This window comes from Muricauda brasiliensis (assembly GCF_003057865.1).
GTDB lineage: Bacteria > Bacteroidota > Bacteroidia > Flavobacteriales > Flavobacteriaceae > Flagellimonas > Flagellimonas chongwuensis.
Genome location: NZ_QBTW01000018.1, coordinates 115,343 through 173,013, shown reverse-complemented (window position 1 = coordinate 173,013; position 57,671 = coordinate 115,343). Strand labels below are relative to the sequence as shown.

General features: G+C 41.4%; 47 protein-coding genes (2 of these 47 running past the window's edge). 22 read left to right on the top strand and 25 right to left on the bottom strand.

What is annotated here, in order from left to right; translation table 11 throughout:
* The 7 genes from DCK90_RS14735 to DCK90_RS14705 all read left to right on the top strand — a co-directional run.
* Nucleotides 1–516, top strand: the 3' portion of a protein-coding gene (locus tag DCK90_RS14735) for a type III pantothenate kinase (protein ID WP_108246964.1). Its footprint begins 213 nt before the window's first position; 516 of the gene's 729 nt are visible here — the last part of the coding sequence; its start codon lies off the left edge, out of view; its stop codon occupies nt 514–516.
* Complete coding sequence (locus tag DCK90_RS14730; protein WP_108246963.1) at nt 517–1,779, top strand: hypothetical protein; 1,263 nt, start codon at nt 517–519, stop codon at nt 1,777–1,779.
* Between the two features lie 102 nt (nt 1,780–1,881).
* Nucleotides 1,882–3,252, top strand: coding sequence for a hypothetical protein (locus DCK90_RS14725; protein WP_108246962.1), 1,371 nt, complete (start codon nt 1,882–1,884; stop codon nt 3,250–3,252).
* A 1-nt stretch (nt 3,253) separates the two neighbouring features.
* Nucleotides 3,254–3,856 (top strand): LPS export ABC transporter periplasmic protein LptC, encoded by a 603-nt coding sequence (gene lptC, locus DCK90_RS14720; protein ID WP_108246961.1) that lies wholly within the window; start codon nt 3,254–3,256, stop codon nt 3,854–3,856.
* A gap of 1 nt (nt 3,857) precedes the next feature.
* Nucleotides 3,858–4,061 carry a hypothetical protein gene (locus tag DCK90_RS14715; RefSeq protein ID WP_108246960.1) on the top strand — a complete coding sequence of 68 codons (204 nt, stop codon included), beginning with the start codon at nt 3,858–3,860 and terminating at the stop codon, nt 4,059–4,061.
* A 2-nt stretch (nt 4,062–4,063) separates the two neighbouring features.
* Entirely contained in the window at nt 4,064–5,353 is a 1,290-nt protein-coding gene (locus DCK90_RS14710) for a hemolysin family protein (protein ID WP_108246959.1), read from the top strand.
* A gap of 84 nt (nt 5,354–5,437) precedes the next feature.
* Nucleotides 5,438–7,558: a peptidylprolyl isomerase gene (locus DCK90_RS14705; protein ID WP_108246958.1), complete on the top strand. Its 2,121-nt coding sequence runs from the start codon at nt 5,438–5,440 to the stop codon at nt 7,556–7,558.
* Between the two features lie 48 nt (nt 7,559–7,606).
* Here DCK90_RS14705 and DCK90_RS14700 read toward each other — a convergent pair whose 3' ends face one another.
* From DCK90_RS14700 to DCK90_RS14675, 6 genes are all read right to left on the bottom strand, one after another.
* Nucleotides 7,607–8,188, bottom strand: coding sequence for a hypothetical protein (locus DCK90_RS14700; RefSeq protein ID WP_108246957.1), 582 nt, complete (start codon nt 8,186–8,188; stop codon nt 7,607–7,609).
* Between the two features lie 177 nt (nt 8,189–8,365).
* A complete protein-coding gene (locus DCK90_RS14695) occupies nt 8,366–9,868 on the bottom strand; it encodes a SusD/RagB family nutrient-binding outer membrane lipoprotein (RefSeq protein ID WP_108246956.1) in 1,503 nt (500 codons plus the stop codon).
* Between the two features lie 10 nt (nt 9,869–9,878).
* Nucleotides 9,879–13,094 carry a SusC/RagA family TonB-linked outer membrane protein gene (locus tag DCK90_RS14690; RefSeq protein ID WP_108246955.1) on the bottom strand — a complete coding sequence of 1,072 codons (3,216 nt, stop codon included), beginning with the start codon at nt 13,092–13,094 and terminating at the stop codon, nt 9,879–9,881.
* A gap of 252 nt (nt 13,095–13,346) precedes the next feature.
* A complete protein-coding gene (locus DCK90_RS14685; RefSeq protein ID WP_108246954.1) occupies nt 13,347–13,994 on the bottom strand; it encodes a helix-turn-helix domain-containing protein in 648 nt (215 codons plus the stop codon).
* A 133-nt stretch (nt 13,995–14,127) separates the two neighbouring features.
* Nucleotides 14,128–15,036, bottom strand: coding sequence for a GYDIA family GHMP kinase (locus DCK90_RS14680; RefSeq protein WP_108246953.1), 909 nt, complete (start codon nt 15,034–15,036; stop codon nt 14,128–14,130).
* Complete coding sequence (locus DCK90_RS14675; RefSeq protein WP_108246952.1) at nt 15,036–16,352, bottom strand: hydroxymethylglutaryl-CoA reductase, degradative; 1,317 nt, start codon at nt 16,350–16,352, stop codon at nt 15,036–15,038. The genes DCK90_RS14680 and DCK90_RS14675 overlap by 1 nt, the downstream gene beginning before the upstream one ends.
* A 177-nt stretch (nt 16,353–16,529) precedes the next feature.
* Here DCK90_RS14675 and DCK90_RS14670 point away from each other — a divergent pair, with 177 nt between their 5' ends.
* Complete coding sequence (locus tag DCK90_RS14670) at nt 16,530–18,689, top strand: S9 family peptidase (RefSeq protein WP_108246951.1); 2,160 nt, start codon at nt 16,530–16,532, stop codon at nt 18,687–18,689.
* Nucleotides 18,690–18,713: 24 nt separating this feature from the next.
* On the top strand, nt 18,714–20,249 hold the full coding sequence (locus tag DCK90_RS14665) for a peptide MFS transporter (protein ID WP_108246950.1): 1,536 nt from the start codon (nt 18,714–18,716) through the stop codon (nt 20,247–20,249).
* Nucleotides 20,250–20,257: 8 nt separating this feature from the next.
* Here DCK90_RS14665 and DCK90_RS14660 read toward each other — a convergent pair whose 3' ends face one another.
* Genes DCK90_RS14660 through surE form a run of 5 tightly spaced genes read right to left on the bottom strand, consistent with a single transcriptional unit; the run spans nt 20,258 to nt 25,043 of the window.
* Nucleotides 20,258–22,252 (bottom strand): ComEC/Rec2 family competence protein, encoded by a 1,995-nt coding sequence (locus DCK90_RS14660; RefSeq protein WP_108246977.1) that lies wholly within the window; start codon nt 22,250–22,252, stop codon nt 20,258–20,260.
* 19 nt (nt 22,253–22,271) lie between these two features.
* Nucleotides 22,272–22,829, bottom strand: a complete 558-nt coding sequence (locus DCK90_RS14655) for a C40 family peptidase (protein WP_108246949.1) — start codon at nt 22,827–22,829, stop codon at nt 22,272–22,274.
* A gap of 33 nt (nt 22,830–22,862) precedes the next feature.
* Complete coding sequence (gene lpxB / locus DCK90_RS14650; RefSeq protein ID WP_108246948.1) at nt 22,863–23,975, bottom strand: lipid-A-disaccharide synthase; 1,113 nt, start codon at nt 23,973–23,975, stop codon at nt 22,863–22,865.
* Nucleotides 23,976–23,986: 11 nt separating this feature from the next.
* Nucleotides 23,987–24,274 carry a hypothetical protein gene (locus DCK90_RS14645; protein WP_108246947.1) on the bottom strand — a complete coding sequence of 96 codons (288 nt, stop codon included), beginning with the start codon at nt 24,272–24,274 and terminating at the stop codon, nt 23,987–23,989.
* Entirely contained in the window at nt 24,264–25,043 is a 780-nt protein-coding gene (surE, locus tag DCK90_RS14640) for a 5'/3'-nucleotidase SurE (RefSeq protein ID WP_108246976.1), read from the bottom strand. Before surE ends, DCK90_RS14645 begins: the two co-directional genes overlap by 11 nt.
* Nucleotides 25,044–25,244: 201 nt before the next feature.
* On the opposite strand from surE, the gene DCK90_RS14635 reads away from it, so the two are divergent.
* Entirely contained in the window at nt 25,245–27,413 is a 2,169-nt protein-coding gene (locus DCK90_RS14635) for a carboxy terminal-processing peptidase (RefSeq protein ID WP_108246946.1), read from the top strand.
* 160 nt (nt 27,414–27,573) lie between these two features.
* Nucleotides 27,574–28,371, top strand: a complete 798-nt coding sequence (locus DCK90_RS14630) for a DNA/RNA non-specific endonuclease (RefSeq protein WP_108246945.1) — start codon at nt 27,574–27,576, stop codon at nt 28,369–28,371.
* Here DCK90_RS14630 and rodA read toward each other — a convergent pair.
* The 7 genes from rodA to DCK90_RS14595 form a co-directional block, all read right to left on the bottom strand.
* A complete protein-coding gene (gene rodA / locus DCK90_RS14625; protein WP_108246944.1) occupies nt 28,368–29,651 on the bottom strand; it encodes a rod shape-determining protein RodA in 1,284 nt (427 codons plus the stop codon). The genes DCK90_RS14630 and rodA overlap by 4 nt on opposite strands.
* Nucleotides 29,641–31,509: a peptidoglycan D,D-transpeptidase FtsI family protein gene (locus DCK90_RS14620; RefSeq protein ID WP_108246943.1), complete on the bottom strand. Its 1,869-nt coding sequence runs from the start codon at nt 31,507–31,509 to the stop codon at nt 29,641–29,643. The genes rodA and DCK90_RS14620 overlap by 11 nt, the downstream gene beginning before the upstream one ends.
* A 54-nt stretch (nt 31,510–31,563) precedes the next feature.
* The gene (locus tag DCK90_RS14615; RefSeq protein ID WP_108246942.1) at nt 31,564–32,070 is read right to left on the bottom strand and encodes a rod shape-determining protein MreD; all 507 of its coding nucleotides are present in this window, start codon (nt 32,068–32,070) and stop codon (nt 31,564–31,566) included.
* Complete coding sequence (gene mreC / locus DCK90_RS14610; protein ID WP_108246941.1) at nt 32,067–32,879, bottom strand: rod shape-determining protein MreC; 813 nt, start codon at nt 32,877–32,879, stop codon at nt 32,067–32,069. Before mreC ends, DCK90_RS14615 begins: the two co-directional genes overlap by 4 nt.
* A gap of 60 nt (nt 32,880–32,939) precedes the next feature.
* Nucleotides 32,940–33,968 (bottom strand): rod shape-determining protein, encoded by a 1,029-nt coding sequence (locus tag DCK90_RS14605; protein WP_100816354.1) that lies wholly within the window; start codon nt 33,966–33,968, stop codon nt 32,940–32,942.
* Between the two features lie 55 nt (nt 33,969–34,023).
* Nucleotides 34,024–35,553 (bottom strand): bifunctional phosphoribosylaminoimidazolecarboxamide formyltransferase/IMP cyclohydrolase, encoded by a 1,530-nt coding sequence (purH, locus tag DCK90_RS14600; protein ID WP_108246940.1) that lies wholly within the window; start codon nt 35,551–35,553, stop codon nt 34,024–34,026.
* A 93-nt stretch (nt 35,554–35,646) separates the two neighbouring features.
* Nucleotides 35,647–36,099, bottom strand: coding sequence for a GAF domain-containing protein (locus DCK90_RS14595; RefSeq protein ID WP_108246939.1), 453 nt, complete (start codon nt 36,097–36,099; stop codon nt 35,647–35,649).
* 132 nt (nt 36,100–36,231) lie between these two features.
* Here DCK90_RS14595 and DCK90_RS14590 point away from each other — a divergent pair, with 132 nt between their 5' ends.
* The 8 genes from DCK90_RS14590 to DCK90_RS14555 all read left to right on the top strand — a co-directional run bounded on the left by DCK90_RS14590 (nt 36,232) and on the right by DCK90_RS14555 (nt 47,586).
* Nucleotides 36,232–36,618 (top strand): HYC_CC_PP family protein, encoded by a 387-nt coding sequence (locus tag DCK90_RS14590; RefSeq protein ID WP_234414769.1) that lies wholly within the window; start codon nt 36,232–36,234, stop codon nt 36,616–36,618.
* Between the two features lie 92 nt (nt 36,619–36,710).
* Nucleotides 36,711–40,451: an efflux RND transporter permease subunit gene (locus tag DCK90_RS14585; RefSeq protein ID WP_108246938.1), complete on the top strand. Its 3,741-nt coding sequence runs from the start codon at nt 36,711–36,713 to the stop codon at nt 40,449–40,451.
* Complete coding sequence (locus DCK90_RS14580; RefSeq protein ID WP_108246937.1) at nt 40,448–41,668, top strand: TolC family protein; 1,221 nt, start codon at nt 40,448–40,450, stop codon at nt 41,666–41,668. The genes DCK90_RS14585 and DCK90_RS14580 overlap by 4 nt, the downstream gene beginning before the upstream one ends.
* Nucleotides 41,669–41,683: 15 nt before the next feature.
* Entirely contained in the window at nt 41,684–41,989 is a 306-nt protein-coding gene (locus DCK90_RS14575) for a heavy metal-binding domain-containing protein (RefSeq protein ID WP_108246936.1), read from the top strand.
* 23 nt (nt 41,990–42,012) lie between these two features.
* Complete coding sequence (locus tag DCK90_RS14570; RefSeq protein WP_108246935.1) at nt 42,013–42,564, top strand: helix-turn-helix domain-containing protein; 552 nt, start codon at nt 42,013–42,015, stop codon at nt 42,562–42,564.
* 66 nt (nt 42,565–42,630) lie between these two features.
* Entirely contained in the window at nt 42,631–45,129 is a 2,499-nt protein-coding gene (locus DCK90_RS14565) for a heavy metal translocating P-type ATPase (RefSeq protein WP_108246934.1), read from the top strand.
* Between the two features lie 8 nt (nt 45,130–45,137).
* The gene (locus DCK90_RS14560; RefSeq protein ID WP_108246933.1) at nt 45,138–45,845 is read left to right on the top strand and encodes a hypothetical protein; all 708 of its coding nucleotides are present in this window, start codon (nt 45,138–45,140) and stop codon (nt 45,843–45,845) included.
* Between the two features lie 4 nt (nt 45,846–45,849).
* A complete protein-coding gene (locus DCK90_RS14555; protein ID WP_108246932.1) occupies nt 45,850–47,586 on the top strand; it encodes an efflux RND transporter periplasmic adaptor subunit in 1,737 nt (578 codons plus the stop codon).
* Between the two features lie 284 nt (nt 47,587–47,870).
* On the opposite strand, the gene groL is transcribed toward DCK90_RS14555, so the two are convergent.
* The 7 genes from groL to miaB form a co-directional block, all read right to left on the bottom strand.
* Nucleotides 47,871–49,502, bottom strand: coding sequence for a chaperonin GroEL (groL, locus tag DCK90_RS14550; protein WP_108246931.1), 1,632 nt, complete (start codon nt 49,500–49,502; stop codon nt 47,871–47,873).
* Between the two features lie 22 nt (nt 49,503–49,524).
* Nucleotides 49,525–49,803 (bottom strand): co-chaperone GroES, encoded by a 279-nt coding sequence (locus tag DCK90_RS14545; RefSeq protein ID WP_108246930.1) that lies wholly within the window; start codon nt 49,801–49,803, stop codon nt 49,525–49,527.
* Nucleotides 49,804–49,949: 146 nt separating this feature from the next.
* Nucleotides 49,950–50,312 carry a preprotein translocase subunit SecG gene (gene secG, locus DCK90_RS14540; protein ID WP_108246929.1) on the bottom strand — a complete coding sequence of 121 codons (363 nt, stop codon included), beginning with the start codon at nt 50,310–50,312 and terminating at the stop codon, nt 49,950–49,952.
* A gap of 3 nt (nt 50,313–50,315) precedes the next feature.
* Complete coding sequence (locus tag DCK90_RS14535) at nt 50,316–51,227, bottom strand: hypothetical protein (RefSeq protein ID WP_108246928.1); 912 nt, start codon at nt 51,225–51,227, stop codon at nt 50,316–50,318.
* 6 nt (nt 51,228–51,233) lie between these two features.
* Nucleotides 51,234–51,752, bottom strand: a complete 519-nt coding sequence (locus tag DCK90_RS14530) for an LptE family protein (RefSeq protein ID WP_108246927.1) — start codon at nt 51,750–51,752, stop codon at nt 51,234–51,236.
* A gap of 27 nt (nt 51,753–51,779) precedes the next feature.
* Complete coding sequence (locus tag DCK90_RS14525; protein WP_108246926.1) at nt 51,780–53,060, bottom strand: sigma-54 interaction domain-containing protein; 1,281 nt, start codon at nt 53,058–53,060, stop codon at nt 51,780–51,782.
* A gap of 96 nt (nt 53,061–53,156) precedes the next feature.
* Nucleotides 53,157–54,602: a tRNA (N6-isopentenyl adenosine(37)-C2)-methylthiotransferase MiaB gene (gene miaB, locus DCK90_RS14520; protein ID WP_108246974.1), complete on the bottom strand. Its 1,446-nt coding sequence runs from the start codon at nt 54,600–54,602 to the stop codon at nt 53,157–53,159.
* A gap of 149 nt (nt 54,603–54,751) precedes the next feature.
* Here miaB and DCK90_RS14515 point away from each other — a divergent pair, with 149 nt between their 5' ends.
* The 3 genes from DCK90_RS14515 to topA all read left to right on the top strand — a co-directional run.
* Complete coding sequence (locus DCK90_RS14515; protein ID WP_108246925.1) at nt 54,752–55,480, top strand: hypothetical protein; 729 nt, start codon at nt 54,752–54,754, stop codon at nt 55,478–55,480.
* A gap of 67 nt (nt 55,481–55,547) precedes the next feature.
* The gene (locus tag DCK90_RS14510; protein WP_108246924.1) at nt 55,548–56,801 is read left to right on the top strand and encodes an LVIVD repeat-containing protein; all 1,254 of its coding nucleotides are present in this window, start codon (nt 55,548–55,550) and stop codon (nt 56,799–56,801) included.
* Nucleotides 56,802–56,914: 113 nt separating this feature from the next.
* Nucleotides 56,915–57,671: the start of a type I DNA topoisomerase gene (gene topA / locus DCK90_RS14505; RefSeq protein ID WP_108246923.1), read on the top strand. The gene runs 1,724 nt beyond the window's last position; only the first 757 of its 2,481 coding nucleotides appear in the window; the start codon lies at nt 56,915–56,917; its stop codon lies beyond the right edge, outside the window.

The window sequence follows — 57,671 nt, the reverse complement described above, 5'->3', positions numbered from 1 at the left end:
GTGCACGTGCTTACCAGCGATTCCAAAATGCCCTTTAAGAACAGCTATGCCACTCCCGCCACCTTGGGCGTGGACCGTTTGGCTCTTGCCGCAGCCGCCTACCGCCAAAACCCGCGCGGCAACACTTTGGTTATAGATGCGGGAACCTGTATTACCTACGATATGGTGAACAATGCAGGCGAATATGTGGGTGGGGCCATTTCTCCCGGTGTTCGGATGAGGTACCGTGCCATGCACGACCAAACTGCCGGTCTGCCCTTACTGGCACCGGACGAATTTTTGGATTTTATCGGCAACAGTACAGAAACGTGCATGCACAGTGGAGTAATAAACGGCGTGTCGCAAGAAGTTGATGGGGTAATCGACCAATATCGCTCTCGTTTTCAAGATTTAACAGTTATTTTAACAGGGGGAGACTCCCATTTTTTTGCCAAAAGGCTAAAAAACACCATATTTGCGAACTCCAAATTTCTCTTGGAAGGACTTAATTGCCTACTGGAATACAATACAAATTGAATGATTAAAAAGATTCTGATTGCTTTTCTCTGCGTGGTTGCACATGGAGCGTTTGCACAAAATGGAACCATTTCGCCATATTCTTACTTTGGAATAGGCGACGATAGGGACAAAGGAGCAGTGGATACCCAGATGATGGGTGGTGTGAGTATGTATGGGGACAGTATCCATATCAACCTTTCAAATCCGGCGGCATATTCCAAACTTAGGTTAACGGCCTACACTGCGGGAATCTCCCACAAAGAGTATCAGCTTAAGAGTTGGAACGAGCAACAAAGAACCGCGGTGACCAATCTGGATTATCTGGCTATTGGCTTTCCATTGGCGAAAAACGTAGGATTTGGTTTCGGGATAATGCCCTATTCATCGGTGGGCTACAGTTTGAATTCAACTTCGAACTCGGCCGATGGGGAGGTCTCCAACTTTTTTGAAGGTGAAGGAGGGCTCAATCGGTTATATGCTTCCATTGGGTTTGAGCCTATTAAAAATTTGAGTTTTGGGGTTACGGCCAACTTTAATTTTGGAACTTTGGAATATCAAAGGATTCAAAGTGTGGAGGGCGTACAATTCGGTACTTTGGACGATCGCGAATCCAATATAAATGGATACGATTTTAAATATGCCCTTAATTATAATCCGACCATTAAGGACAAATATACCCTTTACACATCGGTACTTGTAAATACGCAAGGAAACCTTACTTCGGAAAATACCCAGACATTGGGGTCGTTTTCACTGGTAACAGGAAACAATGTTGAGGTGGTGGATGTGGACTTGGATGCATCCAATCTTAGAAATACAGAGCTGAAAATACCCACTAGAACCACTTTTGGACTCGGTTTTGGAGAAAACAAGAAATGGTTTTTGGGAGCAGAATACAGTTTTCAACAGATGGGCGATTTTGAAAACACCTTCCTAGGACTGGATAATATCGACTATGGCGATGCCAACACCTATGCTTTGGGAGGGTATTGGATTCCCGACTATCGTTCGTTGACCGGGTATTTTAACCGTATCACATATAGGGCCGGTCTTAGGTACGATGTAACCGGAATGACCATCAACAATAAAGAGATAAACAACTTTGGCATAACTTTTGGGTTAGGTTTACCGTTGGGCGCAGATTTCTCTAACCTAAATGTAGGTTTTGAACTAGGAAGACGCGGAACAACAGATGCAAACCTTATAGAGGAAAGTTATTTTAAAGTCAATATAGGCTTATCGTTAAATGATAGATGGTTTCAACAAAGAAAAATTAATTAATAAGCCTTTTTTTAAAAAATTCATAAATAACCACCCATATAAGGCCCTGAAAAGGGATTTTTTAATGAAAATTTGTACTTTAACAGCTTTAAAATTAGAAAGATGAAAAAGAGACACTACTTAACAATGATAATGGTCACCATGTTGACGGGATTAAGTATGGCCCAAGCACAGAACCCCGAGTGTATGACCAATCTGTCTATTTACGCAGAACACGTAAAGGTGAAAAACTATGATGCAGCTTATGAGCCATGGAAAATGGTTTACGAAAGTTGCCCGGACATCAACAAGGCGAATTTCTCCTATGGAGAAAGAATCTTGAAAGCAAAGGTTGAGAATTCTACCGGAGCTGAAAAAGATGCTTACGTTCAGGATTTGTTGTCCTTGTACGATAACAGTCTTAAGTATTTCCCGACCAATTACACCAAAGCAGGTGTGGCCATCGACAAAGCATTGTTGATGTACGAGAACAAAATGGCTTCCGATGAAGAATTGTTCACTATGTTGGACAAAGCCTTCCAAGAAGATCAGGAAAACTTTACAAACCCAAGGGCCCTGTACCTTTATTTCTCCAGCTTGGTAGATTTGCACGATGCAGGTAAAAGAGACCTTCAAGATGTTTTCAATACATACGATGATGTAACTGGTAAACTTGAAGAAGAAAACAAGAAATTGACCGATATAGTTACAAAACTGTTGCCTAAGGATTCTTTGGGTACACTTACTTCCAAAGAGAAAAGAACTCTTAAGGTGGCCACGGTGAATTCAGAATCTTTCGGTAAAGTAGCTAGTAGTGTAGATTCCAAATTGGGTGCACTTGCCGATTGTGATAACCTTATCCCATTATACGAAAAAAGCTTTGATGAAAAGAAAGATGATGTAAAATGGGTGAAGAGAGCCGTAGGCAGAATGTTCTCCAAAGAATGTACCGACGACCCCATGTTTAGAAAACTGTTCGAGGCCCAGTTGGCTTTGGACCCATCTGCCGATGCATACATGTACGGTGGTGTACTTAAGCAAAAGTCAGGAGATATGAACGGTGCACTTGCTGATTTCAACAAAGCAGTGGAATTGGAAACAGATTCTTACAAGAAATCCGATATCCTATATAAAATTGCGACCACGGTTAGGAACAGTAGCAAGTCTCAAGCAAGAAGCTATGCGCTAAAAGCTATAGATGCCAATCCAGCAAACGGTAAGGCTTACCTGTTGATTGCCAATCTGTATGCCTCTAGTGCCAATGCATGTGGCGATACTCCTTTTGAAAAAAGAGCCATATATTGGAAGGCGGCCAGCATGGCAAGAAAAGCAGGTACTGTAGATCCAGCTTTGAGTAGCCGAGCCAGTCAAACAGCAGCAAGTTATGACGCCAAGGCACCATCTAAAGAAATGATCTTTAGTTCAGGAAAAGCAGGTCAGACCATTACTTTCAGCTGTTGGGTAGGAGGTAGTGTTGCCGTACCTAATCTATAAGGTGAAACAGAAATCAAAACATACTTTAAAGAGCTTTGCCACGGTATTCACCGTGGCAATCCTTTTTATGTCCTGTGGTGATGGTTATGAAAGGGTGGGCGAGGAAGCTGTTAAACCCCTCTTCCCGCAAGGTGTGGCCCAAAACTTTACTTTGACATACACCGAGACCGTCGAGGCAATGAGTACCCAAGACTCCGCCAATTCCAGAGTAGTGGCTGTGTTGTCAAGTCCATTGTCCGAGGATTTTGATAACCAAGCTTTCAAGTTTCGTACCTTTCCAGAAGGATTACAGGTTGATTTTTACGATGAAAAAAGTCAAAAAAGTGTAATCGTTGCCGATTATGGTATTGTATATTCACAGACTAATTTGATAGATTTGAGGGGGAATGTCATAATCAAAAGTCATGACGGTAAAAAATTGGAAACCGACCAGTTGTATTACGATAGAAAAAACAATTGGATATTTACCGAAGCCGCCTTTACATATACAAACCCCGAGGACGGAACGGTAATGGATGGTGAGGGCATGGACTTTAATAAAGATTTCACCTTTTTTAAAGCTCATAAAACTTATGGCTTAATGACAATAAAAGAAGAAGAATAGGATGATCAAAGTTTTAAGATATACAGAATACCTTTATTTGGCGGTAGCTGCCATTTCCATTTACAAGATTGCAACACTTTGGAGCGTTGACCCAAAGGAAACCTACATATTTATCTTCTTTGCCGTGGTGTCCATAGGTATGTTCATCTTTAGGAGAAGATATCGGAAACGTTTTGAACAGCGAAACAAGGATAATCAACAATAGCATTGGATTCTTCCGTAATCATCATCGTTCTTTCTTTGCTGTTTTCGGCATTTTTCTCGGGAATGGAGATAGCCTTCGTTTCCGCCAATAAAATCCATATTGAAATTGAAAAAAAGCAAGAAGGGTTCTTGGCCAAAGTACTCACCTTGCTTACCGATAAACCTTCAAAATTCATTGCCACCATGCTTATTGGAAACAATATTGCATTGGTAATTTATGGGCTTTTTATGGGGGATATGCTCATGGAGTGGTTTCAGAGCCTGCTTCCCTCCAATATTCAACTTGTTGATCTACTGCTGACGGACTTTAGCTTATTGTCACAAACCATTATTTCCACACTCGTTATTTTATTGACGGCCGAGTTTTTGCCAAAAGTATTTTTCCAGATATACGCCAACGTGCTGATCAAGGTGTTTGCCGTCCCGGCCTATGTTTTTTATCTACTGTTCTCGGTAATTTCTTGGTTCGTAATCAAAGTGTCCGACTTTATATTAAGGATATTTTTCAAAACAGAAGGGGATGAAGTTCAGCTGTCCTTTACCAAATTGGAATTGGGGGACTACATTACCGAACAAATGGAGACCGTAGAGGAGGAGGATGACGTAGATTCCGAAATACAGATTTTTCAGAACGCACTTCAATTTTCCACGGTAAAGGCAAGGGAAGTAATGGTTCCCCGAACCGAAATTACAGCGGTAGAACTTAACGAAACACCTAAAAACCTGACCAAACTTTTCACCGAAACCGGCTATTCTAAAATTTTGATATTCAAGGATAGTATTGATGAGATTATTGGTTATGTACACTCCTACGAACTGTTCAAAAAACCAAAGACCATTAAAAGTATATTGCTCCCGGTCGAGTTTGTTCCTGAAACCATGCTTATCCAGGATATATTGAACGTACTGACCAAAAAGCGCAAGAGTATGGCGGTTGTTCTGGACGAATATGGGGGTACCTCGGGTATTTTGACCGTGGAGGATATTATCGAGGAGCTTTTTGGGGAAATCGAGGACGAGCACGATTCCACCGACCTGCATGAAGAGCAGATAGGCGAGAACGAATACAAGTTCTCAGCCCGTTTGGAAGTGGACTACATCAATGAAAATTATAAATTGGAGCTTCCGGAAGGAGAAGAATATGAAACATTGGGAGGATTGATCGTAAATCAGACCGGGGAGATTCCAGAACAGGATTCAGAAGTTACTGTGGACAACTTCACCTTCAAAATTTTGGAGGTGTCCAACACCAAAATAGACTTGGTAAGTGTACGCGTTCATACTGAAGATTAATAATTTCCACCCCTTTTTTAGCTTTCCTATTTGAAAAGAAAGTGGTATTTTCGCCCACTGAATTTAAAGAAAACAAGCAGTAAAATGGCAATATTAGAGAATATTAGAAAACGGACAACAGTTCTTATTCTAATTATTGGTTTGGCTTTGTTCGCATTCGTAATATCAGGAGTATTCAGCAGTAATAATTTTGCTGGTGGAAAAGTGGGCTCCTCGGTTGCAGAAGTAAATGGGGAAAATATTCCAATTGATGAGTTTAGAACCCAGGTTGAAACAGCATCCAGAAGGTACGGACCATCCGTTACATCTACCCAGTTGGTGAACATGGTATATGATCAAGAAATCAGAAAGGCTATCTTGAACCAACAATTCGAAGATTTGGGCATTGATGTGGAAAGCGACCAAATCGTGGATTTTGTGAGAACATCGGGCTATGCACAGATTCCGGATTTTCAGGATGAAAATGGAGTGTTCAACGAACAGGTCTTTAAAAGTGCAATTGCTGATTGGAAAGCTAATGATCCTTTGCGTTACGATGCTTGGTTGCAGGATGAAGAGTCTATCATTCAAGCAGCTAAGGAACGTATGTATTTCAATTTGGTAAAAGGCGGTGTTACTGCTACCCTAACCGAAGGCCAATTGAACTACGATATGGCAAACAACAAGGTGGACATGCAATACGTTCGTATTCCATACACTTCGATTCCAGATAGCACTATCGAAGTTTCCAAAAGTGATATCCAATCCTATATCGACGACCACAAAGCTTTGTTCAAACAAGATAAGGCACGTGATATTCGTTTTATTTATTTTGAAGAAAAGCCATCAGCTGAAGATGAAAACAGCGTTAAGACGGCAATAACTGCTCTCTTGGATAACTCTGTGGAGTATTCGGAAGCAAAAGATGCCAACGATACCATCCTTGGATTTAGAAACACTACGGACATGGCCGCTTTCTTGGACAGGCATTCCGATGCCAAGTTCGATACCATTTATAAGGCCAAAAAAGACCTTCCTTCTGTTGTTGCCGATACATTGATGACAATGGGTGTTGGGGAAATCTACGGTCCATATAAAGATGGAAATGCTTATAAAGTATCCAAAGTAATGGACAGAAAAGAAAATGGAACTGCAAAAGCAAGCCACATTTTGATTACTTGGGAAGGAGCAGAGCGTGCCAACCCATCCGTTACCAGAACCAAGGAAGAAGCCGAAGCCGAAGCAAAGAGATTGTTGGCAGAGGCTAAAAAAGAAGATGTGCTCTTCACCGCTTTGGCCAGGGAAAATTCAGACGGACCATCCGCTCCACGTGGCGGAGACCTTGGGTATTTCCAAGAAGGAGTAATGGCCGACGAGTTTAATGATTTTTGTTTTGGTAATCCGCTAGGAACCATTGGTTTGGTGGAAACCCAATTTGGTTACCATGTAATCAAAGTTGACGATAAGCAAGATGTGATTCAGGTAGCTACATTGTCGAGAGAAATAGAGCCATCAGAAGAAACCATCAATACCTTGTTCACCGATGCCACTAAGTATGAAATGGCGGTTATGGATGCAGAACCAGAGAACTTTGGGGATATTGCAAGGGAAAGTAGCTACACCGTTCGTCCAGTAAACAAAATCAAGGAAATGGAAGAGAACCTTCCGGGTCTTGGTTCACAGCGCAGCATTGTGCAATGGGCGTTTAACGACGATACCAGTGTTGGTGATATCAAACGCTTTAATGTAAACAATGGTTATGCCGTGGTGCAATTGACAAAAAAATATAAGAAAGGACTTATGGCACCAGAGGATGCTTCAGCTACTGCGTTGCCAGCCATCAGAAAGGAGCGTAAAGCAGAACAGATAATTGCTGCCAACAAAGGTAAAGCAATGGACGCGATAGCTTCGGACAATGGTGTAAGCCTTAGCAATGCATCCGCAGTTACGTTGTCCTCGCCAACGTTGCCAGGGGCAGGGAGAGAGCCATTTGTTGTTGGAAAGGCCTTTGCGATGGAGAAAGACCAGACTTCTGATTTGCTTGAGGGAAGTACTGGTGTTTACATGATTAAAGTGACCAATAAAACGGAAGCAGCCGATGTGGAGAATTACAGCACCTATGCGCAAAATCTACAAACAAGTGCTGCTGCCCGAGTAAATGGGGCCGTGTACAACGCTCTAAAAGATAAGGCAGAGATAGAAGATAAAAGAGCGACATTCTACTAGGATTTAGCTAAAGATGATATAAAAAAGCCTCCCGATCGGGAGGCTTTTTTATTTAGTTTCATGTTCATCCCATCGCATTTTATAACAGATATGCGTGATTTTGCCGTTTGGACTCACCGTGATTTCAAAACCTTGTTTGGTACGGAAATACGCATCTCGAAGGAAATACCATTTGCCATTTTTAAAAAAGAATTCACGTTTATCCGGTTTCCAATCGGCAATGGGATATATATAATCTAAAAGTGCTTGAAAATCGGGTGCAGATTCCTGGTTGAGGACAAAGTTTTCACGTATATAACTCTTAAGTTCGGGTAGTGGGGTATCGGTTTTGATTCTCTCAAACCGTTTCACCTCCAAACCAGTATCCACTACTATAAACTCATTCACTTCTTTTTCTTTTTCACCGTAAATGTTTGTAGTCTCCTGTGTGATATAGAATACATCGTGCTTTAGAATACTTTGGATATATTCTGACCTGATTTGGTTGTAATTGGTAGTACAGCTGGAATTGATAAAGTTATCGAGCCTTAATAGTGTTTCAGTGTCATTTTGACCAAACACAATCGTAGTCGACTGGAAAAGAAGCCCAGCCACTAGATTTCCAATTGTTTTTTTGCTGATTTGGGCCATTACAGTCAATAGTTTGATGAATAGATATCAAACATAAGAGCAATTGATTGAATTTTAGGGTGCCAATTGACGGATGGCCTGTTTGGGTTGATGGATGAGGTAATTGATAAAGAGAAAAATGCCACATTCAAATTTGAATGTGGCATTTTTTAAAAGAAATCATATTTCTTAATTATTCTAATCTACATCCCAGAATATCTTGGAGAACATAGTATCCCCATTATTTAGTTTACTTCTGGCAGAATCCCAATTGGAACGGTTTAATAACTGTTCGTTCTGGGGATATATCACCCTTGTTGGAATAATATCTAGCCCAGGAACATTAGTCACAAAAGTAGTTCCATCGTATGTATCTCCCGGGACACTCAATGTGTTGGGATAACCGGTTCTTCGGTACTCTGTCCAAGCTTCGAGTCCATCCATGTAGAGTGCAATGTATTTTTGGGTAAGAACTGTTTCTTCTGAAGCCACAGCAATGCTTTCTACGTAATTATCAATAACATCTGAAGGTGCTCCCCAGTATTCCATGGATGCTTTTATGCCATTTTCGTAATGCATTTGATTCCAATCCGTGAATTCAGACCTTATGAATTCCACTTCACTATAGGTCAACAATGGCTGAGAAAAATCAGGAGCTAGTATGTGTTCTGCAGGAATACCTTCATCAACCACTGCTCGGGCAATATCTTGGCCAAAACCATAAGGTATTCCAACCACTTCCTCAGACTCCAATCTTTTGTCAAAATAAAGTTCTACCCGTGGGTCAGCATCAGAGTTCATGAATGGGCCTGTACGATTATATAATAAGTCTACAAAGGATAAAGTCGGGGCAAAATCCCTTCTTGCATTAACTGTAAAAGCGTTGTGCCATGGCCCTCCTGTAATATCGTCAGTGCCAAAGGTAAACAAGGCATTGTCGGTATTGCTGCCAAAAGCAGGCTCGTTGGACTCCATAAATACATTATTGGCTAAAGTTGGATTGACGTCCAGAAGGTGAACGGCTAGTCTCAGCCTTAAGGAATGAGCAAATTTAATCCAATCACTATTGGCAGAATATACAGTGCCAAAAGTAGAACCTGATGGACTAATTTTTTTTGAAGCGTCTAACAATTCTACCAATAAATCTTGATAGATGACGGATGCATCATTGTAAGCTGGGTTTGGAATAGGGTTCTCATCTAACAAACTCAATGCTTGAAAGTCTGGGTTATCTCTTTGACCATAGCTCCAATAAGGAACGTCCCCAAAAGTGTCCACCAATTTATAAAAGGTATATGCCATCATCATACGGCATACTTGAATCTGGTCATTGTTACTGCCATAAGGTTCCATGAGCGCTTTGGTTTCAGGATTTTCGTTCAGTTCAATGACTTTTTGATAATCCGTCAGGATGCGATAGGGCCATTCCCACATATCATCTATCATAGAAGGTCGTAACGCATACAAATTTTCTTCTACATAAAAAGCACCTGCCCAATACTGAGCTATCCCCAAAGTACCTCTGCCGGCTACCCATTCATCATTTAATTCCCACGCTAAATCGTAAGTTGCATTATTGAACAATTGAATAGAGGGTACTGACACAGGATTATCAGGATCTTCTATATAGTCTGTATCACAACTAGCCACTATGGCCATAAGACCAAGAGTCATTAAAAATTTCTTTATATTATTTCTCATTGCTTTTTGTTTAAAAGGATAATTGAACGTTCATTCCGTATGTTCTAATGGATGGTTGTAGTCCACCTTCCAAACCTTGTATGTTACCAGAACCTGTTGAAACAGTTTCAGGGTCTATTCCATCATAATCCAACCCCCAGGTAAACATGTTTCTACCAAAGAAGCTTATTCTTGCAGATTCAAAAATATCGGCAAGGTTTTTAAAGGTGTAGCCTAAGGTTATCTCTCTTAGTTTAATAAAATCAGCATTAAACACATTTTGTGCATCGGGAGTGCCAAAACCGCCATAATGGTTTGTCCCATATTCTTGTGCTGAAATTGTAGTGGTGTTTTCAGCCGTATCGGTGACGGTATAATCTCCATTTTCATCATAGGTAATTGTTCCTGTGACACCATCTAGCACTATACCTTCTTCACGGATATTGTTGTCAACAGTTTCTTGTAGCATTCCTGAATACATACCCCATTGATGTGTGGTTGAAAAGTATTTGCCTCCCTTGCTCATTTCCAGTAAAAAACTAAGGTCAACATTTTTATAACGGAATGTGTTTCGCAATCCGCCTGTATAATCAGGTAGAACAGAGCCTAATGGCACTAGATCTGGAGTTGCGGCGTAGGCTCCGCCTGGGGTGATCACTTTGTTGCCGGCATCATCGTAAATAAAATCCGTACCCATGATGACACCATACGATTGTCCTTCGGTTGCGACCAATTGCGCTCTAAACGGCGCGCTGGTAAGATTGATGGTTTCCAAACCTTCTGTTAATTTTACCAGTTCATTTTCATTTTTTGCATAGTTGACATTGAATTCCCATGAAAAATCTTCTGACATAATAGGTTTTACTCCCACCTGGACTTCAATCCCTTTGTTGGTCATTTCCCCAGCATTGATCCATTGGGCAGCGTATCCTGTACTCAACGAGAGATTTACAGGAATAATCTGGTCAGTGGTAGAGTTATTGTAATAGGTTACATCAAGATTGAACCTGTTCCTCAGAAAGCTAAGTTCGGCACCAACTTCCCAAGTTTCTGTTATCTCATTTTTAAGATTCACATTTTGTAAAGTATTTGGTGCAGTGGCTCTACCTTCGCCATTGAATGGGTTTAGTACCGATAAAGTACTTGAGGCGTCATAAGGATTTGCATCGTTACCAACCTGAGCCCACCCAGCTCTTAATTTACCATAGCTGAACCAGTTAGAATCTTTTGCAAATGTTTCTGAAAAAACCCAAGCCAAAGCAGCTGATGGATAGAAGTATGAATTCTTGTCATTCGGCAATGTTGAAGACCAGTCATTTCTAGCAGTCATATCTATAAAAATTTGATCTGCCACGGATAAGTTCAAGCTGCCAAATAAACTGTTTACTTTTTTTAATTCTGTGTCGGTAGCTTTATTTAGTGGCCCATTACCATTGTTGATGTTAAAGATTCCTGGAAGTGCCAAACCACCTGTTGTGGAAATTGCCCTATAATCTAGTTGGTAGTCTCTCTGATTGGCACCTGCCAAGGCATTAATACCAAAATTATCGGTGATGTCCTTATTATAGTTAAGAGTAAACTCGTAATTGTATTCTTGGAAATCATATGTTCTTTCCAAATATGAAGATTGCGCCTGAGAACCAATTGCTTTTTGTTCGGTATTCCTAAAATTGTATGTATCTCCGTAGACAGACAGTTTAGCTCCTAAATCATCACTTATCATATAATTGAGACTTGCCGCACCATAAATCCTAGAACGTGTGTCTGTCGGATAATTTTCAAAGGCAGTCCAGTATGGATTATCTGAATAATTGGGGGTTGGGTCGTTCCAAGCTATTCGGTTCCATGTTCTTTGAGAGCCATCATTGTTTTTGTAATTTCTTAACCTATCATAATCCAGTTGTCTTTGCCCCCATTGAAAAAACTTCTGGGTAACACTATTGTCATCATAACCTATTGTCGGTCTTATTCCTTGAGACTTAACATAGTTTAAGTTACTGGTGAACAGCCATTTTTCAGAAAGTTGTTGTTTGAGGTTCATTCTTATGAAGTGCTTTTTTATTTCTGAGCCAGGCAGAATCCCTGTGGTATTTTGGTTTCCAATAGACATTAATGTACTGCCTTTATCACCTCCTGTTGTAACTGTTACATTATTATTGATGGATACTCCAGTATTGAAAAAACTATCAACATCATTAGCTGGTGCAACCCAAGGTCTGGGTTTAAGGTAATCTTCAGGAAAACTACTTTGATCAAATGCATCCCAGTGTAGAACCATCACATTAGGGTCGTATTTAGGGCCCCAACTTTCATCGACAGCATATTGGGGAATCAAATATTGGGTGTTATTAATGTTCACAGTTTCAAATCCATTGATACCACCATCTTCATCAGATATAATTGAGCCTCCACCGTACTCCCGTTGTAAATTGGGAAGAATGGCAACTTGCGACATAGCTACGGAGGTATTAATGGTAACTCCTAATTTTTTTGAAGACTTTCCGCTTTTTGTTGTTATCAGTACTACACCGTTAGATGCACGAGACCCATAAAGTGCGGCTGCTGCACCCTTTAATACAGTAACGCTCTCAATACTGTTGGGGTCGATATCGTTTATAGTACTACCAAAGTCAACACCACCAGCACCCCTCTGTGCATTGGTTGTGTTAAAGTTGGAATTGTCCATTGGAATTCCATCAATTACAAAAAGCGGTTGGTTTTCACCAGTAATGGAATTTGTTCCCCTTATTAAAATACGCTGAGAACCGTCCAAGTTTCCTGATGGTGAATTGATTTTTAAACCAGCAACTTTACCCGAAAGTGCTGAGATTGCATTGTTGTTTTGTGCCGAATTCAATTCTTCAGAATTGACCTTTGGAGCTGAATATGCCAAGGATTTTGGGTCTCTTTGAACACCCAATGCTGTCACAACGACTTCCTCCAAGGCTTGGGCATCATCTTCCATTTGTACATTGATAATGGGTGAAGAACCAACAGTCCGCTCTACAGTCGCCTGACCAATGTAGCTAAACCGAAGGGTTTGTCCTGTACTGGCCATGATAGAGTAGTTTCCATCAAAATTGGTTTGTGCTCCGTTTGTAGTTCCTACTACCATAATAGAAACTCCAGGGAGCGGCAGTCCATTTTGGTCGGTAACTGTACCAGTTACATTTTTTTCCTGTGCTAGTGTTGTGGCGCATAAGCACATTAAAAATACCAGCAACATGCCATAGTTTTTTGCTTTCATAAATTAAAGAGTTATTAGTTAGTTAGTGCAATCAAACAAAGCAGGGGGTAAAACTTATTTGTAGGCTAATTCAAATAATCATCCTCCTTGACAATGAAAAACAATGATTCGGGGAAGAGTAATTTTAGAGCCCCTACCTTGTGGATTGCGCCATAAAAAAAGGGAAAGAAATGACGGGTGCTGTAAGCGCTTATTAACCTTTACATATTTGCCGAATGAAGTTTACATTTACAAATTTGTAGTTTGTATTCCTTATGCAGCGGCATGTACAAATTCCTTGGGAGTTACCTGTGTGACTTTCTTGAAAGCTTTATAAAAGGAGACTCTATTGTTGAACCCACATTGATAAGCAATATCTGAAATGGATTCCGAAGTGCTTTCAAAGTCCGAACATAGCCTGTTTTTGGCCTCTTCGATTCGGTATGAGTTTACAAAATCGTAAAAGCTGAGGTTAAAATTCTCGTTGATAACCTGTGATGCATGATGGCGGGATATATCCAATAATTCGGCAATATCATCAAGTCTAAGCTCATGATTTAGATAAAGCTTTTCCTCATTCATCAATAGCTCCAGTTTATTTTTGAGTTCGAGCGAAAAGGATTCGGATAATCCGGTTTTTTCATATTTGTCCTTTTTATCGCAAGTGGATAGATTACTATCCTTTAGAGCTATATTCTTTTGATTTTTAAATAAAAGGTAGATGACCACCAAATACACAATCAATTGTAGGATTTGAGCATATAGCGTGATTGAACTAAAACCATGACCTACATTGGACCAACCATAAATGGTTATGAGTAGGGAGAAAAAAAATAGAAATGAAAAGAGTAAAAACAGTCTTTTGGTAAAAAGGCCAATTTTGCTTTTTGTGAACAATGGTGTGTTTTCCCAGAACGACATAGCTATCAATTTTATCTTCTGGTCTCAAAATGCAAAAAAGAATAGTTTTAGTAGGGTGTCAATTGACGGATGCCCTGTTTGGATTGATGGATGAGCAAAAATTGGGAAAAACGGGACTCCTAGGTGAAAGAAATTATAGCAACATTTTAGAATATGGAATCACCGTTTCAAAACCTTTGGATTTGAAATAGGAGCGGGTTTTATCGTCTCCTGTGGCCAAAACAAAATCCCCGCCCCAAGCGCCAAGACTTTTTATGGCCCCAAAATAATCGGGAAAAAGGCGCTGTTTTACGGGCTGTATTTTCAGAACTTTGGAAAGTAATGTCTCATGTTCCTCCATCAAGGTTTCGAACTCGGACAAGGTGATAGCATGAATCATTTTTTTGGTAATATCTGAAACTTCTTTAACCAGTTGTGGTTTGTCAAACTGTTGTTCCCTATAATTGGCAATGGCTTCCTTGCTACTTTGTTTTTGATTTAGATGAATAAAATAAAGCGAGTCCTTGAACATAGGATCAAAGTGAATTTCTTCTACTTGTGGACTGCCATTTTTTAATTGATAGGTCAACGGTGAATTGGATTGCGCACAGGCAATATCATACCCACTTCCGCCAAACGCTTTCCATAATAGTTGAAACGCATCGACCCTTGCCCATTGGGCCAAATTATTAATGAGTGTTGAGGAAGTGCCCAACCCCCAAGATCTTGGAAATGTGAGCTGTGTTTCGACCAAGAAACCTTCACTATCCGTTAATAGCAATGGATTTTGCGCATTGGCCTCCAAGAGCAAATCCTTCAAAGTCTTTGCCATTGCCGAATCAGAAGAGGAAACTACGTTCAAATTAGCTAGGTTGAACGTTGCGGAGAACCACGTATCATTACTTTCGTCGAGACTGTTCCACTCCAACAAGCCCGTGGTGGTCGGAGTAACATTCAGCGATTGCCCGTAACTAACGGGAATGGCCAATCCTAAAGCACCATCCAAAATGGCATACTCGCCAGACACCAACAATTTCCCGTTACTGTAAAACTCCTTCTTCATTATTTTGATTTTAGACTTTCCAAAGCCTCCTTCACCGAGGCATTTGTTACGGTTTGATCTTTAAAATAAGTGACCAGTTTTTGTTTTTCTGCTTCGGTGGCTCCCAATTGATTCAACATGTTCAACAAGTGCATTTTCATATGTCCTTTTTGTATGCCCGTGGTGATCAGACTCCGCACTGCGGCAAAATTTTGTGCCAGTCCGGCAACGGCAACAATCTGCATCAATTCTTTGGCGGATGGATTTTGAAGGATTTCCAATGCAAGTTTTACCATGGGGTGCAATCTCGTCAACCCTCCAACAGTACCCAGTGCCAAAGGCACTTCTATCCAAAACTTGAAAATGCCATCTTCTATCTTCGCATGGGTAAGGCTGGAATATTGTCCGTCCTTGGCGGCATACGCGTGCACGCCTGCCTCAATCGCTCTAAAATCGTTTCCTGTTGCAAGGACAACGGCGTCTATCCCGTTCATAATGCCCTTATTGTGCGTAACTGCCCGGTAAGGTTCTACTTTGGCTATATTGACCGCTCTTACAAACTTTTCGGCAAAATCTTTGGAAGGCATATCGGCATTGCCCAAGTCCGAAATAGAACAGCTTACCTCTGCCCGTACTAAACAATCTGGCACGTAGTTGGACAAAATACTCATTACCACCTCTATGTTCTTTTCTTCTTCTGAAAAAGCATCAAATAGAAGGGCTTGTTCTTTAAATGTTCTTGCAAATTGCTCTAAACAGGAGTTGATGAAGTTGGCCCCCATGGCATCCAAGGTCTCAAAAGTGCAATGCAGTTGATGGTAACCGTCAACCTTATTTGATAGGTCCCTTAACTCAATGTTGTTAATGCCTCCGCCACGCTTTTCCATGCTCTGTGTAATGCTGGAAACACTTTTGATGAGTTCAGGTTTGGCGGAATCAAAGAACCTGAAAAGTTTTTGATTATCACCTTTATATATAAAGTGTACCTGCCCAACCTTTTCGGTACCTATGATTTCAGCTTTAAAACCGCCACGTTCTAACCAAAACTTGGCTGCCTTGCTGGCCGCTGCGACAACGGAACTTTCTTCAATCGCCATGGGAATGGCATAAAGCTTGTCGTTTATCTTAAAATTTGGTGCTATTGCAAAAGGCAAATAGTAATTGGAAACGGTATTTTCAATAAACTCATCGTGCAGTTGCTGTACCCTTGGGTCCGTATTCCAATACTGTTTCAACAGTTGTTTGGTGGCTTCGGGGTCTTTGGTGCAATTGATGGCAATCCAGTCAATTTTCTGGGTTTTGGTAAGTTTGGAAAATCCTTCAACGGGCGTATTCATAAAGCTGGCTTAAAGCTTTCAAATATACGGATAATGGATATTTACCGAATGAAGTTCGATTTCTGAAAAAATATCGCTGGAACCAAAGGTTAAAATATGTTGCAAATGCAACATCAAAATTTATTTTTCGGATAAATATTAGTAAACTTGGGAGTTTTTAATCAATTTTTTCACTTCATGAACAAACAGTCTTTTCTATTCCTATTCTTATTGGGAGTTGTTACTTTTTCTACAGCACAAAAGAAAAAAATCACCCTCGAAGAGATTTTTGGAGGAGAGTTCAGGACAGAATACATGGATGTCCTACGATCCATGAACAATGGTACACAATACACCATATTAAATACATCGCGTTCCCCGCGTTCCAGTAGTCTGGATAAGTACGATTACGAAACTTTGCAAAAAGTGGAGACCATAGTAGCATCATCGGATGCCGTTCCCTATTTTTCATCCTATAGTTTTAGTGATGATGAATCCCAAGTGCTTTTGGCGACGGAAGTTGAACCTATATTTAGACGTTCCCGTTTAGGGATTTATTATGTGTACGATATAGCATCGAAAGAATTGGTGAAAATATCGGAAACAAAAATCCAAGAGCCTACCTTGTCACCGGACGGGAGTAAAGTGGCATATGTTCTCGATAACAATCTATATGTTATGGACTTGGCGGAACGAACTACCAAGCAGGTCACCACCGATGGTAATAAAGGAACTATTATCAATGGTGTTACAGATTGGGTGTATGAAGAAGAGTTTGGTTTTGTCCGCGCTTTTGAATGGAACAGCGATGGTTCCAAAATTGCCTTTCTCCGATTTGACGAAACAGAGGTTCCCCATTTCTCCATGGATGTTTATGGCTCGGAACTATATCCTTCCCAGCATGAGTTTAAATACCCCAAGGCCGGAGAGAAGAATTCCATTGTAACATTACATATGTTTGATGTAGCGTCTGGAACTATTTCAGATGTGGATTTGGATGACCCATACTATATTCCAAGAATTAAATGGATGAACAATCCGAACCATTTGAGCGTTCAGACCATGAACCGGCATCAAAACAGCTTGACACTTTACAAAGTAAATGCCAGTGACAATTCAGCGAACGTTTTATTGGAAGAGACCGATAATGCTTATGTGGATATTGATGACGATCTAACCTTTTTGGCCGATGACAGCTTTATCTGGACCAGTGAAACCGACGGCTACAACCATTTATATTTATATGGCAGTAGTGGAAAGTTGAAAAATCAGATTACCGAAGGACCTTGGGAAGTAACGAGTTATTACGGTTATGATGAGAAAAACGACCGTATTTTTTATCAGTCCGTAGAAAATGGTTCCATTAATAGGGGAGTCTATAGTATTTCCAGTAAAGGGAAGAAAAAGAAAGCATTATCTACGGATGAAGGCACTAACTCGGCTTCCTTCAGTAGTGATTTTACGTACTATATCAATACATATTCAAGTGCAGACACGCCATATCGGTTTACTTTGCACGATGCATCAAACGGTAAATTGGTAAAGAAAATCAAGGACAACTCGGAGCTGCTCAATAAATTGGAGGGGTATGAGATTGCGCCGAAAGAGTTTTCTACCATCAATATAAATGGGTACGACCTTAATATGTATATGATGAAACCCGCCGATTTTGACCCAAACAAAAAATACCCATTGTTCATGTTCCAGTATAGCGGACCCGGTTCGCAACAGGTGGCCAACAGATGGATGGGAACCAGGGACTACTGGCACCAATTATTGGTGTCCGAAGGGTATATTGTTGCCTGTGTAGATGGAAGGGGTACTGGATTAAAAGGGCGCGATTTTAAAAAAATGACCCAAAAGGAATTGGGAAAATATGAAGTGGAAGACCAAATCGACGCGGCCAAAAAATTAAGTGAGCTGTCCTATATAGATGAAGATAGAACAGGAATTTGGGGCTGGAGCTATGGTGGTTTTATGTCCACAAACTGTATTTTAAAAGGCAATGATACTTTTGAAATGGCCATCGCCGTAGCACCGGTGACCTCTTGGCGTTTTTACGATACCATCTACACCGAACGCTACATGCAAACACCTCAAGAAAACCCAACCGGGTATGACGATAACTCGCCTTTCAACTATCCTGAATTGTTAAAAGGAAAATATTTATTGGTACATGGTTCCGGAGACGACAATGTCCATGTTCAGAATACCATGCGAATGATCGAGGCACTTGTGCAGGCCAACAAACAATTTGATTGGGCCATATACCCGGACAAAAATCATGGTATTTATGGAGGCAATACCAGCCTGCACCTGTATACCAAATTGACCAACTTCGTTAAAGAGAATTTATAGTATTTAAAATAATAAATAGCCGTTATGTCAGAAATAGCCAAACCACAAGAAGAAAAACAGTTGTTCGGTCATCCAAGAGGGTTGTTCTATCTCTTTTTTGCTGAGCTCTGGGAGCGTTTCAGTTTTTATGGAATGCGGGCCCTGCTTACCCTTTATATGGTAGATGTCATCTTCGCCGCTTTAATGGAACGTGATTATGCCACTGCTGCGGTTTATTCTTCATATGGTTCCTTGGTGTACGCCTCCACAGTTATTGGGGGTAGAATTTCGGACAGTATTTTGGGTATGCGACGCTCTATTTTTTTAGGAGGAATTTTAATGTCGTTGGGGCATTTTGTCCTTGCCATCGAAAACAATATCACGTTTTTTCTTGCATTGTCCCTAATTATAGCAGGAAATGGATTTTTTAAACCGAACATTTCAACATTTGTTGGCTCTTTATATAAGGATGGTGACCCACGAAAGGATTCAGGGTTCACCATTTTTTATATGGGAATCAATATCGGTGGATGGGTGGCTCCTTTGTTATGCGGATTTTTGGCCGCCAAATATGGATGGCACTACGGGTTTGGACTGGCTGGGATAGGAATGCTTACTGGTTTGATTGTTTTTTGGAGCGGTATAAAAAAAGGAGTGTTTGGTGATAAAGGCTTACCTCCAGAAAATGGAAACATAGGAAAAAAGGTCTTTGGACTTAAACAAGGTATCTTGGTTCCGGTACTGGCATTCGCTTCGGTTCCGGTGATAGCATATTTATTATCCTCATACAAGGCATTGGGTGCTGAAGGTACTTTTTTTGATGACCAGAATATTGTAAATGTCATCTTCAAGTTGATTGGTATTTCAATCTTGTTGTATCTGGGCTACATTATGTTCAAGGCGTCGGTAGAAGAGCGGAAAAAACTTTTTGTAGCTGTCCTTATTACGTTCTTTATGACGATTTTCTGGGGATTCCATGAGCTTTCCGGAAGTGTTATAACACTCTTTGCAGCTCGTAATGTGGATTTGGTAGGAATTATGTCCGCATCGCAGACCAATTCTTTGAACTCCATGTGGATCATTATTTTGGCAATACCCATTTCTCTAATGTGGCAATGGCTTTCCAAAAAGAATTTGAATCCAAGAACGCCCTATAAATTTGGAATGGGTCTCTTGTTCGCAGGTATCAGTTTTTATGCACTGGCCATTAGTGGTGCAAGTGCCAACGAAAATGGATTTGTACCGTTTACTTACCTTTTGTTGATGTACTTCTTGTTGTCTGTGGGTGAATTGTTCATGTCGCCGGTAGGACTATCCAAAATTACCGACCTATCACCAAAACGAATAGTCGCTTTCATGATGGGGGTTTGGTTCCTTTCTTCTGCGTTCGCATTTCAAGTAGTGGGCTTTATCGGTAAACAATTGGCCATTGAAAGCACAGATGCCGATATTAGTGGTTTTAGTACCCTTACGGTATATACGGATGGGTTTATGCTCATTGCCCAATATGCACTGGGCGCCGGAGTTTTGGTAATTTTAGCCTCGCCTTTAATAAAAAAGTTGATGGGCAACGTACATTAGAAACCAACTCAGAATTTAAAAACATAACATCCCTTTTCACCGGTATAGTGGAAAGGGATTTCTTTTTCCATACAGGTCGTCTTCCATTTGGATATTACACTCGGATAGCTACTGCCATCGGCAAATATTTTTTTCGGTCCAATGGAATCAATCAATCGCTCCAAATTAATTTTGGTCGATTGGGTCAGGAGCAAGTAATCTGGATTTTTTTGCAAAGGGATGATGGCCGAACTGTCCACGACAACCAATCTTTTATCATCCAATTCATAACTGTTCTTTAGCTGAATCGTATCCAAGTTTTTTATTCTTTCGGCAACTTCATAATCGTTTACAATGTTTCCAATGTTGGAAGCATCCGAAGTGATTATGGTAACTGAACTTCCCAACTGGTGCAGTACAATGGTATTTCTGGTTTTGTGTGCTAGGATAATGGTTTCCGTTTGATATACTTGCACCTGATTCCAGATGGTCCAACTCTGAAAAACAATCAGGCCACCAAAGAAAAACAAGGCCGATTTCCATCGGGGACGGGATAGGAATACAACCAAAGCAATAATTACAGCATATCCGACTATCATTTGAACCGAATCAAAAGGAATATTTCTGATGATGAATCCTTCTTGGCGAGCGACCCAACCAACAATCGAATTCATCAGGTGGATGACCCAATTGAAACCCTCGATCAAAAATTTGGGTAAAAAGTCAGTCATGGCCAAGGCAATCACTAAGATTCCGAAGCCCAGAATCAACCCTAAAAAGGGAAGTACAATTAGGTTGGAAACAAAAAACAGCGCTGGAAACTGATGAAAATAGAACAAACTAATCGGCAATACGCCTAATTGGGCCGCAACGCTTACCGAGAGCAGCTGCCATGCTTTTCGCACAACGATGTTATCTGGAAACCAAAATTTCTGCAGTTGGGGATAGACCCAAACAATGGCAAAAACTGCCGCGTAGCTCATCTGAAACCCCACCTGAAACAAAAACAAGGGCTTTACCAATAAAATGAACAGCATGGATAGTGCTATAATGTTAAATGAGTTGGTAGGTCGGTTGAGGTAGAGCGAGTAGGCAACAAACGAGAACATGGTAACAGCCCTAACAATGGAAGGCGAGAGACCTGCCACAAAGGCGTAGCTCCAAAGTAGCAAAACCACAAAGATGAGTTTTATGGTTTTACCTTTAGGTAAACGTTCCAATGGAGATAAAAGAAACTCCAACAAAAATAAAATGATGCCTACATGTAGCCCGGAAACCGCTAAAATATGAACTGCCCCCGCATTTTTGTAGTTGTTGTAGGTGCCTTCCGAAATATCATCACGTTTTCCCAAGATCAGGGCTTGAATTACGCCGAGCTCTTCCTCGCCAAAGTTTTTTTGTTTTAATTTTGAAATGATGTGTTCCCTAAAATTGGAGGCGATGCCGAACAAGGTTTTGGAACCTTGCTTTACAATAATGGACCGATAGTTTGTCCTGATTTGATGTTGGATACCTTGTTTTTGAAGATAGTCTTGGTAATCAAACTGGTGTGGATTCAGTGGTGGCCGTATTGCTTCAGGATTGGTAAGGGAAAGAAGTTCATCATCTACCTTTAAAGGTTTCGCAACGGAATCCAAAGTCAGGTTTAGGAGTAATTTTCCGGATGCTTGTGTATCGCCCACAGTAAGGACTCGGGTTATATAGCTTTGGGAAAAGTCGTTGGGTTTTAGGACTTCTTCGACCTTCAACCGCCAAATTTCTTCTGTTTCAAGGTTTTTGGTGCTGTAAGGGGATGACATTCCACGACCCAAGGAAAGCCCGACCACCAAAACGCCCAAACTAATGGTTGTGAGGACAATCAACACTTCAAAAAACGGGAACCCTTCACGCTGCTGTCTTTTGCCGAGCAAATAAGCTACTGGCAAAAAAACCAGCATAATTGTGAGGGGGAGAAGTGGAGCTATCTCAAAATGAAAACCAATAACGATGCCCATCATCAACCAAATGGTCAGTTTTATGGACACAAAATTAAGTTGGCGCACGTTACAGGATGCGCATAGCCTTTACAAAAGCGCTGTTCCAGTATCCTTCCCGTAATGAGGATACCAATACGCCTCGTGAGGTTGTGGCGTGAATAAATTTAATGTCGTCACCGTTGACGTCTACTACCAATCCAACATGATTGATTCGTCGTCCCGTTTTACTGGTCTGAAAAAAGAGCAAATCCCCTTTTTCAACATCATTGACCCTAATTTTGTTGCCTTCCAAAGCCATTTGGTAGGACGTTCTTGGGAACATAATGTCGTTCTCTTTTAAGGAAACATAGACCAAGCCGGAGCAATCCATACCTTTTTTGGTGGTGCCCCCATACTTGTACCGGGTTCCGGAATAGCTTAATGCAGTGGAAATAATTTCATCTGCCTTAACATTTTTACGCCCCTCTCGTTTGTTTTCCTTTTTAGGTTCACTTTTAGGGGAAGTGTCTTCGGTGGACCCCTCTACCGAAACGGTTCGGGTCTTGCTGTAGGTGCGTCGCTTTTTGCCTGGTCCGCAAGCAGTAATGGCAAAAAACAACAGTAAGATTATGGTTTTTCGTAACATCCAAGAATAGATTTACTTTCTTGGATGATAAAACTACACATTTTTCACAATTAATCGGGCGGCCATTTCACTGGCTCCTTTTCCACCCAATTTTTCTTTTAATGATTTGTAATCTGACAACATGCGTTCCCGTTCCGTTCCTTCAACTATTTTAGAAAGCTCGGATTTAAGGTTTTTAGTGGTCAGATCATTTTGGATAAGTTCTTTTACGACTTCTCTTTTCATCATTAAATTAACAAGAGAAATGTAGTCCAAGGTAATGATTCGCTTTGCAATTTGATAAGAAATCCAATTGCCCTTATAGCAAACTACTTGGGGCACCTCAAAAAGCGCTGTTTCCAATGTGGCCGTTCCACTGGTTACCAATGCGGCATGGGAATGTTTTAAGAGCGTATACGTTTTGTTGGAAACATACTCTACCTTGTCGCCTTTCAGAAACGGTGCATAAAACTCGTCAAGAAGACTAGGGGCACCGGCGATGACAAATTGATAATCGGGAAAATCCTTTTTTACTGAAAGCATCACCTCCAACATTTTTTGTACCTCTTGTTTTCGGCTTCCGGGCAATAAGGCAATAATAGGTTTTTCAGAATCAAGATTGTTTTCTTGTCGGAAAGATACATTGTCCTGCAGAGGGGTGTTCTCAATGGCATCAATAAGTGGATGGCCAACAAATTGGACGGGATATCCATGTTTTTTTTCGTAGAACTCTTTTTCGAAAGGTAAAATAACGTACATGTTGTCTATATCCCGTTTGATTTTTGAGATACGCCCTTCCCTTGAGGCCCAAATTTGGGGAGAAATATAATAATTGGTTTTGAACCCATTTTGTTTGGCCCACTTGGCAATTCTGAGATTAAAGCCGGAGAAATCAATAAAAATTACTACATCGGGATTAAAACGTTGGATATCCTCCTTGCAATAGGAAATGTTCTTGAAAATGGTGGGAATGTTCATCAGCACCTCCAAAAAGCCCATAAAGGCCATATCCTTGTAATGTTTTGCCAGCTCACCGCCAGCTTGCTGCATCAGGTCACCGCCCCAGCAACGAATCTCCGCCGAGGTATCTTCTTTTTTTAGGGCCTTGATCAAGTTGGACCCGTGCAGGTCTCCCGATGCTTCACCAGCAATTATATAATATTTCATGGGTGTATAATCTAGGACATCACTTTGTACATCATAATAACAAGTGCCGTAACCAAGGTTGCCAACATTACTCCTTTGGCCCTTTGGTCTCTCTTTATTCGCAAAAACCCAAAAAAGGCCACTAAGTTCAATATGGCCCCAAGTGCCAATAAACTGCCAATATGTCCTTGTTCTATGGCTGCATTGAATGTTTCCACTATGCCCAAATCAGAAAAAAGTAGAATGTAAAGCAGGGTGCCAAACGTATTTGCAATGATTCCTACGATAAAACCTATGATGATTTCCTTGCTATTTTTCATTTAAGTTCCAGTTATTTACTTGTTGTATGGCATGGTGCGCGGTAAGGTCGAACTGAGTGGGCACCACAGAGACAAAACCTTGGCCCAATGCCCATTCGTCCGTATCCTCTCCTTTGTCCAATAGCTCAAATTCTCCAGTGAGCCAATAATAATCCTTGCCCGATGGACTGGTACGCTTATCAAATTTTTCCTTCCAGTTACCGCGTGCCTGCCGGCATATTTTTATGCCTTTTGGTCCATTTTCGGTCTTCGGAATATTTACATTTAGAACGGTGCCCTTCGGGATTCCGTTGGTCAATGCCTCCGCAACTATTTTTTTGACTGATTTTAGAGCAGGCTCAAAATTTGCATCCCATGAATAATCACATAACGAAAACCCGATTGCCGGTATTCCTTCGATCCCTGCCTCGATGGCCGCACTCATGGTACCGGAATAAATTACGTTGATGGATGAGTTGGAACCATGGTTGATACCGCTTACGCAAATATCCGGAGTTCTGTCAAGTAATACCCGAAGTGCCAATTTTACACAGTCTGCGGGTGTTCCGCTACAACTGTATTCACTTGGTGCCCCTTCTTTGTGGTCCACTACTACCTGCTTGGAAAACAACGTGCTGTCCACGGTAATGGCATGCCCCATGCCGCTTTGCGGACTGTCCGGAGCCACGACCACAACGTCGCCCAGTTCTTTCATGGTACGTATCAACGCCCTAAGGCCTGGTGCCGTAATACCATCGTCGTTGGTGACAAGAATCAAGGGTTTTTCCATGTTGGATAATTTAAAGCATAAAAATACGTTTTTCATAAGGATATGGAGCTTTGTCCGTTTAACAAAAAATTAAATCCAGCCATCGGGACTGGCACGGTTTTTTCTGTATCTTAGAGAATTCATACAATTAGAAAAGATGGATGGGGCAATAAAGATTTGACGGTTTGAGGTCAGATAGTTTCGCTCCAGAAAAATGAGATTATGAAAAAGAACTTTATTTTGGCACTATTGGTTATTCTTGTAGCAGTAGCTTCCTGCAGTTTTACCAATAAGTCTTTTGATAACGACGACAAGGATAAATTTTTGTTGGAATTGATTTCCTACGTACTCGAAAAAGGGCATTATGAGCCCAAAGAAGTTAACGATAGCTTCAGTTCCAATGTTTTTGATGACTTTATAGAGGTTATCGACCCTACCAAAAGATATTTTTTGCAAAGTGATATCGACGAGTTTGAAAAATATAGGTTCATGATCGATGATGAGATCAGGAATACCGATATCACCTTCTTCAATGTTGTGTATCAACGTTTGATGGTGCGTATGCAAGAGGCAAAGGAAATTTACGGTGATGTCCTCGCCCAGCCTTTTGATTATACTATAGATGAAACCATTGAAATAGATTACGACAAGCAAGAGTTTGCTACCAGTAAAAAAGAGCTTAAGGAGCGTTGGAGAAAACAATTGAAATACAACACCCTTAACGTTTTCGATAATAAGATTGAAAATCAGATAGCTGATTCAGAAGCAGATTTGGAGGTTGATGCTGCCTATGCCTTCAACGAAATCCCAGGTTCCATAGATAAGGTCACAACAGAAGAAGAAGCCAGAGAGGTCACAAAAAATACCTTGGATGAATTTTTCGATTTTGTGGACGATTTGGAACGTAAGGATTGGTTTGTTCAGTATTTGAACACCATCGTAGAAGAATTTGACCCTCATACTTTCTATTTTGCCCCAGAAGAAAAAGAGAAGTTCGATATAGGCATGTCCGGTAAGTTTGAAGGAATCGGTGCCAGATTGCAGAAGAAACCAGAAGGAGCAAAGATTGTGGAAATCATTTCCGGGGGACCCGTTTGGAGGGACCAAAGTCTTGAAGTTGGCGATCAAATCCTTAAAGTTGGTCAAGAAGGAGAGGAACCCATCAATATTGTGGGAATGCGATTGGAAGACGCCATTAAATTGATCAAAGGCCCAGAAGGTACTGTAGTGGACCTTACCGTTAGAAAAGTAGATGGAACTATTGAAACAGTATCCATCACAAGGGATGTAGTTGAGCTTGAAGAATCCTATGCAAAATCCGCGACAATCGATGCCGGGGAGAATAAATATGGATTGATCAACCTTCCCAAGTTTTATATTGATTTTGAAGATTATGCCGAAAGGAATGCCGCGACCGATGTTGCCAAGGAATTGGAGCGACTCAAAGAGGCAGGTGCGGAAGGAATTATCTTGGATTTGAGGGACAACGGCGGAGGATCCTTGAAAACAGTAGTCGATATGGCAGGACTCTTCATCAAGGACGGGCCTATAGTACAGGTGCGTTCCTCCGGTCAGCGCAAGGAAGTCCATGAGGATAAAGACGAAAGAATCCAGTGGGATGGTCCATTGGTGATTTTGGTGAACGAATTATCCGCATCGGCCTCCGAGATATTGGCGGCTGCAATGCAGGACTACAAAAGGGCCGTTATTATCGGAAGCAAACAAACTTTCGGAAAGGGAACCGTCCAAAATATATTTCCTTTGGATGATATAGTGCGAGGGAACGAACATGGAGATTTAGGAGCGATAAAGTTGACTACCCAAAAATTTTACCGTATCAATGGAGGCTCTACCCAATTGGAAGGTGTAAAAAGCGATATAGTGGTGCCGGACAGATATAGCTATATCGATTTGGGCGAGCGAGATCAACAGAATCCTTTGGGTTGGGATAAGATTACCGCTGCCGACTACAAAGTATGGGATGGCTACATCGATTTTGAAGATGCCGTTAAAAAGAGCAAGGAACGTATGGCCAAGAATGAGCAGATCAAGCTTATCGAGGAAAATGCCAAATGGCTCAAGGAGCAACAGGATGAAAACGTGATTTCCCTGAACTATGATAAATACGTGAGCAAAGAAGAAGAAGCAAAGAAACGTTCGGAAAAATTCAAAAGCTTAAGGGATTACGATTCCAAATTGTCCTTTAGTTCACTAAACTATGAGAAAGAATTGTTTACCCAAGATTCTGTATTAAGGGAAAAAAGAGATAGATGGCACAAGGATCTAGCCCGTGATATTTATGTGGAAGAGGCCGTAAACGTGCTCAAGGATCTTCATAAGAACAATATCAAGAAAAAAGATGGCGAATTGGCCAGTGTCAACAAAGGCTAAGGATATTCAATAAATGATAAAATATAAAAGCCAACTTTTCGGAGTTGGCTTTTTTTGTTCTGTTCAGTTGCTATATAAAAATATGACCAAAGGAGTTTTATTTTTTTAAAATGAATTTATTTGCAAAATTGGACCATCAAATCAAATTCAAGTCCATTTGATGAAGAATAGAACCCTATATGCAATATTGATGTTTGTTTGTATCGTTGGCTTTTGGCTGTTCGAAAACTTTTATACGCCAGCAACCTATTCCAAACCCAACGGGTCGGAAACCAATATTGTCGAAGCCAATCTGTTGCCGCGCTCCACTACAGGAGAGATTGTGGAACATAGTTTCTATACTTTATCATATAGCGAACCACATGAGCAAGCGGAGTGGGTGACATATACGCTCAAACAAGAGCACCTAACGCACGATGATAGGGAGCGACCATATTTTATCGAGGACCCAAAGGTATCCACTAAGTCGGCCGATTGGCGAAATTACAGAGGATCGGGGTATGATAGGGGACATTTGCTCCCGGCAGGCGACCGCCGGTTCTCGGAACAAGCCTATAACGAAACCTTTTATACCAGTAACATTAGCCCTCAGGACAAAGATTTCAATGCAGGAATCTGGAATCGTTTAGAACAGCAAGTACGTTATTGGTGCAAAAAGTATGGGGAACTCTTTGTGGTTACCGGAGGTGTTTTGGAAGATGGTTTGCCACAAATAGGGGATGAGGATGTGGATGTGCCCCGAGTATATTATAAAATTGTGATGAAAGGTTCAGGGGACAATACAAAGGTTCTTGCCTTTTTGATTCCTGCGGAAGAAAGTCAAAAACCATTACAGGATTTTTTGGTTTCCGTGGACGAGGTCGAGAAAAGGACAGGAATCAATTTTTTTGAAAGACAGCCCAATGCTTGGCAGTCGCGAATCGAGTCAAAAGTAGATGCCGAAGGCTGGAAATTCTAGATGCCGTCCTTCAAACGGTTGGAGTCCAGTTTCAGGAAAATGAATAACAGCATCGTGAAGAAAATCAAACCAGAACCACCATAACTGAAAAAGGGCAATGGTACCCCAATGGTAGGCAACAGTCCGATTACCATTCCTATATTGATAAAGTAATGGAATACCAAAATCGAGATTACACCATATCCGTACATTCGGCTAAAATCGCTCTTCTGACGCTCGGCTATATATATCAACCGCAAAAAGAATAGGGAGAACAATAAAATTACAGTGGCTGTTCCCAAAAATCCCCATTCTTCGCCAACGGAACTGAATATGTAATCAGTGTGCTGTTCAGGTACAAAATCACCCTTGGTCCGGGTCCCCTCCAAGAATCCTTTACCTGTAAACCCACCGGATTCGATTGCTTTTTCGGATTGATATGTATTATAACCTATGGTCTTGCGGATTTCGTCCAATTTATCCTCATCCTTTTCCAAGCTCAACCACAGTGCAAATCGGTCTCTGTGACGCTGTTCAAAAACGTTCTCGAAAACAAAATTCACGGACAGGGAAAACAGTATGGAAACCACAATTACACCCAACACTGGGAGCAAGGGGATTTTAACCGAAGCCTTTTTGAAGGTATAGATCAATAAGGTGAGAATAATCAATCCAATGGAGACCCAGACAGTTCCGAACATCAGGGTAGTGGCGAACAAGACCACGGCGAAGACCAATATTCCCAAATAATAAATAGGGAAGCCTTCCCTAAAAAGTACGAAGAACAACGAAAAATATATCAACGAACTTCCAGGGTCGGGCTGTGGTAAAATCAAAATAGCGGGCAACAGAATAATTATCAAGGCATAAATTTGATGCTTTCCTGTTCGTATATCAGTTTGTATATCGCTTAAAAACTTAGCTAATGCCAACGAAGTGGTAACCTTTGCCAGTTCCGAGGGTTGCAGGTTAAAAAAACCAAGATCGTACCATGATGTGGCTCCAGCTATGGTTTTTCCGAAAACAAACAATCCTAACAAGAGAAATATGGAGACCACATAGAAAATTGAAGAAAATCGTTCAAAAAAGGTAGATTCAACAAAAAGCACGAAGATGATTCCCAAAAAAGCCACACCCATAAAAAAGAGTTGCTTTCCATAAAGGGTGGAGAAATCAAAAATTGATGTGTCCGCATCTCCTACCGAAGTTGAGTAAATGTTAAGCCATCCTATAAAAACCAAAAGCGCATAAAGGATTACACTGATCCAATCCAATCTGCCAAACGGCCCTCTACCAGACATACTCGTTTATCTTGAAAGGTTCACCGCTGTAGGGTTTGGCATACTCGTGTTCCAAAGTTTTTTCCAACATGCGTTTTTCCAGGTCCGTCCTTGTAATTTCCCCTTTAATATATTTTTCAATCAATAGTGAGGCAATATGACCTGCATAACGAGCCCCATAGTACCCATTTTCAATATAAACTGCCAAGGCTATCTGAGGATTTTCAATAGGAGCAAAGGCTACAAAAACGGAGTGGTCCGTCAATTGCATTCGTTCACCATCAATTCGGATATAATTTTCTACGGTTCCGGTTTTCCCTGCAATATCGATATCAGGAATTTTTACCCATCGAGCAGTTCCGTAATTATATACATTTGCCATTCCCTCGATTACGGGATCAAAGTGCTTTCTGTCGATGGTGGTGTAATTGGGTTCGGTATACTTAGGGTCTATCTTTCCATTGTTACCGATGCTCTTTATGACGTGGGGCGTATAAAAATAGCCTCTATTGGCAATCGCTGCGGTCATATTGGCCAATTGCAATGGGGTAGCTGCGATTTCCCCTTGACCGATAGAGTTGGATATGATGGTGGACGCAGCCCATCTGCCATCCCCGTACCATTTGTCGTAATAAGCAACATCTGGAATTCTTCCAGGGGCTCCCGTTGGAAGGTCTGTACCCAAATAACCGCCCAAGCCGAAACTTTTCATGTGCTTTTCCCAAACATTCATGCCTTGGTCAGTGGTGTTGTACTTATCAAAGATTTTTCGGAACACACCCGCAAAATAGGCGTTACAGGATTGATATATCCCAGAGTTTAAATCCCTGATACCACCTCCGCAGTGGCAGCCACGAAGTGTATTGCCTACATAAAAACCATGGTAACATCTAAAATTGGTATCCTCATTTATTACCCCTTCCTGGAGACCTATAAGTGCATTTAATGTTTTAAAAGGTGATCCAGGAGATGGTTGAGCCAAAATAGAACGATCCCATGTGGGTTTGGATATGGTATCGTAATGCAGTTTGCTGTAATTCTTGGAACGCTCCCTGCCAACCAATAATGCAGGGTCGTAAGTTGGACCGGATATCATTGCCAAAATTTCTCCCGACTTTGGTTCAATGGCAACGATACCGCCACGTTTACCGTGCATCAACTTTTCGCCATACTCTTGCAGGGTTTTGTCCAGTGTAATATGGATTTCTTTGCCTTGTTGTGGCAGGGTATCCAGTTTTCCATCCTTATAAGGGCCTATATCCCTGTTGAAACGATCTTTTTGAATGTGTTTTACCCCTTTTTGACCTCTTAAAATTTCCTCATACTGTTGCTCAATACCCGTTCTACCTTTTAGCTCGCCTGCAACATAATAGGGGTTGTTCTTAAGGTCCCACTCGTTCACTTCGCTGATGTATCCAAGCACATTTGCGGCACTTTTGGTGTTGTAGTAACGCAGGGAACGTTTTTGAATATAAAAGCCATTGTAGTGGCGCATTTTTTCTTGAAGTTTTGCATAATCCTCCTTGGAAAGCTGGGGCACCAAAACAGATGGAAGCCTGGGGGAGTAGACCCTTGCTTTTTCCATTTTGGAAAGGAACTCCTCCTTTTCAATCCCCAATAGACCACAAAACTCCAATGTATCCAATGGTTTTACTTCCCTGGGGATTACCATAACATCGTATGCAGGCTGGTTGCCTACCAGAAGTTTTCCGTCCCTATCATATACATAGCCCCTTTCCGGGTAGTCGTACACTTTTTTTATTGCGGGATCATCCAATATTTGGTCTGGTGAAAACCGGAACAATTGCAAATAGGAAAGCCTTCCTATAAAGGTGAAGCCTATAAGTACAATGACGGATGAAAGCAATAATTTTTTCATGATAGACCTAAATTCTTGAGTTGCACATATAACCCAACGATAAAAACTACGTTTTTATTCGCTCTTTGGACTAAAAAGTGAACTGAATAATACACAAAGTATCAAAGTTACCGTTCCTGTGGCAAAAACTTTTTTCAAAATTAACAGGATATGGGCGATACTTAAAATTTCAAAGGAAAAGAATATCAGGTGATGAATAAAAATAAGAAGCGCCATAAAAGTAATTCGCTGCAACTTGGTCGTGTTTTTAAAACTAAAATTTTGGAAATCATAATTCACGCCAAAACAAAAACGCATTATGGATGGTCGAGCATAAGCAATGGTTACCGATGCTAAAGCATTTAGAGCAAGTGTATCCGAGAAAATATCAATGACAAGCCCCAATAAAAAAGCTGTAAGCATAAAAATGGCGCGATTCCCTTTGATGGGGTACCAATAAAAGAAAATCACGTACACAAATGGGTTGATAAAACCCAAAAAATTCAGGTTATTGAATATGAGAACCTGTGTGATGACCAACAGCACAAAACGTAGAATATTTATGATGAGTGAATTGTTCATTCTATGGTTCTGGATTCTAGTTCCTCGATTTCCTCTTTATCTTTATTTTCTATCAAGTACACATTTTTGATGTTGGCCATGTCCGAAAACAGTTGAACATTTATATTGTAGAAACTCTTGGAATCATTCAAATCATATTTTTTTATGGTTCCAATAGGTACATTTTCAGGGAAAATACTGGACATGCCACCGGTTACGATGGTGTCTCCAACAACGAGCGGCACCAATCGTGGAATGTCTATCAACTGAACGACATTGTAGTCTTTGGTATCCCAAATCAAGGAACCAAAATATTCTGTTCCCTTGATTTTAGCATTGATGTTGGATTTGGTGTTAAGCACACTTTGCACCGTTGCAAAGCTATTCGACACGTTTTCCACAATTCCCAAGATACCATCTGTGGTAATTACCCCCATGTCTTGGTGTACACCGTCTTTCTCTCCCTTATCGATCAACACGTAGTTTCTGGGAGAGGTGAAACTGTTCTTTATAAGTTTCGCATTCAATACTTGATATACGGCCAAAGTTGAATCCAAAGGTTGAATGCTGTCATTAAAGGTGTTGAACAGTATTTTTCGTAACTGTTGATTTTCTTCTACCAACCTTTTATTCTCCTCCTGTAAATTGAAGTATGACGAAACATTAGATCCTGCCCCATAAATGCTTCCGGTTAGCCATCGGGACGAATTAAAAAATCTGGATTGATGATAGGAATGCGATCGAATGGTCATCACTAAGGATATAAACGCAAGGAAAGCATATAGAAATGCATTTCGATAGCGTAAGACAAAATTGATGATCCGTTGCATGCAATCGTATCGTTAAAAAGGGTTTATCACCACCTTGAAGGTAATAGGCTAAAAATAATCCTATTTGATTAAAATACTCTTATAGCGCTCCAAGTTTTTAAGCGCGATACCCGTCCCTCGTACAACCGCTCGTAAAGGGTCTTCTGCAATGTAGACCGGTAAATCCGTTTTTTGGGAAAGTCTTCTGTCCAGACCACGTAGCATGGAGCCACCACCGGCCAAATAAATCCCAGTATTATAAATGTCGGCCGCCAATTCAGGTGGAGTTTGTGAGAGGGTTTCCATTACGGCATCTTCGACACGTAAAATACTTTTGTCCAAGGCTTTGGCGATTTCTCGGTAAGAAACCTGAACTTGCTTTGGTTTACCTGTCAACAAATCACGACCTTGGATGGATTTATCATCCGGAGGGGATTTCAAATCCTCGGTTGCGGAACCAATTTCAATCTTGATGGCTTCCGCAGTACTTTCACCTACATACAAGTTGTGCTGTGTACGCATGTAATAAATAATGTCGTTCGTGAAAACATCACCTGCAATTTTCACAGATTTATCACAAACGATACCTCCAAGTGCTATGACCGCAATCTCTGTTGTACCTCCACCTATGTCCACGATCATGTTCCCCTTGGGTTGCATAATATCTAGACCGATACCAATAGCAGCTGCCATGGGCTCATGGATTAAGTACACCTCTTTACCGTTTACACGTTCCGCAGATTCGCGGACCGCACGCATTTCCACTTCTGTAATACCCGATGGAATACAAATGACCATGCGCAATGCAGGTGGAAACCACTTTTTCTTTAGCGCAGGAATGTTTTTGATGAACATACTGATCATCTTTTCCGATGCATCAAAATCAGCGATTACCCCGTCTTTCAACGGTCGTATGGTTTTGATGTTTTCATGGGTTTTCCCCTGCATCATATTAGCTTCGCGGCCCACCGCGATAATTTTTCCTGATACGCGGTCCCTCGCTACAATGGAAGGACTGTCTACAACCACTTTGTCCAAGTGGATGATCAGGGTGTTTGCAGTACCAAGGTCAATAGCTATTTCCTCGGTCATGAAATCAAAAAATCCCATAAAAAAAGCGTCTATTTCGGATTAACGGTAAAATTTAACGGCTAAAGTACTAAAATTAATGTTTAAAATGTCTAGTGCCTGTCATCACCATCGCCATTCCGTTGTCATTACAATAATCAATGCTCAATTGGTCTTTGATGGACCCTCCAGGTTGGATGACACTTTTAATACCCGCCTTGTCCGCAATCTCCACGCAATCGGGGAATGGGAAGAAGGCATCGCTGGCCATAACTGCACCTTCCAAATCAAATTCGAACGATTTTGCTTTGTGGATGGCCTGGTTCAAGGCATCTACACGTGAAGTTTGCCCGGTTCCGCTGGCGCACAATTGTTTGTTCTTGGCCAAAACAATGGTATTGCTCTTGGTATGCTTGCACAATTTGGAAGCAAAGATCAAATCTTCGATTTCTTCCGGTGTAGCTTGTTTCTCAGTAACAGGGGTCAAATCTTCTTTGGAATCGGTTTTGGAATCTTTATCCTGAACCAAAACACCGTTCAAACAAGTTCGGACCAAAGTTTCTGGTAGTTCTATCTCATTCTGAATCAAAATGATTCTATTTTTCTTGCCTTTCAAGATTTCCAAGGCCTCATCGGAATAGCTGGGAGCAATGACAACTTCACAGAACAAGTTGTGGATTTCTTCAGCAGTTGGTCTATCGATTTCAACATTGGAAATCAAAATACCACCAAAAGCGGAAACAGGGTCACCGGCCAATGCATCTACATATGCCTGTTTGATGGTGCTGCGTGTGGCCAATCCACAAGCATTGTTGTGTTTTAGAATGGCAAAGGTTGGGTCGTCATTTTTGAATTCGCCCATCAAGTTTACGGCTGCATCAACATCCAAAAGGTTGTTATAGGATAGCTCTTTCCCGTGAAGTTTTGAGAACATGGCATCAAAATCTCCAAAGAAATATCCTTTTTGGTGCGGGTTTTCACCATAACGCAATACCTGACCTTTGGTCTCACTGATCTTTAGTACAGTTTCTTCTTTTTCTTGATTGAAGTAATTGAAGATGGCTGAATCGTAATGCGAGGAAACATTGAACGCTTTAGTGGCAAAACGTTTGCGATCTTCCAAGTTTGTGGTTCCGTTTCCTTCAGTGATCACGTTCAAAAAGTCTCCGTAATCCTCCATAGATGAAACACAAAGTACATCCTTGAAGTTTTTGGCAGCAGCTCTAATCAAAGAGATTCCACCGATATCGATTTTCTCGATAATATCTTGTTCCGAAGCACCGCTGGCAACGGTTTTTTCAAAAGGATACAGGTCTACGATTACAATGTCCAACTGAGGAATATCGAATTCCTTCATCTGGGACACATCACTATCATTATCCTGTCTATTCAAAATACCTCCAAAAACTTTTGGGTGCAAAGTCTTCACACGACCTCCCAAAATAGATGGGTAGCTGGTCACATCTTCAACAGGTACCACGTTGATACCAAGGTCACGGATAAATTTTTCGGTCCCTCCTGTGGAATAAAGAGTTACACCGAGTTCATCCAATTTTTTAACGATGGGTTCCAAACCATCTTTGTGAAATACTGAAATTAATGCAGCGGAGGCTTTTTTAGCAGTCATCTTCTGTGTCTTAGAATCAATTTATTAAGCGCACAAAAGTACTTTTTTTGAAGCTAAAATGCAGAACGGTTTATCAACAAAATTCGTTAAGTTTTACAGAATCTTGGCCACTTCGGCATTGATGAATTCCAAAAAACGCTCATCTTCGGCGGTAAATGGGTCTGGTGTGTTGGAGTCGATATCGATTTGTCCTACATTTTCACCATTTACAAACAAAGGGACAACAATCTCTGCCTTAACGGTAATGCTGCAGGCAATATAATTATCTTGAGCGGCAACATCGGGCACTACAAAGTTCTGATTGCTCACGGCAACCTGTCCACAAATACCTTTTCCAAATGGGATAATGGTGTGGTCGGTAGGGGCACCAGCGTAGGGTCCAAGCTTTAACTCTTGCTTGTCGCCATTTTTAAAATAAAACCCTACCCAATCGTAATGGTCCACATTATTGTGCAGAAGCTCGCAGATTTCGCCCAAACGGGTATCCGCGGATTTGTTTCCATCCTTCACTATTTCGAGCACCTTGGGTTCCAATGATTTTAGCATGAGATATTTTTTTACAAATGTATTGAATAGTGGATTTGTACGACAAACAAAAGGAAGGCTTACAGGTCAAAAACAGATAAAGTTCTGTTAAGCAAAACAATAAATGTTAATATTTTGTAGTTTTGTAGTCGAATGAAACAGATTTTTCATCAAATACTATACTCATTGATGGCCCTTTTGGTCTTGGCCTCTACCGTTTCGTGGACGGTGGACAAGCATATTTGTATGGGCCGGGTGATGGATATTTCCCTGTTCGCCCATGCCGATGATTGCGGAATGGATATGGATATGGAAACATCCTGTTGCGATGAGGAATCGTTCACCGTTCAAGGTCAGGACGACCTAAAAATTGCTTTGGAAAAATTTGATTTGGGCCAACAGGTTTTCTTGGTAAGCTTTGTCCAAACTTATTTTCAACTTTTCGATTTAGACTCTGACGAACCAAGCACTTTCAATGCGTACAACCCACCACCGTTGATACGGGATGTGCAGGTTCTTGACCAGATCTTCCTTATTTGATTTAAATGGATTGAATGTACCCGGCCAAACTGGTCGGGCAAATGCGTTTACGCGTGTTTTTAGTGTCAATCTAATGTTTAAATCAAACCTTTATGCTGAACAAAAGCATCAAATTCTTAATAGAGAACAAATTGGTAGCCGTGTTGCTCCTGGTGATTTTTATGGCTTGGGGTATCGTAAGCACACCTTTTAATTGGGGGACTGGGAATGTTTTGCCAAGTAATCCGGTTGCGGTGGATGCCATTCCTGATATTGGCGAGAACCAACAAATTGTTTTTACCAAATGGCCCGGACGTTCTCCTCAGGATATCGAAGATCAGATTACCTACCCGTTGACCACCTCCTTATTGGGCATTCCAGGGGTCAAGACCGTTCGTAGTTCATCCATGTTCGGTTTTTCGAGCATCTATATCATTTTCGAAGAAGATGTGGAATTCTACTGGAGCCGAAGCCGTATTTTGGAAAAACTCAATTCGCTTCCAAACAACCTATTGCCAGATGGTGTAAATCCTGCTTTGGGACCGGATGCCACGGCTTTGGGACAGATTTTCTGGTACACCTTGGAAGGTCGCGATAAAGACGGCAATGTCACTGGAGGATGGGATTTACAGGAGCTTCGTAGTGTGCAGGATTACTATGTAAAATACGCATTGTCATCCGCAGCGGGGGTGTCCGAGGTAGCATCTATTGGAGGATTTGTGCAGGAATACCAAGTAGATGTGGATCCCGAATTGATGAAGCAATACAATGTCGGTTTAGATCAGGTCGTAAAAGCCGTTAAACAGAGCAATCGGGATATTGGCGCACAGACGTTGGAAATCAACAAAGCAGAATATTTGGTGCGTGGGCTTGGTTACATCAAATCTTTGGATGACATCAAAAATGCTGTGGTGACCGCCACCGATTATACTTCTATTCGTGTTCAGGATTTAGCTCGTGTTGCCTTAGGGCCTGCGGTTCGTCGTGGTATTTTGGATAAAGAGGGAGCTGAAGTCGCAGGCGGTGTGGTTGTGGCCCGATATGGTGCAAATCCATTGGAAGTCATCAATAATGTAAAAGAAAAAATCAATGAATTAAGTGCTGGACTTCCATCTAAGGTTTTGAAAGATGGAACTACTTCGCAACTCACCATTGTTCCTTTTTATGATAGAACAGAGCTCATCCAAGAAACACTGGGAACGCTCAATGAAGCTTTGACCTTGGAAATTCTCATCACCATTTTGGTAATTGTGGTCATGGTATTTAATCTAAGGGCTTCCGTTTTGATTTCTGGTTTGCTGCCTGTTGCTGTTTTGATGGTTTTTATTTCGATGAAGATGTTTGGGGTAGATGCCAATATTGTGGCGCTATCAGGAATAGCGATTGCCATAGGAACCATGGTCGATGTCGGGGTCATTCTTTCTGAAAATATTATCCGACACATGGATGAGAATGACAAAAACCTATCTACTAACGAAGTAGTGTACAACGCTACCGCTGAGGTTTCAGGTGCTATTTTAACGGCTGTGCTAACGACCATTATTAGTTTTATTCCAGTGTTTACCATGGTCGGTGCCGAAGGAAAACTTTTCAGACCCTTGGCTTTTACCAAAACAATGGCATTGACGGCATCCATTATCGTAGCCCTGTTTTTGATCCCACCTTTTGCGGCCATCATTTTTAGAAAGAAAAGTTCCAATCAAACCATCAAATACATTTGGAATGGATTTTTGATTGCTTTGGGATTAATTGCCATCGCTTTCGGTTATTGGTTGGGCTTGGCCTTGATAGCCTTTGGAGTTGCTGGACTCCTCAAATTAAGAGCTGTAATTGATGAAAAACAAGCGGGATTGCTCAATGTGGTCATTTGTATGGTGACCATTATTTTCATGTTGGCCACCTACTGGAGACCGTTGGGCTTTGATCGTAGTATTGCAATCAATTTGTTTTTTGTTGGATTGATTTGTGGTGCATTGTTGGGTTTTTTTTATCTCTTCAGACAATATTATAGCCGCATTTTAATGTGGGCGCTGAATAACAAATTGTTGTTCTTGTCCATTCCGACCGTGATTGTAGTCTTTGGATTTATGATCATGCGGAATACTGGGGAGGAATTTATGCCCTCTTTAAATGAAGGTTCCTTTTTGTTGATGCCCACTTCACTTCCTCATGCAGGTGTTGAAGAAAATAAACGCGTGTTGCAGCAATTGGATATGGCGGTGGCCACTGTCCCGGAGATTCAAACTGTGGTTGGGAAAGCAGGACGTACGGAATCCGCTTTGGACCCTGCACCAATTTCTATGTACGAGAACATTATCCAATACCGTTCGGAGTATCAAAAAAATGAAGAAGGAACTCCGCAACGATTCAAAATCAATAACGACGGGTATTTTGAGTTACGAAATGGAAAAGTATTGGCCAATCCTAATTCGGAAGTAAGCAATGAACAGAACTATGCCGAAAATCATGTAAGTGAACCTTTACGAATTGATAGGGGTTTATTGATTCCAGATAATGATGGGGAATATTTTAGAAACTGGAGACCAGAGATTCAAAGTCCAGATGACATTTGGAATGAAATCGTGAAGGTGACCAAACTGCCAGGAGTAACCTCCGCACCAAAATTGCAGCCTATAGAAACCCGATTGGTGATGCTTCAAACAGGAATGCGTGCTCCGATGGGCATTAAAGTGAAAGGTCAGGATTTGAAAGAAATTGAAAACTTTGGCCTTCAACTGGAACCTATTTTAAAAGAAGCAGCAGGAGTTAAAGATGAAGCTGTTTTTGCGGACCGAATCGTGGGCAAGCCCTATCTTCTAATAGATATTGACCGTGAAAAACTCGTTCGCTATGGTTTGGTCATAGAAGATGTACAGCAAATTTTGGAGGTAGCCCTCGGCGGGATGGCACTAACCCAAACTGTGGAAGGAAGGGAACGCTACGGTGTTCGTGTACGCTATCCTAGAGAACTTCGCGAAAATCCTACGGATATCGGGAATATTTATGTTCCTGTGCAAAAAGGCAGTCCAGTTCCGTTGAGCGAATTGGTGAGCATACGGTACGAGCAAGGCCCACAGGTCATTAAAAGTGAGGATACTTTTTTAGTGGGCTACGTGCTTTTTGACAAGCAAGATGGTTATGCCGAAGTGGATGTAGTGGAAAATGCACAGGCCAAGATTCAAGAAAAAATAGATAATGGGGAATTGACCGTTCCGAAAGGAATCAGTTATCAGTTCACGGGAACTTACGAGAATCAGTTGCGTGCTGAAAAAACGTTGTCCGTGGTAGTCCCATTGGCCTTGTTTATCATCTTTTTGATTCTGTACTTTCAGTTTAGGTCGGTGGCCACATCATTGATGGTTTTTTCTGGAATAATGGTGGCTTTTGCCGGTGGTTTTTTAATGATTTGGTTCTATGGTCAGGATTGGTTCCTAAATTTCAGTTTTATGGGTGAAAACCTGCGGGACTTGTTTCAAATGCACACCATCAATTTAAGTGTGGCTGTTTGGGTCGGATTTATAGCACTCTTCGGAATCGCTACGGATGATGGGGTGGTAATGGCAACCTACTTAACCCAAACTTTTGATAAGAACAAACCGGACAACTTGAAGCAAATTCGAGCTTCGGTTTTGGAAGCAGGTGAAAAACGAATAAGACCTTGTTTAATGACCACTGCAACCACCATTTTGGCACTATTGCCCGTCCTTACCAGTACAGGAAGAGGAAGTGATATAATGATTCCCATGGCCATTCCAAGCTTTGGAGGCATGTTGATTGCTTTGATTACCCTGTTTGTAGTACCTGTATTGTTTAGCTGGAAAGCGGAATTAAAAGTGAAAAGTGAAAACCGATGAAAAAGAACTTCATTTATATAGTAATTGCTTTGGCAACTTTTGGAGTGCATGCTCAGTCCTTGGAGAGCTATCTTCAGGAAGCTGAATTGAACAGTCCCATGATTCAGGCATTGGAACTGCGCTACAACATTGCAAAAGAAAAGGTGAACGAAGTAAACACTTTGCCCAACACAACTGTAGCCGCAGGATATTATGTGAGCGAACCAGAAACCAGAACAGGAGCACAGCGGGCTCGGTTTTCGGTCTCGCAGATGTTGCCTTGGTTTGGTACCATCACGGCGCGGGAGAACTACGCAAGTTCCATGGCGGAGACCGAGTATGCTGAAGTTGTGATCGCTAAAAGAAAATTAGCTCTTTCCGTAGCACAGTCGTACTATAAACTATATGGAATCCTGGCCAAGCAAAAGGTGCTACAGGAAAACATTCAATTGCTCCAAACCTACGAAACGTTGGCCCTGACCTCTGTGGAAGTAGGAAAAGCTTCAGCTGTAGATGTCTTGAAACTTCAAATTCGACAAAACGAATTACAACAACAAAAAGAAGAGTTGGAACAATCTTATATGGCAGAGCAAGCCGTCTTCAATAATTTGTTGAACCGTGATGAAAGTATTGCCGTTGAGGTGGTGGAAGTGATGGACATTCCAGAAAATGACCCGATACTGAACAAGGAAGATTTGAGCCTGAATCCAGAATTACTGAAATACGATCAGTTATATGAATCGGTTACTCAATCGGAGCTGCTCAATCAAAAAGAAAATGCGCCAAGCTTTGGAATTGGTTTGGATTATATTCCTGTATCAGAAAGAGATGATATGGTCTTTAGTGATAATGGGAAGGACATTGTAATGCCCATGGTCACTTTTTCTGTACCAATTTTCAACAACAAGTTTAGATCTGTTTCCAAGCAAAACGAGCTTCGTCAAAAGGAGATTGAACTGCAAAAAGTGGAGCGCTTGAACGTGTTGGAAAATGCCTATGCCAATGCCATTTCGCAACGGAACCAGGCGCGGATTGCGCATCAAACCCAAGAAAAAAACTTAAAACAGGCCAAGGACGCCGAAGAAATCCTGATTAAGAACTACGAAACAGGCACTATCAACTTTAACGATGTGTTGGATATTCAAGAGTTACAGTTAAAATTTCAAACTAATCAAATACAGTCGGTGCAGTTGTATTATTTACAATCTGCCATCATCAATTATTTAATAAACAAGTAAATTAATTTTATCAAAATGAGAACAAACATCAGAACAATTATTGGAATCGCATTCGCTTCAGTTTTGGTACTTACCGTATCCTGTAAGGGAAAAACAGAGGAGGCGAAGGAAACTTCTACCGAGGCCACCATGGATCATGAAGGTCACGATATGGACAACATGGAAACTGCCGACAAGCAAGGTAAGGAGTACACTTCTAAATATGTTTGCCCAATGCATTGTGAGGGTAGTGGTAGCGACGAAGAGGGTAAATGCCCAGTTTGTGGTATGACCTACGTATTGAATGAGGATTTTCAAATGGAAGGTCACGACCAACATTAATTAAAAATTCATTCGTACCGAAGATGCGCATTAAAGTAAAAAATATGGTTTGCGATAGATGTAAAGCAGTCCTAAACCAAGAGTTTGGGAATGCTGGTATCGAAGTGGTGCAAATGGAGTTGGGGGAAATTCAGTTTGCTGAAAATACCCAAACACAAATTGAACGGATTCGGGAGATTCTGACAAGTAATGGTTTTGAATTGATAGATGATTTGGACAACAGTTACATTGCTGAAATCAAAAAACATCTGATCAATGCATTGCAAGATGACACACATCAGAACCTCTCGAAATACCTTTCCGAAAAAATGAACAAGGAGTATTCGATGTTGAGCAAAATGTTCAGCATTAAAGAAGGGCTTACCATTGAAAAATACTTCATCCTTTTAAAAATTGAGAGGGTTAAAGAAGACATTCAAATGGGAGCCAAAACATTTTCAGAAATCGCATACGACCTAAATTATAAGAGCAGTAGTCATTTAGCCAAACAGTTTAAAACGGTAACAGGCATGTCTATGAGCGATTATAAAAAATTGAAAGATTGGAATAGGAAGTCTTTAGATCAAATTGTATAAAAAACACCCATAATTATAAAAAGCTTCCAACTGGTGTTCAGCTAGTTTTGAATAAAAACAAACAAGATGAAACATACCTATCACATACACGGAATGAGCTGTAATGGTTGTAGAAACCATGTGGAACAAACCCTATTTAAAGTGGATGGAGTTACCTCGGTTGAGGTGAATTTGGAAAAAGCCGAAGCTGTGATCGAGATGAAGGAACACATTCCAATCGAAACCTTTCAAAAAGCAATGAAAGAGGATGGTGGTAGTTATAGCATTCATATGCCTGGACATCATCATGAACCCAAACAAGAAAAAAAACAAACCCCAGAAAATGGAACGGGAACCTTTTATTGTCCCATGCATTGTGAGGGCGATAAAACTTACGACAAACCTGGAGATTGCCCTGTTTGTGGAATGGATTTGGTGGAGGAGCAGAATAATTCCTATAATTCCAAACAGCAATGGACCTGTCCCATGCACCCAGAAGTAGTGCAGGATGGTCCAGGCTCCTGCCCAAAATGCGGAATGGACCTAGTGCCCAAAGAGCCCGAAGCCAGTGCAGAGGAAAAGACTTATAAAAAACTGCTCAAAAAGTTTTGGATCGCTGTTGGCTTTACATTGCCCATCTTTTTGATTGCGATGAGTGAAATGATTCCAAACAATCCGCTCTATAAAATATTGGAGCCGAAATACTGGAACTGGGTGCAATTTGCCCTATCACTTGCTGTGGTTTTTTATGCCACTTGGATGTTCTTTCAACGTGCTTACCGAAGCATAAAAACATGGAACTTGAACATGTTCACCTTAATCGGAATTGGTGCTGGGGTGGCTTTTGTTTTCAGTGTTCTTGGATTGTTGTTTCCAGAGTTTTTCCCAGATCAGTTTAAAAGTGAAACAGGAGTTGTACATGTATATTTTGAGGCGGCAACTGTTATACTCACTTTAGTGCTCTTAGGACAATTGTTGGAAGCAAGGGCACACAGTAAAACCAATAATGCAGTTAAGGAATTATTGAAACTGGCCCCCAACAAAGCAATAAAAATAGTGGATGGGGAGGAAGTTGAAGTCAGTATCGACGACATTGAACTTGGCGATGTTCTACGGGTAAAACCAGGTGAAAAAATTCCTGTAGATGGTGTTATAACCGAGGGGGAAACTTCCGTGGATGAATCCATGATCACAGGTGAGCCCATCCCTGTTGAAAAAGGAGTAGAGGATAAAGTGAGCAGCGGAACCATCAATGGGAATCAATCCTTTTTGATGAAAGCGGAAAAAGTAGGAAGTGATACCCTGCTCTCACAAATCATTAAAATGGTGAACGATGCCAGCCGAAGCCGAGCTCCGATTCAAAATTTGGCAGATAGAGTATCTGCTTATTTTGTGCCCACGGTGGTGATTATTTCCATCATCACATTTGGTGTTTGGGCCATTTGGGGGCCACAACCGGCTTATGTGTATGCCTTGATCAATGCCATTGCGGTTTTGATCATTGCATGTCCGTGTGCACTGGGACTTGCTACGCCGATGTCTGTAATGGTTGGAGTGGGGAAAGGTGCCCAAAACGGAGTGCTCATTAAAAATGCAGAGGCCTTGGAGAAAATGGCCGATGTGGACACTTTGATCATTGATAAAACAGGGACCATCACTGAAGGTAAACCCACTTTTGACCGTTTGGAAGTGTTTTCAGACACCTATTCCAAAGAGGATTTATTGCAATATTTGGTATCTGTAAATGCCAATAGCGAACATCCTTTGGCTCAAGCTACCGTGAAATATGGTAAGGAGGAGAACATCAAAATCCTGAAAACGGAATCCTTTAATGCCGTTACGGGTATGGGTGTTGAAGGAAAAATCAAGGGCGCAAAAATTCTTTTGGGGAACATCAAATTGATGGAAAAGGCGAATGTAGAAATCTCGGATTCTATAAAAGAAAAAGTAAAAAAAGCTCAAGCAGAAGGTAAAACGGTTTCCTATTTGGCCATCGATGGGGAGTGTCATGCTTTTGTATCCATCGGAGATAAAATCAAAGATACGAGTGCCAAGGCCATAAAGGCGATTCAGGATAAGGGCATAGCAGTGATAATGCTCACAGGAGATAATGCTACCACGGCAAAAGCAGTGGCACAGGAACTGGGTCTGGATGATTTTAAAGCAGAGACTTTGCCAGAAGATAAAATGAAAGAAGTGGAGCGCTTGCAAGGCGAAGGTAAGGTAGTGGCAATGGCTGGTGATGGCATCAACGATGCACCTGCATTGGCCAAAAGTGATTTGGGCATTGCTATGGGCACCGGTACCGATGTGGCTATAGAAAGTGCCATGATGACCTTGGTAAAAGGAGACTTGCATGGCATAGTAAAAGCACGGAACCTCAGTGAGGCCGTGATGAAGAATATAAAACAAAACCTATTTTTTGCATTGGTCTACAATACCGTAGGTGTGCCCGTAGCGGCCGGAGTGCTTTATCCCTTTTTCGGGATATTGTTGTCACCTATGATCGCTGCGCTTGCCATGAGTTTTAGCTCGGTATCGGTAATTGCCAATGCATTAAGATTACGAACTAAATCTATCGACTAACAACAAAAATGGTAAAACGGACAACAGCGATTAAAATTAGAAAGGCCCACAGATATTTAGGAATTTTCTTGGGAATCCAATTCATTATGTGGACAGCAAGTGGGCTATATTTTAGTTGGACGGATATTGATGAAATCCATGGAGATCATTTCAGGAATATGGATTATGAACCCACCGCATTTGATGGACTTATTGGGTTTTCAGAGGTTGGTTTGCCCGTTAAAATCAGTTCGTTGAGTTTAAAGGAAATCGCAGGGAAACCCTATTATTGGATCAATAATAAGTTTTTGGTGGATGCCAAAACAGGAAATCCTAAAGAAGGGATTTCGAAAGAAGAAGCTCTCGCTGTTGCCGAGCGTGAAATGTCATCTGAATTAAAGATAAAGGAAGTTGAGATACTTAATGAGACCGATAGGCATCACGAGTATCGCGAAAAGAAACTGCCTGCTTATGTAATCAGCTACGACTCTCCTGAAAATATTAAAGCCTACGTTTCGGTAGCCAATGGTTCTTTTCAAACCGTAAGGCATCGCGACTGGAGGTGGTTCGATTTTCTTTGGATGACCCACACCATGGACTATGAAGGACGTGATGACTTCAACACTACTGTGCTACGAGCTTTCTCCCTTTTAGGGTTGATTACCGTCTTGAGCGGATTTTTACTTTGGTTTACCTCGTCGCCTACGATGAGAAAAGTGGTTAAACAAAAAAAATAGCATTATGAAAAAGGAAAACATCATATACATTGGAATTGCTGTCATAGTAGGTCTACTGGTCGGATACCTCATATTTGGTGGTAAGACTGAAACTTCTACCACGGACGAGCATGATCATAGCACAGAAATTACTTCTGGCGAAATGTGGACCTGTTCCATGCACCCACAGATTATGCAGCAAGAATCCGGCTCGTGTCCTATCTGTGGAATGGATTTGATTCCTGCGGATAATGGAGGTGAGGGATTGGCTGTAAATCAAATTAAAATGACGGAGAATGCCATGGTGTTGGCCGGTGTGGAAACCATAATGGTAGGTTCCGGCGTTGATGGTGAAGACCATATCAAGATTTCTGGAAAGGTGGCCGTCAACCAAGAATCCGATGCGGTGCAATCTGCTTATTTTGATGGAAGGATTGAAAGCATAAATGTCAATTTTGAGGGAGAACAAGTACGTAAAGGGCAAAGATTGGCCACGATTTATGCCCCAGCCTTGGTTTCGGCCCAACAAGAACTATTGACGGCAGCCAAATTGAAGGAATCGCAACCCCAGTTATACAATGCCGTAAGGAACAAATTGAAGCTTTGGAAGTTGTCGGATGCACAAATAAATCAAATAGAAGGTTCGGGGCAGGTGCTGGAAAACTTTCCCGTGTATGCCAATGTGAGTGGAGTGGTTTCAGAAATTATGGTGGAAGAAGGTGATTATATTAAAACAGGTTCACCTTTGGTCAAAGTAGCCAATTTAAATTCGGTCTGGGCCATTTTCGATGCTTATGAAAACCAATTGAGTTTGTTTAAGGAAGGTCAAACACTGAATGTATCCACAACATCATATCCCAATGAGACCTTTACAGCTAAAGTCTCGTTTGTTGCACCATTAATGAACAAACAGACCAGAACTTTGCAGGTACGCGCAGAACTTGATAACAAACAAGGACTGCTAAAACCGGGAATGTTTGTACAAGCAGAGGTTGAGATGGCAAACAAGCAAGATGGTGAAGTGTTGATCATTCCTGAAAGTGCAGTTTTATGGACCGGGAAACGTTCTTTGGTCTATGTGCAACCTAATCCAAATACTTCCACTTTTGAAATGCGGGAAGTTGAGCTCGGTAATTTGATGAACGGTAGTTACGTGGTCAATTCTGGATTGCAATCGGGAGAAATGATCGTTGCCAAAGGAACCTTTACGGTGGATGCTGCAGCACAATTACAAGGTAAAAAGTCCATGATGAATCAAGAAGAGACTGGCATGCAAATGGGGCACGAAGGTCATTCTGAAATGGGCCGCGCCATGAAAATGGAATTTTCCGAAGAAGCGGCCACAAAGTTTAGCGAACTTTTAAAAGTGTATCTTAATTTGAAAGATGCGTTGGTCGCTTCTGATCAGGAGAAAACGCAAACATTGGCAAAAAGGGCCGTGGGTATGGCATCAAACATTTCTGGGCTACAGATGGACGATATGGCTAAAAGTCACATCTCACAATTGGAGAAACAACTAAACGAATTGGCCACCAAAACTAGCTTAGAAGGTCAACGCGAAGTATTTGTCCCGCTTTCCGAGAACATGATTCAAATTGGTCAACAAATGCAAGGTTTAGATTCAAAACTCTATGTGCAACATTGTCCTATGGCCAATAACGACAAGGGTGCCAATTGGCTTAGTTTGGAGGAAGAAATCCGAAATCCCTACTATGGAGATGCCATGCTCACCTGCGGTAGCGTGGTAGGTACAATCGACTGATTTTTATTTTAGTTAATTTTTAGCCAAATAAAATCTACGGATTCAAATCTGAAATACATTTACTTCAGTTTTTAATTTATTGACTGATGAAACAAGCAAAGTCAAACGGAAAGTCATCTCCTGCAAAAGCGGTAAAACCTGCTGCAAAGAAGACTGCCCAAGCTACTGGTAAGAAGAAGTAACTTGTGGTTTTGGTTCTCTCGGAGAACCGTACAACTTAAGAGAAAAGAAAACGCCCCGGTTTACATCGGGGCGTTCCTATTTATATCCGAATAAGGATGTTATTACATCATGCCTGGCATTCCGCCACCTCCCATTGGAGGCATAGCTGGTGCATCTTCCTTAATATCGGTCAAGGCACACTCTGTTGTCAAGATCATTCCTGCAACAGACGCTGCATTCTCCAACGCGATACGGGTCACTTTCTTAGGATCGATGATTCCCATTTTTAGCATATCCACATATTGGTCGGACTTGGCATCGTAACCAAAGTCTTTTTTGCCTTCCAATACTTTGGAAATAACTACGGAACCTTCACCACCTGCGTTCTCTACGATGGTACGCAAAGGAGCTTCGATGGCCTTGGCCACGATCTGCACACCTGTGGTTTCATCCAAAGAGTCGGTCGCCAATTTTTCAAGAACCTTTTTGGCCCTTACCAAAGCAACACCACCACCGGCAACTATACCTTCTTCAACAGCGGCACGGGTAGCGTGCAAGGCATCGTCCACACGGTCTTTCTTCTCTTTCATTTCAACTTCAGAAGCAGCACCTACATAAAGTACGGCAACGCCACCGGCCAATTTGGCCAAACGCTCTTGAAGTTTTTCTTTATCGTAATCAGATGTTGTAGTCTCGATTTGAGCTTTGATCTGGCTTACTCTCGCTTTAATGTCAGAAGCGTTTCCGCTACCGTTTACGATAGTTGTGTTGTCCTTATCGATGGTCACTGTCTCGGCAGTACCCAACATATCCAAAGAAGCATTTTCCAAAGAGAATCCTCTTTCTTCAGAGATTACAGTACCGCCTGTCAAGATGGCGATGTCTTCCAACATAGCTTTTCTTCTGTCGCCAAAACCTGGAGCTTTAACAGCGGCAATCTTAAGTCCACCTCTCAATTTGTTCACAACCAAAGTAGCAAGGGCTTGTCCCTCTACATCTTCAGCGATGATCAAAAGTGGTCTTCCTGATTGTGCTACTGGCTCAAGGATAGGAAGGATTTCCTGAAGGTTGGAGATTTTCTTGTCGAAAAGAAGAATGTATGGATTCTCCAAATCGGCGATCATTTTGTCTGTGTCGGTAACAAAGTACGGAGAAAGATATCCCCTGTCGAACTGCATACCTTCAACCACGTCAACGTAAGTGTCGGTACCTTTTGCTTCTTCAACCGTGATTACACCTTCTTTGCCAACCTTGGTGAAAGCTGTTGCGATAAGGTCACCGATAGCTTCATCGTTGTTTGCGGAGATAGAGGCTACTTGCTTGATTTTGTCAGAATCGTTACCAACTTTTTTGGCTTGTTTTTCCAAATCGGCCACCAAAGCTTCAACGGCTTTGTCGATACCGCGTTTCAAATCCATTGGATTTGCTCCGGCAGCGACGTTTTTAAGACCTTCTTTTACAATAGCCTGAGCCAATACGGTAGCTGTTGTTGTACCGTCACCGGCTTGGTCGTTGGTTTTGGAAGCGACTTCCTTCACCATTTGCGCACCCATATCTTCCAGTGCGTCTTCCAATTCGATTTCTTTTGCTACGGATACACCATCTTTGGTCACTTGTGGTGCTCCAAATGATTTGCTGATGATAACGTTTCTACCTTTTGGTCCCAAGGTCACCTTAACGGCCTCGGCCAATTTGTCAACGCCTCTTTTCAGTCCATCACGTGCATCTATGTCAAACTTAATATCTTTTGCCATTTCTATTTAGTTGATTTTTGTGTTATACAATTGCCAAAATATCGCTTTCGCGCATCATCAAATAGTCGGTACCATCAAACTTTAGTTCGGTGCCGGCATATTTTCCATAAAGAACGGTGTCACCTACTTTGACGGTCACTTTTTCGTCCTTGGTTCCAGGTCCAACGGCAACAACAGTTCCTTTTTGCGGTTTTTCTTTTGCGTTGTCCGGGATAATGATACCGGAGGCAGTTTTTGTCTCGGCCTGTAGCGGCTCGATCAAAACCCTGTCTGCCAATGGTTTGATATTGATTTTAGCCATATTTTTAATTTTTAGGTGTTTGTTTTAAAAATTCTTGAACATAAGAGACAGAAATTGTGCCAATGCACAAAAACTGACAATCTGGAAAACAAAAATGCCAGCTTGTCATTTCAAGCTGGCATTTTTCTATGCTTTGTCACTTTGTATTATCCAATAGTGTCCACTGGACTTGTAGTGCTGGCCGGTGGAAGTTGTTCAGGTACTTCCTCTGGAACCGTTTCTGGTATTTCGGTATCATCGCCTTGTAACAATTTGGAATCTGCTTGGCTATAATTCCCTTTTAAGGAAACATTGGAAAGCAAGATCAAAACAATCAACAAGGTAGCAAGTGTCCAAGTACTCTTGTCCAAAAAGTCCCCAGTCTTCTTAACACCACCAACAACTTGGTTGCCACTTCCCCCAAAGGAAGATGATAATCCACCACCTTTAGGATTCTGGACCATAATGACCAAGATTAACAAAAGGCACACGATAATTATCAGTACCAAAAAAATTGAAAACGTGCTCATTTCTTATTCTTTTTCTTTCTGCAGCTTCTTCACTGCCTGAATTTGGTCTGCAAAGAAACCACTTTTTTCTGGATATTTCAAACTCAATATTTTAAAAGCTTGAATGGCCTTTTTATACTTTTTTTGCTCCAAATAAACCTTGGCCAAAGTCTCTGTCATCAACTCGTTTTTGTCAATTTTGGTGGACTCTTTTATGTTAATTTTTGGAAGGGTCTCTTTGGGAACTATTTTGGGATTGTTCTCTATGAACTTGTCCAACAGTTCAAATTTCTTTTTACGTTCCAAATCATCCATGGCGTTTTCGTCCTGATGATCCTCAACAACATCTTGCTGCCCAACAGCTTCATCTTTCGAGGATGTAAGCTGAAGCCATTCTGTAAAGGAATGTTTTTCTTTTTTGGTAAACGGTATGGGTTTGCCCAAATTTAAATCGGAGCTTGTTTCTTTCTTGATTTCCTCAGCTTTGTCAACTTTGGGCTCAGGTTTTTTGGACTCAAATAGCTTTGGGTTCAGAATCTGCTCTGCTTCATTTAGGTTTTGAGGAAGGGCAGGCTCGTTTGATTCTGAAAGCATGCTTGCCGTATTTGGATTGGGCTGAATTTCTTCGGATACCGCTTCTTGGTCCTCCAATTTGGCACCTCTTCCGGCAATGGCATCCGCGATATTGTTCTGAACAAATTCTTTGGAGGTGATATAGTCAAATAGCACATCCCTATCGGTGGTGTGCGCGGCGGTTACCTTTAATGAGCTATTGTATTTATAGCTGTCCAGATTTTTAAGCCCCTTTAAATGCAAAGCGCGTGCAGCCTGAAAATAAGGGTACTCTTCAATAATATCTTCTAGTTCCCGTGTTTGTTTGGGAGATAGAATGGTATTTGAATTCTGAAGAATATGTATAAAATCCGAAATGTTCATATATCATTACCAATTTCCCAATGATGCATTAAAAATGTCCTGGGTAAGTCGTTCAAAAATTTCCTCGTGCGCAGCGGCCTGTACGGATGGCAGGGGAGCCGCAGCATCAAAATCGTAAAAGAAGGAAAACCTTCTCTCGAAATCTGCATCTTCTTTGGTTGTGTTGTAAAAACGAACATTTACGCTCATGGTCAACCGGTTTTGTGCGGTCCGCTGATCGGCAGTGGCCGTCATGGGTATCACCTTATATTCCACAATTTCACCTTCATATACCAAGTCACCATTGCTCCCTGTCAGGGAAAGACTGGTAAGGTTGTTGATCATATCTTGCAGTGCCAAGGTAAAATCCCTGCCCAATCCTGGCACGATTACCGAGCCGGGTGTTTGGTCCGCATAGTTCTGGAAAAAATTGACCTGAAAACTCTGTGCGGTACCAATATCGGCACCGGAAAAGTTGTAGGCACCACAACTTTGCAAGAAGAAAACCAATCCTAGCAACGCGATTTTAATTCCATTTTTTTTCATCTCTGACTTCTAACTGTTTGGGGTAAATTAAAGATCGTACTGCTTTATTTTTCTGTAGAGCGTTCTTTCGGAAATGCCTAGCTCTGCCGCCGCCGCCTTTCTTTTTCCTTTATTGCGCTCCAACGATTTTTTGATCAATTCGATTTCCTTTTCTTGTAAAGATAGGGTTTCTTCTTCTTCGATTTCCTCTGCAAAATGATATCTGTCCTCCGGGGGCAATTGTGAGTGATTGGAAGGCGTTGGTTCCAAAACAGGCTCGGGCAAATGGAGCAATTCGGCAGGTGTTTCCTCGTGCTCTATTTCTTCTTCAGCCTCTTCATTGCCATAAATTTTACGAATCAAACCCTCGTTTTCTCGTTGAACCTTGTTGGAATCGTTATCCTTCAACAGTTCCAAAGTGAGTTTTTTGAGGTCGTTGAGGTCGCCCTTCATATCAAAGAGCACTTTGTACAGAATTTCGCGCTCGTTGCTAAAATCACCTTCCTTTTTGGCCTGACCCACAACGGCCGGTAAATTGGAACCAGAGGAATTGGGTAGATAACTGTTCAAGGTCGAAGCTGAAATACTCCTGTTTTCTTCCAGTACGGAAACTTGTTCTGCAATATTCCGTAATTGACGGATATTTCCGGGCCAACGGTATTTTAAGAGCAGGTTCACCGCATCGTCCTCCAAACGAATGGTTGGCATTTTATATTTCTGACCAAAGTCGGAAGCAAATTTTCTAAAAAGCAGATGGATATCGTCCCTTCTATCGCGAAGCGGTGGCAAATTGATTTCTACCGTGCTCAATCTGTAGTAAAGGTCTTCCCGGAACTTTTCCTTTTCTATGGCCTCGAACATGTTCACGTTTGTGGCGGCCACAATCCGAACATTGGTTTTTTGAACCTGAGATGACCCCACTTTCAAAAACTCGCCATTTTCCAAAACCCGGAGCAAACGTACTTGAGTGGTCAGTGGAAGCTCGCCTACCTCGTCCAAGAAGATGGTTCCGCCATCGGCCACTTCAAAATAACCGCTTCTGGTCTGAGTGGCACCGGTAAAGGCACCTTTTTCGTGCCCGAACAATTCACTGTCGATGGTTCCCTCGGGAATCGCACCGCAGTTTACCGCAATATATTTGGCATGCTTTCGGTGCGATAGCGAGTGTATAATTTTGGGAATGGATTCTTTTCCCACTCCACTTTCACCCGTTACTAAAACGGAAATGTCCGTAGGGGCCACCTGTATCGCTTTTTCTATTGCCCGGTTGAGTTTTACATCGTTTCCGATAAGCTCGAACCGTTGTTTTATGGATTGTACACTCTCCATATATTGTCTTTCCTGCGAAGGCAGGAATCTTATTTTTTTGGATTCCGCATAGTGCTTCGACTACGCTCAGCATCCGTGCGGAATAACAAATGGTTACTAATTATTTTCTGAATACCCTACTGCTTCTCCGATAAGGGTAGCCGAGGTGCATTCATTAATTTTAACGTTGACAAAATCACCTACTTTGTAATGTTCTTTTGGGAAAACAGCTACAGTATTCTGTGAATTTCTTCCCATCCAGTGAGCGTCAGATTTTTTGGAAGTCCCCTCGATCAAGATTTCTTCGGTTTTTCCTACGTGTTGTTGCGTGCGATAAAAGCTATGCTTTTGCTGAAGGTCGATGATTTCCGTTAGTCTCCTTTTTTTGGTTTCTTCAGGAATGTCGTCTTCCATTTTTCGCTCTGCAAGCGTTCCGGGACGTTCGGAATAGGCGAACATGAATCCAAAATCATATTTCACGTATTCCATTAAACTTAAGGTATCCTGATGGTCTTCTTCAGTTTCCGTGGGGAAGCCGGTTATCATGTCCTGACTTATGGCACAATCTGGAATTAGTTTTTTGATGTTGTCGATTAATTCAAAATATTCCTCACGAGTGTGCAAACGGTTCATTGCCTTTAAAATGCGGTTGCTTCCACTTTGAACGGGCAAGTGAATGTACTTGCAAATGTTTCTGTATTTGGCCATGGCCTCGATTACGTCCAAGGTCATATCCTGTGGGTTGGATGTCGAGAAACGGATACGCATCTTGGGCTTCGCCTCTGCAACAAGTTCCAATAGTCCCGCAAAGTTTACGGAAGTGGCTTTTTGCATATCCGTAGCCTTGTCGAAATCCTTTTTCAATCCACCACCATACCAGAGGTAGCTGTCCACATTCTGGCCCAACAAGGTGATTTCCTTGAAACCTCTGTCCCATAGGTCGTTTACTTCCTCCAAAATGGATTGCGGGTCGCGGCTACGTTCCCTTCCCCGGGTAAACGGTACCACACAGAAGGTACACATGTTATCACATCCACGGGTAATGGAGACAAAGGCAGAGACTCCGTTTGTATTTAATCGAACCGGCGCCACATCGCCATAGGTCTCATCTTTGGAAAGGATAACGTTCACCGCATTTCTGCCTTCGTCAATTTCTTGGATTAAATTGGGCAGGTCTTTGTAAGCATCGGGGCCTACCACCATGTCTACAATTTTTTCTTCTTCCAGGAACTTACTCTTCAAACGTTCGGCCATACATCCCAAAACACCCACTTTCATGTTGGGTTTGGTTCTTTTTACGGCGTTGAATTTTTCCAAACGCTTGCGAACGGTCTGTTCTGCCTTTTCACGAATGGAGCATGTATTTACCAAAACCAAATCTGCATCGTTCAGGTCTTGGGTGGTATTGAAACCTTCCTTGGCCAAAATGGATGCAACAATTTCGCTGTCGGAAAAGTTCATCTGGCAACCATAACTCTCAATGTAGAGCTTTCGACCGTTCTTTTCGTTGTTTTCCAGCGATAACGTACTTCCTTGTTGGCTTTCGTCTATTATCTTTTCCACGCTTTTTTCCTCTATCATAAATGTTTCAATGGGGTGCAAAGATAGTGCTTATTACATTTTAGTGACAATATGGCAGTATTTTTTAATAATAAATTGCGATATCCCCTGTTAGTGTTACCTTCAGGATTAAAAACTAAATTAAGTAAGGGATGAATTTTACCAATATAACCGAAAGAATCAACCAAAGTGGCCCTATTGAGTTCGGTAGTATTTTTAATAACTCCGTGGAACTTTTCAAAAAAGTATGGCTGCAAGGTTTTATAACTCTTGTGCTGACAATGGTGAGTATTCTTCCATTTTATCTGTTGTTCTATGCTCCACTGATTTCCTATGGGATTTCCGATCCAAATGCCTTTGAAAGTGAAGAGTTGCCACCTGCCGTTGGCGGTATAATGATATTGATCATGCCGATTTTTATGACGGCCGTGATGATGGTCGCTATTTGTTTGAACGCAGGTTTTTTGCGGATCTGTAAAAAATATGACCTGAATGAATCTGGTAAGGATGATTACTTTTATTACTTTAAAAGGAAATATTTGGGAAAGGCAGTAATCTTAAGTCTTATCATTTTTGGACTATCCATTGCTGGAATGCTGACCTGTGGTTTGGGGCTTTTTTATTTGATGGTTCCACTGTCTTTGTTCCCGGCTTTTTTTGCATTTGACAAAGAACTCTCTGCTATCGAAATTGTAAAAGCAGGTTTTTCGCTTGGTCATAAAAACTGGTTAATGCTGTTTTTATTGATATTGGTGTCCTCATTGGCATCACAACTTGGCGTTATCTTATGTTTTATCGGGTTTTTCTTTACCATGATGTTCAGTAAAATTCCCATTTACTTTGTTTATAAAGATGCCATTGGAATTTCCATGGATGTATAATTTTTTGTACCCAACGGCGCAACGTAATGTTTTGGTTTGCATCTAGATAAGTAAAACATAAACCGCTATGAAAACCAAGCTGCTCTTACTTTTGTGCATCAATTTTTTGTTGTTTACTTCTTGTTCGGATGATGATGCCAACGGCAAATACGAGGAATATTTGGTGGCCCGTCCCTTGACTATGAATCGGACCGAGTTTGCCAACAGTGTAGATGTTATCGCTCCTCGACCCGTAGAGGAATCGGGAAAAGTTTATACCTATCAAGATTATATCTTTATTAGTGATAAGTACAGGGGGGTGCATGTTATAGACAACAGCAATCCGAACCAGCCCGTTAAAGTGGCCTTTATTCAAATTCCGGGGAATGTGGATATTTCGGTAAAGAACGATTACCTATTTGCCGATAGTTTAATGGATCTGGTGGTGCTGGATATTTCCGATTTGGATAATATCACGATTGTAAATAGACTCGAAAACGTGTTGCAAAGTTATGTGGTAGCTCCATTTGAGGCAGATTTGGTCGACTATGGTGATTACAGTTACAATTCTGAGGATATTGTGATCGGATGGGAAATGGTTTCCGAACGTATGTCGGAGGAGGAGTATCAATCCCGTTTCGGGGATTTTGGGATTGCTTTTGCCGAAATGGCGAACGATGCCAGTGGAGGAACTGGTCAAGGTGGGTCGTTGGCAAGGTTCAAAATTGTAGAGGATTATCTGTACGCTGTCGATAGTCATAATATCAATATCTTCAATATCTCAGATTTGGACAATCCGCAGGTTTTGGACGATGTGCATGCCGGTTTTGATATTGAAACCATTTTTAATAGGGACAATTATCTGTTCTTGGGAAGTATGAGGGGAATGTACATCTATGATATTTCATCTCCTGCAACACCGACTTTTGTGTCGGAGTTTCAACATGGCACGGCCTGTGACCCTGTTGTGGTGGATGGAGATTATGCTTACGTGACTTTAAGGGGCGGAAATATGTGCGGGGCTACCGAGAGCGGGTTATATATCGTGGACATTTCCAATATCGAAAACCCTGAGCTGGCCATAACCTATACTATGGATGGGCCATATGGTCTTGGCATCAAGGATGAAAAAATCTTTATCTGCGATGGAGATTCAGGTCTTAAAGTTTATGATAAGACCGATATTAATGATTTGATAGAACTGAACCATTTTGAAGATATAGTTGCTTATGACGTAATCCCAATGGAAAATCAATTGATCATGGTAGGTGACGGTATACTCTACCAATATGAATATCTTGATAGCGGTATTAAGCTAATTAGTCAGATAGGTCTTAATTAGATGAAAAATCAACTTTTCTTGTCCCACTTTTAGTGGGATATTTTTTTATTGGTAAAGGGCAAAACCACAAAATCGAAAAATTGATATACTTTTGTTAGGACAAAACCAAGTGCATGCCAAAGAATTTAGTTATTGTAGAGTCCCCCGCCAAAGCAAAGACCATTGAACGGTTTCTAGGAAAAGAATTTCAAGTAGAGTCCAGTTTTGGGCATATTGCCGACCTCCCCTCGAAAGAGCTTGGAGTAGATGTGGAGAACGATTTTAAGCCGAAATATACTGTTGACAAGGAGAAAAAAGCCTTGGTAAAAAAACTCAAGGACTTGGCTAAAAAAGCAGAAACCATATGGCTTGCGAGTGATGAGGACCGAGAGGGAGAGGCCATATCTTGGCATTTGGCAGAAGAGTTGGGGTTGGACAAAAGCAAGACAAAGCGTATTGTTTTCAATTCCATTACCAAATCGGCTATCCAAAAGGCAATAGAAAATCCAAGGGATATTAATTATAATTTGGTTAACGCACAGCAGGCCCGTAGGGTTTTGGACCGGTTGGTGGGTTATGAGCTATCACCCGTTCTTTGGAAGAAAATAAAACCGGGACTTTCGGCTGGGCGTGTACAATCCGTAGCGGTACGTTTGATCGTTGAGCGCGAAAGGGAGATCGAAGGCTTTACGCCAGAGGCTTCTTTTCGTATCAAAGCGGAATTTAAGACCAACGAAGGAAATACATTTGCAGCAAGGCTGAACACTACGTTTCCGACGAAGCAAGCAGCAGAATCATTTTTAAAGGAAAATATTGGGGCGGACTTTTCAGTTTCCGATTTGGCCCAGAAACCGGCAAAAAAATCCCCTGCAGCACCGTTTACCACATCTA

Excerpts from the sequence above, each read along its gene's own strand:
- DCK90_RS14515 (WP_108246925.1), top strand. The coding sequence starts at position 54,752 with ATGAATTTTACCAATATAACCGAAAGAATCAACCAAAGTGGCCCTATT.
- DCK90_RS14680 (WP_108246953.1), bottom strand. The coding sequence starts at position 15,036 with ATGAAGAAGGAGTTTTACAGTAACGGGAAATTGTTGGTGTCTGGCGAG.
- DCK90_RS14730 (WP_108246963.1), top strand. The coding sequence starts at position 517 with ATGATTAAAAAGATTCTGATTGCTTTTCTCTGCGTGGTTGCACATGGA.
- rodA (WP_108246944.1), bottom strand. The coding sequence starts at position 29,651 with ATGTCTGGTAGAGGGCCGTTTGGCAGATTGGATTGGATCAGTGTAATC.
- DCK90_RS14655 (WP_108246949.1), bottom strand. The coding sequence starts at position 22,829 with ATGTTACGAAAAACCATAATCTTACTGTTGTTTTTTGCCATTACTGCT.
- DCK90_RS14665 (WP_108246950.1), top strand. The coding sequence starts at position 18,714 with ATGTCAGAAATAGCCAAACCACAAGAAGAAAAACAGTTGTTCGGTCAT.
- DCK90_RS14535 (WP_108246928.1), bottom strand. The coding sequence starts at position 51,227 with ATGAACATTTCGGATTTTATACATATTCTTCAGAATTCAAATACCATT.
- DCK90_RS14530 (WP_108246927.1), bottom strand. The coding sequence starts at position 51,752 with ATGAAAAAAAATGGAATTAAAATCGCGTTGCTAGGATTGGTTTTCTTC.
- purH (WP_108246940.1), bottom strand. The coding sequence starts at position 35,553 with ATGACTGCTAAAAAAGCCTCCGCTGCATTAATTTCAGTATTTCACAAA.
- DCK90_RS14725 (WP_108246962.1), top strand. The coding sequence starts at position 1,882 with ATGAAAAAGAGACACTACTTAACAATGATAATGGTCACCATGTTGACG.
- DCK90_RS14670 (WP_108246951.1), top strand. The coding sequence starts at position 16,530 with ATGAACAAACAGTCTTTTCTATTCCTATTCTTATTGGGAGTTGTTACT.
- DCK90_RS14695 (WP_108246956.1), bottom strand. The coding sequence starts at position 9,868 with ATGAGAAATAATATAAAGAAATTTTTAATGACTCTTGGTCTTATGGCC.
- secG (WP_108246929.1), bottom strand. The coding sequence starts at position 50,312 with ATGAGCACGTTTTCAATTTTTTTGGTACTGATAATTATCGTGTGCCTT.
- DCK90_RS14590 (WP_234414769.1), top strand. The coding sequence starts at position 36,232 with ATGAAACAGATTTTTCATCAAATACTATACTCATTGATGGCCCTTTTG.
- DCK90_RS14565 (WP_108246934.1), top strand. The coding sequence starts at position 42,631 with ATGAAACATACCTATCACATACACGGAATGAGCTGTAATGGTTGTAGA.
- groL (WP_108246931.1), bottom strand. The coding sequence starts at position 49,502 with ATGGCAAAAGATATTAAGTTTGACATAGATGCACGTGATGGACTGAAA.
- DCK90_RS14630 (WP_108246945.1), top strand. The coding sequence starts at position 27,574 with ATGAAGAATAGAACCCTATATGCAATATTGATGTTTGTTTGTATCGTT.
- DCK90_RS14615 (WP_108246942.1), bottom strand. The coding sequence starts at position 32,070 with ATGAACAATTCACTCATCATAAATATTCTACGTTTTGTGCTGTTGGTC.
- DCK90_RS14545 (WP_108246930.1), bottom strand. The coding sequence starts at position 49,803 with ATGGCTAAAATCAATATCAAACCATTGGCAGACAGGGTTTTGATCGAG.
- DCK90_RS14575 (WP_108246936.1), top strand. The coding sequence starts at position 41,684 with ATGAGAACAAACATCAGAACAATTATTGGAATCGCATTCGCTTCAGTT.
- mreC (WP_108246941.1), bottom strand. The coding sequence starts at position 32,879 with ATGCAACGGATCATCAATTTTGTCTTACGCTATCGAAATGCATTTCTA.
- DCK90_RS14595 (WP_108246939.1), bottom strand. The coding sequence starts at position 36,099 with ATGCTAAAATCATTGGAACCCAAGGTGCTCGAAATAGTGAAGGATGGA.
- surE (WP_108246976.1), bottom strand. The coding sequence starts at position 25,043 with ATGGAAAAACCCTTGATTCTTGTCACCAACGACGATGGTATTACGGCA.
- DCK90_RS14555 (WP_108246932.1), top strand. The coding sequence starts at position 45,850 with ATGAAAAAGGAAAACATCATATACATTGGAATTGCTGTCATAGTAGGT.
- DCK90_RS14570 (WP_108246935.1), top strand. The coding sequence starts at position 42,013 with ATGCGCATTAAAGTAAAAAATATGGTTTGCGATAGATGTAAAGCAGTC.
- DCK90_RS14690 (WP_108246955.1), bottom strand. The coding sequence starts at position 13,094 with ATGAAAGCAAAAAACTATGGCATGTTGCTGGTATTTTTAATGTGCTTA.
- DCK90_RS14580 (WP_108246937.1), top strand. The coding sequence starts at position 40,448 with ATGAAAAAGAACTTCATTTATATAGTAATTGCTTTGGCAACTTTTGGA.
- DCK90_RS14510 (WP_108246924.1), top strand. The coding sequence starts at position 55,548 with ATGAAAACCAAGCTGCTCTTACTTTTGTGCATCAATTTTTTGTTGTTT.
- DCK90_RS14635 (WP_108246946.1), top strand. The coding sequence starts at position 25,245 with ATGAAAAAGAACTTTATTTTGGCACTATTGGTTATTCTTGTAGCAGTA.
- DCK90_RS14705 (WP_108246958.1), top strand. The coding sequence starts at position 5,438 with ATGGCAATATTAGAGAATATTAGAAAACGGACAACAGTTCTTATTCTA.
- DCK90_RS14675 (WP_108246952.1), bottom strand. The coding sequence starts at position 16,352 with ATGAATACGCCCGTTGAAGGATTTTCCAAACTTACCAAAACCCAGAAA.
- DCK90_RS14700 (WP_108246957.1), bottom strand. The coding sequence starts at position 8,188 with ATGGCCCAAATCAGCAAAAAAACAATTGGAAATCTAGTGGCTGGGCTT.
- DCK90_RS14605 (WP_100816354.1), bottom strand. The coding sequence starts at position 33,968 with ATGGGATTTTTTGATTTCATGACCGAGGAAATAGCTATTGACCTTGGT.
- DCK90_RS14585 (WP_108246938.1), top strand. The coding sequence starts at position 36,711 with ATGCTGAACAAAAGCATCAAATTCTTAATAGAGAACAAATTGGTAGCC.
- DCK90_RS14645 (WP_108246947.1), bottom strand. The coding sequence starts at position 24,274 with ATGAAAAATAGCAAGGAAATCATCATAGGTTTTATCGTAGGAATCATT.
- DCK90_RS14685 (WP_108246954.1), bottom strand. The coding sequence starts at position 13,994 with ATGTCGTTCTGGGAAAACACACCATTGTTCACAAAAAGCAAAATTGGC.
- DCK90_RS14715 (WP_108246960.1), top strand. The coding sequence starts at position 3,858 with ATGATCAAAGTTTTAAGATATACAGAATACCTTTATTTGGCGGTAGCT.
- lpxB (WP_108246948.1), bottom strand. The coding sequence starts at position 23,975 with ATGAAATATTATATAATTGCTGGTGAAGCATCGGGAGACCTGCACGGG.
- DCK90_RS14525 (WP_108246926.1), bottom strand. The coding sequence starts at position 53,060 with ATGGAGAGTGTACAATCCATAAAACAACGGTTCGAGCTTATCGGAAAC.
- DCK90_RS14560 (WP_108246933.1), top strand. The coding sequence starts at position 45,138 with ATGGTAAAACGGACAACAGCGATTAAAATTAGAAAGGCCCACAGATAT.
- DCK90_RS14620 (WP_108246943.1), bottom strand. The coding sequence starts at position 31,509 with ATGAAAAAATTATTGCTTTCATCCGTCATTGTACTTATAGGCTTCACC.